This window comes from Vibrio gelatinilyticus, from assembly GCF_022836845.1.
GTDB lineage: Bacteria > Pseudomonadota > Gammaproteobacteria > Enterobacterales > Vibrionaceae > Vibrio > Vibrio gelatinilyticus.
On record NZ_JAJNNZ010000001.1, the window covers coordinates 403,701 to 461,371 of the forward strand.

Here is a 57,671-nt window from a genome sequence, read left to right on the forward strand (position 1 = left end):
AAGCATTCATCTCTTTTTTAATCAATAAGTTAAACATATGGGTGTTGATTTTGGTCTTTTGTTTCATTTGGACATCTACATAACTAAAAACTTAGGATTGCTAAGTATACAAAAATCAGTAAAACTTAGACAATCTAAGTTATCGAAAGGTTGAAAAGAAATGTCTAAGTGCAAAAAAACAACCCAATCCCCGCGAGGCTCAAAGCTGCGCGTAAAAAAGCCAAAATCACCCAAAAAGATTTAGGGGTGAAAATCGGTATGGAACAAAGTTCGGCAAGTGGCCGCATGAATCATTACGAAAAAGGTAGGCATGTACCGGATATTGGTACGCTTGAACGTATGGCTGAAGAGTTAGATGTTCCGCTGAATTACTTCTTCTGTAGGAATGAATTGAGTGCAGAGTTGGCGTGTGCAATTGATAAGATGAGTGATGATGAGAAGTCAGCCCTCTTAGAAAAGCTGACACAATCTAGTCTGCTCTAAGTAAGAGTTTTAACTAGCCCACAAGTTGCTGTATCGACAATTTGCTAAACACCTGCTGAACAAAACGAAGTTCACCAGTGTCTGCATCAGTTACGTAATTTTCATAAGAAGCTATTTGCTCTATGGTTAGTTCATCTATTTCCACAGTGAAAGGGTTCGTATCTATAGAACCGTTAATTCTCTCGTAGACAGCAGCAAAGTCATCCTCGCCAATACAATGCTTATTTTTCTCCAAAGCGATCTCTAATGCGGCAGCAATTAACTCTTTGATTTCGCCGAGCACACCTTTGCTTGCCGCTAACAATCTCATAGCGAAATCGACGTCTCCCAAAGGTACTTTGAGTGGCAAGGGCACTGTCTTTTCTAGAGCTTGTAAAACACCTAAATAGTTGTCAATTGATGACTCATCCGTGATTTTAATGTAGGGGAGTGTGCGTCGAACCATAATCCGTCTGTTCCACTGAGAATCTTCCAAAATTAGCTCGGCACTATGAAGTCCTACAAAAACAATTGGCAAGCGACACTCGTCACTAATCATCTTAAGGCGATCTCTGATATCTTGCCTCTGAGCGTGACTAGCGCGTTCAAACAACTCTTGGCACTCCTCAATCACTAAAAGCTTAAGCCCAATCCTTTTCGATGTATCAATCACACAATCCGTTAAACCAATCTCTGAAGGCTTAGCTCTACTATTTCTATAAGCGCCAAGCTCTTTAGCCATCCATAATAAAGTTTCCAGTAACGTGGGTCTTACACGAGTTATAAGGACTTCATTCCTTGATAAGTTGTTCTCAATGTAGTAATTAAGAGTGGCTGATTTTCCTGCCCCAGTACCTGCCATCAGAAGCATCGATGGCGCAAAAGATCCAAACTTTCTACGCCTCATTATCCAGTCCAGGCCGGAGAAAACTTTTTTAACTTCTGGGTAAATTGAAAATGAGTCGTGATAGTTTGCTAAAACTTGATCCCGAGCCAAATTCCTTTTCGCTGTTATCACATTTATGTCCTTAGATTTCTACGCTCATTCCATATAGCTCTGAAGCTCTCTAGCGGTGTTGTGTCCGAGCTTTTTTCCGACTCTGCGACCGTTGTGTTTGGTTTAGGTGTTCTATCACTAAGTTTGGAGTGAGGGGTGTCACTATTGATACTCGATACTTCTGCCACTTTTTTGGTAGATTTCGCTTTTCGTTTACGCTCAGAATGCGTTAACTGCATTAAGTCTGCTTGTTCTGACTCGATTCGGTCATGCAGAGCAAGTCGAGCTTTTGCTAATGACAGTACATCCATTTCTCCTTTTATATAGGTTCTATGAGCCGCCAAAATCTTTTCATGTTCGCAAACGCTCAATCTGACGGTGTAACCAATTGGATCCTTACTTGGAACCTTCACATACCCTTGAAGCTCCTCGAGGTATACGTAGATAGAGGATAAATCATCTGGGTCTACTTTTATTTTCTTTTTCAACGACTCATTTGTTTGGGGGTAGCTCTTCCGATAATCAGACAACGCTACACAATCATACTCTATGTGCATGAACTTAATGCCTTTATCAGTCAGCTTTCGATGGTGAAGAATCCCCATAACGACACTAAATGCTTGCTCCTGATCGGGTAAGAGTTTAAGCGGTGGCAAAACGTCATAGCTTTGTTTCCAATAAAGGTTTGGTATTCTCTTGTGACGACTATCAGCATTAACATTGTGCACGTCTACTATCCAACGATGGAATTCTTCTACAAAGGTACTAAAACGCATAACTGCATCTTTTTCTGGTTTGTAGTCTTCTTTTTCCAGCACGTTGGAGAATGTTTTACCCGGCACCCAACCAACAATCCCTTGAACAATTTCACCAAATTTACGTTCAACAAATGGCTTTAACCATGGTTTGCGAACCTTGTTATAAACGACATTTATCCCAACCTCCAAACATGCATCCTCCCAACTTTTTGACCAAAATTCAGCACCGTTGTCGACCACCAAGTTCTCGATTTTCCCTTCGCAAAGCCACTCATTGTTGAATGAAATAGGCATCTCAGAAATATAGCTCTTACTTTTTGTCGCATGAATAACTGCTCTGGATGCCGAAACATAACTAGGAGCTTTAAAGCCTAGATGAAAGCCGATTATGCACCCACTAAAAACATCTACGAGCAGTGTCAAATGTGCCCTACCTAAAGGCACCATGAGGTCATCATGCAATAGAATCAAATCCAAGGGGGTGTGATCCATTTCAACTCGCTCCAAAATTCGAGTCGGCATATCCACAGATTGATAATAGTTATAGAGCTTATCTGCGTAGTATTTACCATGCCGAGCGAGCGCGACGCTGTATGGCTCCTCTTTGCGAATACGATTCTTGAATGTTTCATATGAGACTGTCGGTATTTTTCCGGCGACTATCTTATCGTTAGCTACAGTGATCCTGTCGCTGTAAAAGTTGAATGCCGCTCTGATCGACTGTCGCCTTGCGTCTAGAAACATCTTCAAAGCTTCATCATAATATTTTTCATCGCCAATAACTCTTGCCTTTCTGTTACCTTTAAGGTGGTTTTTATCGACCAAGCTAGTAAAACTACCATTCGAGTCAACAAATGAATTATGCCAACGTTGCAGTGATTTATAGCTAGGTTTCTTGGTAAGATGTGTTTTGGTGAAGTGTTTTTCAATTAGAGGGTTGAGGTTTTTAGGAGTCCAACCTCCGCTCAGTTCATTCGCAACTAAGCATAACAATTTATATCTTTCGAGCGCTTTGCTCTTCTGTTCCTCAGGATATGAAGAGAGGTCTCGCTCAATGATTTGTGTCGACTGTAATCTCGAGTACTTGAGACGTTCAGTCTGAGTTTCAGGCAAAAGTTCATGTTTAATTTCAGAATCTTCGTTGTACTCAGGCTCAAACTCGTCATGGAATCGACCAACCATATTAGCTCACCGAAACAATTGTTCTTTCACTCAACTTAGCTATGTCTAAATCAACACTGGCCCTTCCTACGGCAATCAGTCTTAAAACAGAAGCGAACACCCGACCAACGGATTCGCCAATTGAGACTGCTAGATCACTGATTTTCACTGTTTCCAGTGAAATCAAATAAGAATGCACTTTGATTGCAAGCTCATCGCCTGCGATACATCCACTATACCGATGTACTAACTCTGAGTTTTTGAGAAAGTACCCATCTCTAATTTGCTTATCGGTCACCAAAACAAGACCAAATCCTCTTCGGTTGGCAGCCTCTCTACGAGCAGCAAATTCTTGTTTAAATGTCTTTGATAACGTTTTCGAGTGTGGTTTGACTTCCACATACTTGAATGTACCGTCAACATAGGTGACGAGAAAGTCAGGAGTGTAAGGGCGCTTTTTCCCATGGAAGTGATAGTAGAAACCCTCTGGCTGAGATTCGTACTGAACTACGTCTGGATCATATTCAAAATGATAGCAGCAATCTTTCTCCAGACTACCCTCACACATGACAGCATCTCGGTTTTTGAGACTCGAGAATTTGTAGATGTTCTTGTTAGGCGATGGCTTGCGAAGATTACGAATGTACATATGCGTCCCTTTTGTTGTAACAAAACAACCAAAATAAGCTTAGGACACTTTATGGGTTTTAAAAGGAAAAGTTATGGTTTTATTGGGACAGGTTATGATTTTAACAACAAGAAGGGTGGAAGCCCCAGCCACATCCCGGCACACAAGTCATCCGCTGCGGCTGCTTCCTTCCGGACCTGACCGAGTTCACGAACTATTGTTGCGGGAGGACCAGAGCCTCCATAGATTCTTTTTCTTGCGGCGATGCCGTAAGAGTGGAAGGATTATCAAACATCCCCAGAATGATTGCAAGAACAATCCCACCATTTTTCAAGCAAAGTGGTTTAACTGATTAAGCATTGGGCAATTAGGCCGCCCGATACCAGATCGAGCGGCGCTTTCTTGTTGAAATAAGGGATCAAACTTCTTTATGTTCGCTATCAACGGTCAGGATGTAATCTGTCATCCATGCGGTTCCCAATAGGCATAACCAAACCACAAAAACCGGCCTAGGTACCTCGATTCCAGGGAACACAACAAGAGCCGCAAAGCCAACAGATGGTAGTGTCCAGCACAGCAGTTTATTAAAGCTGAATGTTTTTAAGCGAGATAGACTTTCCATCGACGCAATCATCCCTGTTAGACACAGGGCCACTAACGCTGCGTAAGGTAAGCCTGCTGCCCATATCGGTATCACAAGCGCCAAAGACCACCAGCTGTGCTGATTTGAGCCTTTCCAATTTCTTGCCGCATACCAGGCAACAAAAACAGCGAATGACTGCACGAGTGTCACCATAGGTGTACCGCCGAGTTTTCCGGCTGCTTGAGTACTCATAATGCCAACATTCAGGGTCACCACGATCAGCGCAACAATTGCCACAACCCAAAGGTTACTGCGCCTTGAGAACATGACCATAAAGATCGGGACCAACACCCAAACGGCAACAGACATAGTGATTGGTTGCAAAGGCAGTGTAAGGCCAAAAACGACCATAGCGGCCAACAACATTAGCCCTGCTATACCGCCTTGTGGAAGGATCCATAATGCGGGTATCATGGTGGCTAATACGGGGATATCACCTGCCGATAAGCTAATTGCCCGAGCGCAAATAACCGCTAAGAAAGCCGTGATAAAGAACTGAAAAATTGAAAATACCATAGCTCTCTCCTTATACCGATCCGTGGTAAATATGAACTAGGACAGTTTCAGTATGGACCAATTCACCACACAAATCTTTGCTGTAATTCACCAAATTCCAATTGGAAAAGTAGCAACCTATGGCCAAGTCGCCAAAATGGCGCAATACCCAGGCTATGCAAGGCATGTTGGCAAAGCGTTAAGCCAATTACCTGAAGGCACAAAACTGCCCTGGCATCGGGTCATTAACAGCAAAGGAGAGATATCACTAAAAGGGGAAGACTTCTTACGCCAAAAAACTCGGCTTGTGGAAGAAGGTATAGAGATCAGTATAAAAGGGAAGATTTCACTAAAAAAATACGCCTGGCAGCCCTAAAGACCGCCAGGCATCAGGTTGTTACTGACCGCTGATTCCTTTGAGCATCAACGCCACTTGTTTGGTTTTCGCTTCATCGGTAATCACACTGTAATTGGTGTCGGTGATAAAACGAAGTTTGCCGTCAATTTCAATTCGAGCACTCACACTGTAACGGTGTCGGCTATCAATCTCGGCGGCGTCGTAACTCAGTTCGAAATCAAAAGGAACCTGCTCTCCATCTGTCGAAAATGTCTGCTTAGCCAATACGATTGCTGGAGCATCCGCCAAAGAAATGTCCTGCAGAGATATGGTCACAACCGCATTCGGTGGTAATGCTATTCGTTCACGATAAGCAACTGTGCCTTTTACCGATTCCATCTGACTCTCCGGCGCGGGTTGAGAAGTACAGCCCACTAAAATGATCCCTAAAACCACAGACATCAACGCAACTAGTGCCTTTTTCATACAGCCTCTCTTTAACTTCACTTTACTTTACTTTGAGTAACGACAAATGATTCACCCATAGAATACCTATTAAAGATAACAGATGTTTGACGCTATGCAGCATTAAAAACGCTCTGTTTTCCAAAGCCTTTCATGAATGCCTACATTTTAACTACTGCTTGACGATCAAAGCGACAAATCCCAAACTAGTAGTGTCCGACAGTTACAATAAGAAGATTTATATGAGCAAACCGTTACGAGAATTATTAGAGTTACTTCAGTTAGAACCTTTAGAACAAGGATTGTTTCGGGGCCAGAGCGAACACCTTGGATTACCGCAAGTTTATGGTGGACAAGTCATTGGCCAGGCCTTATCGGCCGCTCGATATACGGTTGAAGAAGACCGAACTGTCCATTCCTTTCATAGTTATTTTTTGCACTCTGGCGATCCAGAAAAGCCGATTATCTATGATGTCGAAAACCTAAGAGATGGTCGTAGCTTTAGCACACGACGCGTTAAAGCGATTCAAAATGGCCGTCCGATATTCTATTTGACCGCAAGTTATCACGGAGACGCACCTGGTTTTGAGCACCAAAATACCATGCCTGAGGTTAGCGGCCCTGAGAACTACGTTTCAGAATCAGAACTGGCGGCGCGCATCGCCGACTTTTTACCAGAGAAGATCCGCGAAGTTTTCTGTAGCGAAGAAGCTATCGAGGTTCGCCCGGTGACGGTGATCAACCCTCTGAAACCAGAAAAAGCCGAGCCTACGCAAAAGCTTTGGATTCGCGCCAATGGTGAAGTGCCTGACAGCCCACTGATTCATCAATACCTTTTAGGTTATGCGTCTGACTGGCGATTTTTGACAACGGCACTGCACCCGCATGGTGTGTCTATCATGACGCCTAAATTCCAACTGGCGACGATCGATCACTCGATGTGGTTCCACCGTCCAGTGAAAATTGACGAGTGGCTGTTGTATTGTATCGACAGCCCAAGTGCCAGCAATTCACGCGGTCTGGTGCGCGGCGAAATATACAACCAAAAGGGTGAGCTGGTTGCTTCAACCATGCAAGAAGGCGTCATGCGCTTCGCAAAATAATGCTAAATATAAGAAACCGATAAAAAAAGCGCTTTTCAAAGCGCTTTTTTTGTTTAAGGAGTCTGGTTACTTGGACCGCTCAGGCAAGTGCAGTTTTCGGTTAACAAGAAAGTTCACCATTCTTTTGGCAAAACCGCTGTATGGCGGCAACAATAGCGAGCTGAACGTAACCGAAGATTGATGCATAACCGGCTTCATTTTTGAGAGTGATTCAAAGCCATCTCGGCCATGGTAGTTACCAATACCGCTTGCCCCTACCCCGCCAAATGGCAAGTCGTGCTGCGCAACGTGAACCATCACGTCATTAATCGCTACGCCACCAGAAATGGTGCTATGAAGCACTTCCTGTTTTACCGCTTTGTCATTGGTAAATAAATACAATGCCAGTGGCCTATCACGTTCACCTATATACTGGTATACCTCATCCAGGCTCTTGTAAGTCACAATCGGTAATATCGGACCAAAAATTTCTCGTTGTAACACTGTCATGTCATCTGTGGGGTTAACCACAAGATGGATCGCCATCTGACGAGTCTGGTCGTTCGGCTCACTTTTAGGCAGCAAGTTGATGACATCAGCCCCTTTTTCTTTGGCATCCTCTAATTTGCTCATCAAACGTTCATACGACGGTTCATCGATAATAGACGTCAGCTCAGTGACCTCTTTTTTGGCAAAGCGCTTCGCAATAATGGCCTTTGCGAGTTTGATGGTTTCTTCCAAGCTTTCTTCAGGAATCAACAGGTAATCTGGTGCAACACAGGTTTGGCCACTGTTGTAGCTTTTGCCCCCAAGAATACGAGACAGTGCTTTTTTCAATGGATAGTCTTTAGCAACAATGGCTGGAGACTTACCACCAAGTTCAAGCGTTACAGGCGTTAAGTTCTCTGCCGCTGCAGCCATGACTTTTTTACCTGTCGCCGTTGAGCCGGTAAAAATGAGGTGATCAAATGGTAGCCGCGCAAAGGTCGGGCCTGTGTCTCCGGTTTCTGCCACAAAACAGATTTCGGTTTGATCGAACTCCTGAGCAAAGGCATTAGCTAGCACACGGCACAATCGCTGGGAGTTTTCTGACATCTTCACCATGATTCGGTTGCCTGCCGCCATCGCCGTCACCATTGGAGAGATGGCTAACATCAACGGGTAGTTCCAAGGCACCATAATGCCAACAGAGCCCAGCGGTTGCGGAATCAAGCGGTTCTTGGCTGGCTTAAACCAAATTGAGGTTGAACGCCTTTTCGGCTTCATCCACTTCGACAGTTTTTTGCGTGCATCTACCGCACTCTCTATTGAAGTAAACACTTCCAACAAACTTGTCTCTGTGACGGTACGAGAGCCAAAGTCTTCATGGATAGCCTGACAGATTTCGCTTTGATGCTGCTTTAATATGCGCTCCAGTTTGTGCAAGTTGTCCACGCGCACTTCTTTACTCATAAAGGGGTCTTGCTTATAAGCGTGTTTCTGGCGCAGCAAAATTTCATCCAGCTCTGAAGCGGTAAACTCTACTTGGGTCATTTAATGCTCTCCATTAGGAAGTAACTTAACGAGTAATTCTTGGCATTGTTTATTAGACATCACAACAGGAACTGGATACTCACCAAACGCCTCACCAATCGCTTGCTTGGCAATATCCGCGATATCATATTCTTGCAACTCCTTTACTGTACTGGCTATACCCAAACTGCGCAGTAACATTTCGATCTTCTCAATAAACTGACTCACGATATCGGATTGAGGCTCTAGCGCGATATCATCACAGAAATGTGCGGCCAACTCACGCAATCTCACAGGGTTCTGTTCGGCGATAAATCGTAGAACTTGAGGCAACACGATAGCATTAGCTTGCCCATGCGGCACATGGTAAAAAGCGCCAAGTTGGTGAGCAATTGCATGAACATAACCTATATAGGTACGAGTAAAAGCGACACCCGCATCAAAACTGGCTTTGGCCATTTTCTCTCTTGCCTGAATATCAGAGCCATTTTCAACCGCTTTCGGTAAGTATTCAAGTATTGCCTGAATAGCCCCGATACTGAGCGCTTTTGTGTAGGAATTTGCGTAACCGCTCAGATAGGACTCGATAGCATGGGTTAAGGCATCAATACCGGTTTCTGCGGTGACTCGCACAGGCAAGCCAATCATCAGTTCGGCATCTAGAATGGCGACTTTGGGGACCAGGAACGGATCGGCGATCGCCAGCTTTTTCCTGGCCACTTCATCACTCACAACGGCCGCGGCCGTGGTTTCAGAACCCGTGCCAGCAGTGGTTGGAATGGCAATAATAGGCATAAGCGGCCTGTGAACCCGGAACAGGCCAGTAAGCCTGGCAACATCTTTTCCGGTTCTTACTGACGCAGCAATAGCCTTAGCACAGTCCATAGGAGATCCGCCACCAAGAGCAATAATGCCATCGCATTGATGCTCACAGTAGACATTGACTCCCTCTCGCACCACATCAAAATTGGGATCGGGTACGACATCGTCGTACATTGCAAATGGAATTGAACTGCGTTGCAGAGAAGAAATCACCTTCTGCGCAATACCTAGCGACACTAAGGCATTGTCAGTCACAATAAGAGGTTTGCTAACGCGATATTGTTGGCACAACTCCCCTACCTTCGCTACCGAACCAGCGCCCTCGACGCAATGAGGAGTCGACACAGGGACCATTTTTATAAATGGTTTTTTCACTCCCACTAACAGCTGATGCAACATGATGACAGTCCTTTGTCATAATTGACTAAATCTTTTATAGAGTGAATGCTCAATATTTGCAATCTCTGGCATCAGAAGTGAGAGACTGCTACCTGATTGGCAGTGCTGTTGTGTACTTAAGCGGTTCCATCGCAAAGGTGGAGGTGACATTGGACAATCCATCAATGCTGTTGACTAGCTTCTTATAGAACTCATCAAACTGCTTCATGTCCTTGACGAGCACTTTCATCATATAGTCATATTCACCGGCCATACGATAAAACTCCATCACTTCGGGAAACAACGAGACGGTGTCGACAAACGTTTGATACCACTCATGCGAGTGATTGGTGGTTTTGATTTGCACAAACGAAGTGAACGACAAATTCAGTTTCTCGGGATCCAGCAAGGCGACCCGTTTACTGATAATCCCCTGCTCTTCCAATCGCTTTAGCCGCTTCCAACAAGGGGTAGTTGTTAGGTTCACGGCTTCGGACAATTGATTGAGTGACAAGGTCCCATCGTCTTGCAACAGCGCGAGCAGCTTCTTATCGATACTGTCTATTTCCACAAATCCCCCTATTAGAGAAAATTTTTCTACCCAATTGCCAAATTAAAGCAAATATAGCAAAGTTTTTCTCCAATGTGCTAGGTAAATTATACCTATACCCGCGAGAAACAAAGGAATAGAAATCATGTGTACAGACCATCAGTGGATCAACAACGCCATCAGAAAAATTGAAGCTGATTTTCAACGTTCGGCAGATACTCACCTCATTAAGCTTGATTTACCGTCAATCGAAGGTGTTGATCTGTATCTGAAAGATGAAAGTACACACCCAACAGGTTCGCTTAAGCACCGATTGGCTCGTTCTTTGTTTTTGTACGCGATTTGTAATGGCTGGATTGGCCCAGAGACCACTGTGATCGAATCATCTTCAGGCAGCACAGCCGTATCAGAAGCCTATTTTGCACGCCTGTTGGGCTTGCCTTTCATTGCTGTAATGCCGAAAAGTACTGCTCGCAAAAAAATCGAGCAGATCGAGTTTTATGGCGGTCAAGCACACTTGGTGGATCGCTCTGATCAGATCTACGCGGAATCGCACCGTCTGGCACAAGAGCTTAATGGTCACTATATGGATCAGTTTACCTACGCTGAGCGCGCGACCGATTGGCGCGGAAATAACAACATCGCTAATTCCATCTTCAGCCAGATGGAACTCGAAGATCATCCGATCCCAAGTTGGGTGGTAATGAGCCCAGGAACAGGCGGTACATCGGCTACAATTGGTCGCTTTATTCGCTATCAAAAGCACGAAACTAAGTTGTGCGTCGTCGATCCTGAAAACTCAGTATTTCACGACTACTATAAAACCGGAAATGCCAATATTACCGGCGATACCGGCAGTAAAATTGAAGGTATTGGCCGCCCGCGCGTTGAGCCAAGCTTCATTCCTGGTGTGATTGATGAAATGCGTACGATTCCAGATGCGGCCAGTATCGCCACGACTCAATGGTTAGAGAAAATTCTTGGCCGCAAAGTCGGTGCATCAACAGGTACCAACGTTTACGGCGCATTGCAGCTAGCGTGCGAAATGAAGCGTAAAGGCGAAACAGGATCGATTGTGACTTTATTGTGTGACAGTGGTGAGCGCTATCTTGACACCTATTTCAACCAGGAATGGATTAAAGACAACATCGGTGACATTCAACCTTATGCTGAAAAACTAGAGATATTTGAGCGTGTAGGAACTCTAGACGATTAATCTGTCAGTCACTGCTATCTGATCTGATAAATTTGACCAAGCCTGTTAGATATAAACGAGGCGAGCAATTATGTTCGCCTCGGGACTATTTAGACGTGATTAGCGTTCGTACGCCAACTTCACTCTGTCTTGCGCGGTATTAATGTAGCGAACGAGATCGCGGTAAGACTCATCCAGATCTTCCACCAATACGTCCGTTGCTTTTCCGTTTGATACTGCTTTAAGGTTGGAATGAAAACGCTCAGCTTTATCAAAGAAGAGCTCCAATGGCCCACCCTGCTGAGTCATTTCCTTGGTTTCATCGTGTTGAGAAGCTATAGTGCCGAAGATGCTTTCGTTCACATGCATGGTTAAGATCCCCAGATCATAATCGGCACCAATCAGCTTAGAGTGCGCGCTGCTCCACATATTGGTGTATTGCGCAATGGCGCTCGACGCGTAGATATCCACGGTACTTTTGTAGATAACGTCAATGGTCGCCGATGACAAGCCAAGAATTGATTGAGTATCACGAACAATGTCAGATGCGCCACTAGAAGCTTCTGAGACTTGCTCAGATACCGCTTCGATATTCTCGCCCACAAGGTTGGTACTCGATTCGATACGCTCGACGAGCCCTGAAATCTCGCTCGCGGCCTCGTTAGCTCTACCCGCTAACGAACGAACTTCGTCGGCAACCACAGCAAAACCTCTGCCATGTTCTCCGGCACGAGCGGCTTCTATTGCCGCGTTAAGTGCCAATAGGTTAGTCTGCTCCGAGATTTGATGGATAATACTGATAAACTGTGTAATGTCGTTGGTGAGCTCTTGTAGGGCTCCAACGGTTTTTTTGCTCGCCAAAGACGATTGCGTCACTCGATCCAATGAGCGATACATCGCCTCAAGCTGGCCTTGCGTTGATTCGAAAACCCCAAGGTTTGACTGTAACTGGTCGCTTTGTTCGATGAGTTCGCTGTTCGCTTGGTCGATATTTGCGGTAGCACCAATCAACTCGCTCGTAACTGTGGTCAGAAAGCGACGAGAGCGCTGCTTTTGAGTTTGCAGCGTTGCTGAAAGCCTATCTGCTCTACTGACTTCACTTTCTAGCTGTTCGGTTAATGAGTCAATTTGTGCCTGCAGCGAGTCTCGCTCTTGCTCCCACACTTTTTTATCTTGTTGCAGTTCTATGAGGTGTTTTTTAGAGACAAACATCGAATTACCCATTTATTGTCGTTATATGCAGTCAAATCTAAACAATTGTTTTAATTTATGAAACGAGTGTACTCTAAAGGTGTGAATCAACTCAACGCGCATACCCTCTTTGGGTACTAGCGCGGCAATATCACACAAAAAAATGCCACATAAGTGGCATTTATCATTGTGTTATTTCTGTTTGGCTTCAAATGCGGCCAGCTGTTCTGGTGTTGCTGCTGGTTGGTGATGTTCCTTCCACTCAGCATAGGTCATACCATAGACACGCTCCCTCGCATCATCGATGTCCAGCTCCAATCCTGCTTGCTCTGCTTCAGCTTTGTACCATTTGCTAAAGCAATTACGACAAAACCCCGCAAGAATCATCAAATCGATATTCTGTACATCTTTGTTGTCATCAAGATGCGCAAGAAGCTTACGAAATACCGCTGCATCCAGTTTATCTTGTTCTTGTTGAGACAAGTTTTTGTATTTAAATTCAGCCACTTTACTTCCCTTATTTGTTTTTTTTTCACCTCATAATCCTAACCAACAAACAAAAAAATGCCCAGTCTAAACTGAGCATTTGTGTGAGATTTTGATACTAAGCTTCGGGTAAATCACCGTGGCTAGTACGCGCTTTTACATCGTAACTGAGCGCTTTATTGAGTTCCGCTTCAACATGGCCTGGCGCTCGCGTACTGGCCGAAATCAGACGGTACATGGCAGGAATGACGAATAAAGTCACCAAAGTCGCAAACGCCATACCAAAGAAAATTACGGTACCTACCGAAACTCGGCTTTCGTAACCCGCGCCTGTGGACATAATGAGCGGAATAGCACCAGCAAGCGTAGTAAACGCTGTCATCATAATCGGTCGTAAACGTCTTGCTGACGCATCGATAATGGCCTTTTCGAACTCAATGCCTTTATCACGCAGTTGGTTAGCAAACTCTACAATTAAAATACCATTTTTGGTCACCATCCCGATAAGCATGATCATGCCAATCTGACTATAGATATTCAGCCCCTGACTCATGATAAATAAGCCAAGGAAGCCACCAAATACTCCCATAGGTACGGTGAACATTACGACTAATGGGTTGATAAAGCTTTCAAACTGCGCGGCCAAGACTAAATAAGCCACCAGCAGTGCCAGAGCAAACACGACAAGGATACTCGACTGATTCTCTTTGAAATCCTTTGATTCTCCCGAATAGCTGACCGATATATCGCCTGGTAGCATGTCAATGGCTTGCTGATCCATAAAGTCGAGTGCCTCACCCAAGGTATAGCCATCGGCAAGGTTTGCCGTAATCGTTATGGCTTTTTGCTTGTTGTAGTGAGAAAGACGAATCGAAGAGGCGACTTCTTCAATACTGGTGACGGCATCTAATGTGACCAACTCGCCAGATTTCGTTCGCATATAGATTTGACTTAGATCCGCTGCATTATTGAAGCTATTTTCGTCGCCTCGCAGATACACATCGTACTCCTCTCCACGCTCGACATAGGTCGTTTCCTTTTTGCCGCCAAGCATCACTTCTAATGTATCGGAAATGGCCGAAACACTAATGCCAAGTTCCGCTGCACGCTCTCGATCAATGCTCACCACCAGCTCTGGTGTTTTCTCTGAGTAATTGGTGTTCGCACCTTCCATAAATGGCGAGTCTTCTGCAGCTTGCTCAAGCTTCTCTGCCCACTTTTGCAATTCAGGATAGTCAGAACCGCCAATTACGAACTGTACAGGCTCACTTGAACCTCCTCGGAATCCAGGTGTAAAGGGAAAGACTCGAACATCTGGGATCCCTGCCAGCGCTTTACGTACATGGCCTAACGCCTGTTGAGCCGTCACTGTACGTTCGTTCCAATCTTCTAATATCATGATAACGAAACCAGTTTGGTCACCGGCATTGCCGCCAAACGCTGGCGACTGAATGCTAAACGACTTCAAGAAGCCTTGCCCAAGCAGTGGCATTAAACGGTTCTCAACAATGTCCATATTGGCAGACATACGGTTATAACTGGTTGCATCGGCCCCGCGCACGAAAGCAAAGATCACCCCTCGGTCTTCTTGTGGTGTCAGTTGGGCAGGAACTTGCTGCATGAGTTGATAGCTACCGCCTATACAGGACAAGATCACAATAGGCGCTATCCAGCGCCACTTGAGGGCTTTGGTCAAAGCGCGACGATATACCGATTCAACGCGTTTAAATTGCTTATCAACAAACAAGGTAAAACGACTTGGTTTGACGTTGGCTTTTAAGATGGTGCTACCAAGCACTGGGGTGAGTGTCAGGGCGATCAAGGATGAGAAAATCACTGACATCGCCAGCAATACCGAGAACTCGGTAAACAATAGCCCTATCATACCATCCATAAAGGAGATCGGTAGAAAGACCATGACCAGAACCAATGTAGTAGCAACGACCGCAAAACCCACTTCTCGCGTGCCTTTATATGCGGCAAGCAATGGGGACTCGCCTTGTTCGATATGATGGAAGATGTTCTCAACCACAACGATGGCGTCATCAACCACAAGGCCGATGGATAAAATCAACGCCATTAATGTAATGAGGTTAATGGAAAAACCAAAAAAGTAAGCTGCAATAAAGGATGAAATAAGAGCGACAGGCACAGTGACCGCAGGGATCAAGGTGGCTCTCGCTTGGCCAATAAAGATATACAGCACCAAAATCACTAACCCACCAGTGATAAAGAGCGTGTTGTACACTTCTGAGATAGAGCGGTCGATAAATACCGTCGAGTCATAGTCGATCGCTAGGCGAGTTCCTGTTGGCAAGAACTGTTGAATATCTTCCACTTCTTTATGTACTAGGTCCGCCATTTCCAATGGATTTGCATCCGACTGGGGGATGATCCCCATGCTCACATTGACCACACCGTCACTTTTAAAGGTCGAGTTTTCATTCTCTGCGCCAACATACACATCGGCGACATCTTTGAGATAAATAGGCGTGTTATCGCTGGCTCGTTTTACTACTAGATATTCAAAATCAACCGGTGTGTTATAAGCTCTTGCGGTGCGGACCGACATCACCGTCGCGTCGTTACGAACTTGTCCACCCGGGCTTTCTAGATTTTCGGTTTTGAGCGCCAAAGAGATGTCACTTGTGGTGACACCGCGACCAGCCATAAACGCAGGTTTTAATTTAACGTACATGACCTGATTGAGGCCACCAGACAAGTCCACCGAGCTAACACCCGAGATCAAGCTAAAGCGATCAAGCAACACTCGATTGGCATAATCGGTAAGCTGGGTTCGGTCCATCTCTGAAGAGCTAAGATTGATGTAAAGTGAAGCTTCGCCACTGCCATTATTTTTAAACACTAATGGATCGTCTGCTTCATCCGGGAGAGCCCTTTGCGCTCGGGCAACGGCATCGCGCACATCACTTACGCCAGTATTAAGATCATACCCCAGCTCAAAGGTAACCGTAATACGTGACATGCCATTTCGAGTCACCGAGTTGATCTCGTCGATGCCGCTAATACCAGATAACTGATCTTCGATGGCGGAGGTTATTTGACTTTCGATAATCGTTGCCGAGGCACCAGAGTATCTTGTTGAAATCGACACAACCGGGCTTTCAATATCTGGCATTTCTCGCACGGCCAGTTTATTAAATGACACAATACCAAACACACACAACAGTAAACTCAGTACAACCGCAGCCACCGGACGTTTAACGGATATATCGGACAATAACATTAGTTTGCTCCCGCACTGCTGGGCTTAGAGGCCTGTCCTAGTGACGGCTCTGATCCCACTTCCGAGACTTTAACACCGTCACGCATATTGACTATGCCCTGCACAACGATGCGCTCACCAATGCTAATTCCCTGTTCAATCACAACTTGGTTACCCACGCGAGCGCCGAGTATCACCTCTTGACGATGCGCTTTATTTCGCTCATCGATGACATACACAAAGCGTTTAGTGCCCGAATACTCCAGCGCTTGCACAGGAATGATTGGGGCTTCCATCGGAGGGAAACTCATGCGAGCTTGAGCCAACATGCCTGGCTTGAGCTTGTTATCTTCATTTTGAAAGTGAATACGCACTCTCAGATTCAAGGTTTCCTGATTCACGCGCGTATCTACGGCAACCACTTTACCTAAGAAAACTCGTTGTCCCCATGCCGCAGTTATCGCACTCACTTCCATACCTTTTTCTAGTAAGGGTAAGTAGCTCTCAGGGACTTGCAAATCAAGCTGCATCACTGACAGGTCATCTAATGTCAGCAGCTCTGTACCTACGTTTACCAATTTTCCTCGGCTAAAATCAATCAAGCCGACCGTGCCATCAAAAGGCGCTTCGATATGCAAGTCATTTAATGAAGCATTGGCAGAATCCAAACGTGCCTGTGCGATCTCTACATTGGTTTTTTGTGCATTTATTTCTGTTTGGGTGATCGCATTGCGCGCCACTAGACGCTCAAACTCCGTCAAGATACGTTTTTGATCTTTCAAATAGGCTTTTGCCTCTGCGACATTCGCTCTTGCCTTGTCGTCATTGAGAAGGACAAGCGCTTGTCCCTTAGTGACGTTTTGATTTGCAGTGACAACAATCTGATCCACAATACCATTGACTTCAGAAGAGATAACAACCGCTTGATCAGACTTTAGTTTTCCGACCAATGAAAGGCTTTGAGACACTTGATGAATAGCGACAGGCTCAGACACAATTGAAACAGCCTGTGAACCAGCACCACGTTTTGCCACTGCGAATGGGCTAGCCGAGAGAATAGATAACGTTAATAGACTGATTATCGTTTTATTTTTCATACTATTTTTACATCCAATATAAATTACCGTCATTTTAGCCTGTCGTGCTCTTCATAACGTCAAGAAGTGTAAATGTTTCGAAAATGTCTGTGACCAAATCAATTTTATCACTCTCATTAATAACGATAACCGCGCTTTTTAAGCGTCTTTGTCCAAAAAGGCACCATTCAATTCAAAATCCTCAAAAAAGGGGTTTACAGCTATGCGCAGTTTGTTATGATGCGCTCCGCACTTGAGTGATGTGTTGGGAAAACATCAAACAAGTATAAAATACCCTGGAGGGGTTCCCGAGTGGCCAAAGGGATCAGACTGTAAATCTGACGGCTCTGCCTTCGATGGTTCGAATCCGTCCCCCTCCACCATATTCGTTTCGTTGTGTAAACAACCAAACAAACTTGACGCGCTGTGTTGGGAAAACTGCGAACAAGTATAAAACACCCTGGAGGGGTTCCCGAGTGGCCAAAGGGATCAGACTGTAAATCTGACGGCTCTGCCTTCGATGGTTCGAATCCGTCCCCCTCCACCATATACACGAAAGCCGACTCATTGAGTCGGCTTTTTTGTTTCTATTCGGTGTGTGACGACTTCGAAAGTTTCTTCGGCAACATCGCCAAGACCTGGCTTACCCACTTGGGCGTGTAGCCTGAACCTTTCCCTCCTGAGTAGGCCAAACTCCCTTGCTCATCGGACTCGCCAGCTTTAACTTCTTCCACTACATGATAAAAGTCTTCAATCATTCGCTCTACTTGTTCATCACAAATTGGATCAATCGCTAAATGAATCGCTGGGGGTTGCGTATTACCTAATAAACTCCACCCGCGCTGTGCCATTCCCCCGACAACTTTGCTGATATCCAGAGTGACGGAGTCGATAATCAGTAAAGACAAGTCGGTTTTTGCGGTATTGAGATCGCGACAATCAGCGAGGCCATCGATCATCTTTTGTTTAATGGCCATTATGCGCTTTGCGTTAGCCACATAACCATCCTCGCCCATGTAGTTCAAGACCGCCCATGCTGCTGCTGTTGAAGCAAAAGTACGACTTCCGCCAAGAGATTGGGTAAAATACGGGCCGCATGGCCAATCGTCCTCTACAGTGTAATGATGAAATTGTTCGTCACCACCACGATACATTACCGTAGACATTGGTTTTGGGGCGTACCCGTATTTATGCATATCCGCTGAAATGGAACGCACACCCGGTACCGTAAAGTCCCAATTTGGCAAGTCATATCCTGCTTTTTGTACAAAGGGGGCTAAGTAGCCACCAACACATGCATCGACATGAAGCCATACTCCTTTTTCAATCGCGAGTTCCGATAGCTCTTCGATGCGATCATAAACGCCAAAAGGCCAACATGGTGCTGATCCGACGATTCCGATAGTATTTTCAGTTATCGCGGCTTTCGTCGCTTCAATGTCGACCCGGTTATCTGCAGCAACGGGAGTGCGCACAATATTAATACCAAAATATTTACCGCCACGTGAGAACGCGATATGAGCAGAATAAGGAATGACGATTTCCGGCTCTTTAATGTGCGGCATCGTGTCACGAGCCCAGTCTCGCATCGCTTTCATTGCACAATAAATCGATTCAGAACCACCTGTCGTAAAGTTTGCTCGCATATCATCACTGCCGTGGAAAATCTCACGAATCATTTCGATAAGTTCGTCTTCTATTTGCCCAGCAGGTTTGTTCATAAAGGTAAACAGCGCATTAAAAGAAAAGAACTTGAGTGCCGCCTGCTCTACTACGCTTTGGATCTCTTCACTGCCTTTTAGCGAATACATACCAAATCGGCCACCATCAACAGGCACCATTTCCTGCTTGAGTTCATCAAGCTTATGTAAAACATCATCCTTGCCGTACCCCTTTTTGGGGAAGTACGTTTTGCTCTCTTTCATGATTGGCATAATGCAGACCTATTGATTCAAAAAGTGGCTTCGGTAACCCATCATTAGGGCCGTTAATTTCGACGCGGTAAGCGCGGTGATATGATTCACATCGTTTGCAGGACACAACTCAACAATATCAAAACCACAGATATTGCCTTTAGCGGCCTTATTGAGTTCAAATAGCAACTCTTTTTGCTGCTTAAAGGTCATCCCCCCTGACTCGGGGTGCGTGGTACCTGGAACATAGATCGCATCCATGCCGTCGATATCCAAGGAAACATAAGTGGGTACGCTCGCATCAATCACCTCTTGCATAATGTCTTCTGCGCCACGTTCTTCGACCTCATGAACCGGAATAATGCGAATCCCGGCGGCTTTAGCGCGCTGAAATTCCGCTGCGGTGGAGTTTCTTGCCCCTATTACTGTGATGTTACGAACAAAGGGTAATTGATGAATATGGGTCGTCTGCGTGCCATGGTTATATTTTGATTCAAGTGGCATATCGGCAAAGTCGAGATGGGCATCAAAATAAATGAAATCCATGGTCTTATGGGTATCTTCAAAGCCTCGAACCAGGGGATAAGTGATGGAATGATCACCGCCTACGGCAATAGGCACTGCTCCCGATGCTAAGATTTCTTTTACGCTATTGGACATACGATCACGATTAATTTTGCCTTCTCCTGGGCTAATGACCACGTCACCGATATCACCAATCCTAGCGCCTTCTAGCAAAGTCAGATTTTTGTCGACATCAAACAGGCCGACCTCACCAATATCAAAAAATATCGTGACCGGATTGTCACGCAGTGCATTAGGCATATCTGCCTGCCCCGATTGAATATAAGGGGCAAAAGTACCTTCAGCGTACGGAACACCCAACATGGCATAATCTAGTTTGTGTGCTGATAAATCGGTAATTCGCTCTGCCCCCATAAAGGTTCGTGGAGGGGCATAAAAGTTTGGGATAGTTTCAGACATCGTTTTACCTACCTGATTGTCGAATGAAATAAATTTGGCACTTTGTCGGTTAGTTGTTTACCTAAATGGCACCTAGGCTATTCACCGGGAATCAGGTGGATCTTGCCGACAAATTCGTTAACGCTGTTTCGGTCGTTAAGCAGTTCAAATGCTTCCGCTGCTCGTGACATTGGAAATGTGTGTGTCACCAACTTATCAATCTTGTCTTGCATCCACGGGTCACACAACGTTTCCAAGATTTCGCGGCGATGGCGAAAATCAACATCGAACGATGCTGTAATGGTCTTCTTCGACCAGCAGATCCCACACTCTGTATTGAGTTCCCACTTAAGATCAGGACCTTGGTCTGCTGCGTAACCAAGCTGAACCATGGTGCCGTAGTGACGAAGAGAATCTAGACAACGTTGTTGGTAATATGGATAGCCAGAGCATTCGAATGAGAAGTCAGCACCACGACCGTCGATGGTGTGTTCTTTGACCTGTGCTAACCAATCTTCGTCTTCCGAGTTAATGATTACGTCAGCACCCAATTCAGCAGCCCGCGCCATACGTTTAGTATCGCGCCCAATGGCGATCACTTTCGCTCCGCGATATTTCAGATTCACAATCGTCGCAAGCCCGATGAAACCAACACCACCAACAACACATACATGCTCTTGAGTTACATGATGTTCACGTACTGGCGTGTAGGTGCAGCCAATCAAACAATTTGCGGCTGTTGCATATTTGTCTGGCAGGTTGTCGGGAATTTTGGCCAACATGTTGTTGGGCACCAAACGGTATTCACAAAAACCCGCTCCTCCAGATTCTGAATGGTTCGCCTCTTCAACCTGCTGGGGGCCCTTTAGGTTAATACAGTGAGTAGCACCCAAGCCGTTCTCACATACCCAGCAATCACCGCATGCCCAGCCTTGAAAGATAACCACGCGATCACCGACCTGGTATTTTGTTTCACCAGGGCCGACAGCCTCTATGACCCCGACACCTTCGTGGCCCAAAGAACTTGACGTTTCATGCCATTCAAGAAAACCTGTTTTGTATACACGGTGTTCGATGCAGTTTGGCGCGATTGTTTGGCGCACACGCACAAAGCCGCTGACGGGCGCCGCGACATTCATCTCTAAGACTCTGGCACTTCCTTTTTTTATTTCGAGTACTTTATTAACCTTCATATGCCTTCCTTGCTCAATCGGATGTTGCAATTTTGACAGCGGACTCTGAATAAAAATTGACAGTTAATTATAAAATTGACATTTTAGACAACAACGTTGGTTGGTCATGAACTGGGTTGGATTTTGAATGAGCTTTAACGAAGAAAAACACCATTTTGCGGCAATATTGATTAATAGGCTGATTGCCGTGCTCGAAATCGAACGACCTTCTATGGCCGATGCGTTGAAGCGTCAGTTACGCGAGACAATATCAAATGGATCGAGTATTAGTTTGCAGGCCGCTGAGGGGTTAGTGACTCACTATTACAAGCACGTCAGTGGTTTGTATTTGAGGATCTATGAAGGTGTCAACTTACGCGATTTTGGGCTGTACGGCTATGCGATTGCATCCAGTGCTACTGTTCGCTCAGGGCTAATGCTGTCTCAACAGTTTTTGTCGATGACCACAACTTATTATCAGGAATCTCTCCATGAACAAACCAACAGCCTGAGTATCATCCCAGATATTGACCATCAGCACCCCTCACCTCAGATATTGAGTGAAGATTTTGCCGCAGGTTATTGGGTCTTACTCAAGCACGTCATCACAGGAGACAGAAGCGATATGGATCAACTCATCTTTGAATTCTGTTATCCGGCACCTGGCTATGTGGCCTTGTACGAGAAACTGTTTGCAGGCTGTACCCTAAGATTTAACCAGCCGAGAACCTTGGTTAAGATACCCAATAAATGGCTAGCAGAGCCCATCTCTTTGGAGCCTTCGAAAACAGAGGCGCTATTGTCAGAGAAAATGACTGTGGGTATTGAACAGCAGCCACGCCAGTTAAGCGCGATCGAGCGCAGCATCACAGACATCGTCTTTCGTTCTCATTTCACCAAGACCACCATTCCAGATATTGCTGACGAGTTTTCTATGAGTTCGAGGCAGTTGCGTTACTACCTTCAAAAGTCCAAGGTGAGCGTGAGAGAGCTCGTCCTGCGTACACGAATGTCAGTGGCCTCTCGTATGCTGATCGAAACGAATCTAGATATAGGTACCATCGCCGAAACACTCAATTACAGTGAGTCCAGTGCGTTGATCCGCAGTTTTCATTCTTTCTATGCCATCTCGCCACTGCAATATCGCATGCAGCAGCGTGACCCTTTTCTAAGCCACTAAAACACTTCGTTAACGTGGAAGTAAAAGGTTGAGCCGTGTTCGCCATAGCCAAAATCTGCGCGCAGATTGACTTTGTCTTTGATCTTCACACGAAAGCCAGTACCAACACTGGTGATGGTATTGTCCCACAGTTGCGATACATCTTCTGACACCGTACCAGCGGCTCCCCAAAAGACCATACCGACACGCCAATAAACAGGAACGCGATACTCAACTTGCCCCATCATCATTTGCTTATCACGGTAGCGCCCCAAAATGTAACCACGCATCGCGTCATCACCCCCGAGATCTGGCAATTGATTCCATGGCACGTCGCCGGACGTAAACTTTGATTGCACCTGCCACGCGATCAAACCAGGCACAGGGTCAAGAGAGATATATTGAGAGGCTTTAATGTCATATTTACCAAAGCTATTTTCATTAGTGGCGTCGTAATAAGCCCCGAGGTCAGCTTGCAACAACATCCCTTGCGACGCATTGGCCACGTTATCTCTAGAGTCATACACATTGGTCAAGAACACGCCATACGCCGTGTTATCGGTCAGCTCTGAGGACAAGCCAGACAAATAGGGAAAGTTGTATGAAATATCATGAGGTTTTACGGAGGTAATATCTCCTCCTACGCCCACATAGTAGTCTCCAGTCACTCGGTTCAACCACGTTGGCCTGACATTGACAACCTGTTCTTTGTAGTCGATGCGATTATTGTCTAGCTGTGCATTCTCATAACCACGACCATAATAAATCGCCGCATCATCAAACACCTTAAAATCGGTATAAAAACGATTATCACCTTGATTATAAAAATGTTTATTGCTGACCGTAAGACCAATCGAACCATTGGTTGATACATAAGGGTTCACTACCAATGACGAGGGCTGAACCGTGTTGCTTTCGGTGTCGCCGTATAAACCTACATACAGTAGCCCGACACCAAAACCTTGCTCTGGTGTATAAAACACAGCAGGGATATAACTTGAGTTAAGACCCTGCTCAGGATCGTACTCAGCTTCTGCACCGAACACGCCGAATACGCTTTCTAACGCATCAATCGTCGCATTGGGAGTGGTTTCAAAGATGGGTGCAACTTGCGAACTCGCTGCGACAGGCAAAGCCAAACTGGTACAAGCCAGAAGAAAAAAGTGAGAAAATGGAACGGCGTTAGTCATAGGGAGTGGGTATTTTATTGGCGATAGAAATGTTTGCATTATAAATCAAATTAATAATTAACAAACAGATAACCAATAAGGCTATACGAAAACTGTTACCTTCTGCGTGTCGCATAATGCCTGCATACATCTCGTTACATGACAAATTACTCCTGGTGACCTTTATGCCTATAGGTTGCTGACCTGGCCAGTGACCAATGAGCATAAAAAAGCCCGTGATGATTTATCACGGGCTCAGATTAACTTGATGTTGAGAGCAATTAGCCTTGGATACCAACGATTAACCACGGTGCATTGTCAACAGTAAGATCGCGCTCTAAGTGCCAGATGTCATCGATATCTTCCTCGATACCTTCGACTGCATCACGGTAACGTCCCGTAAACTGCAAACTAAGCTGTGCCTTAGATGCGTCATGATCAGCGCGTACAATCTCGGCATCAACATACATAACATCGGTATGCTGTTCACCAGCAAGTTTAGCGCGCTCTGCTTTAAGATCGTCTAGTAAGCTTGGTGACACGTACTCTTCAATAGTGTCGAGTTCATTGTGATTCCATGCACCTTGTAATACACGGTAATGTTCACGCGCACCGTTTACAAATGCCGCCTGATCAAACCCAGGCGGGTAGTTGTGGGGTACATCACTTTGACCAGAACTGCCAAAACCACCTGCTGTCGCATTCGACGTTTGCTCGAAGTTATGTACATTCGAAGCTTGATCAAATTGATGATTATTACCACCAAATGCTGGCTGTTGACGATGCTGGTTCATGCTGCCCTGTTTCGCGCCTAGCACCCCTCTCATCAACTTAAAGATAAAGAAAGCCACCAAGCCCATAATCAGAATATCCATAAATTGGATACCCTCGAATGCGCCACCAAAGAACGCGGCGAGTAGGCCACCAGCAAGCAAACCACCCATTAAGCCACCCATCAGACCTTTCTTGCCTGAGGTTTGACCTGCCTGATTTTGGTCTTTACGAATAGAATTCGTGTTCTGTTGTTGCTGCTTTGGAGCCGGAGCCGTTTTAAAACTCTTACCAAACGACTTACCGCCGCCAAATCGCTTTGCTTCCGCAATTGGGGTCGTCGTCACTGCTACCATGAGCAATGCGACTAATGAGAATAAACGTTTCATTATTAACCTTATAATATTGTTACTTACCAGCCCGTAGAAGACCACTGAACTGCATTCCTTCCCCTCTCCGGGAGTTGGTACAACTTTCATCATATACCGACCGACGAGGGAATAAAATCACTTTGCGAAAACGACTTGTTTCAGAATGTTGCAAATTTTGTTGCGCAATTTGTGTAATTTACGATTAATTTTTGCTAACTCTCAATGTTCGATGCTATTTGTTGACGCTCCATATCCCCCCATCTAAAATAACGAACTGTGTTCAATTACCCTAATCCGACTATGGCCCGCAGAAACGATCATACCCGCGAAGAGTTGATAGACCTGACTCTCAACACTGTTAGAGACTATTTGGCTGAACACTCTCACCATAATTTAAGCCTTAGAAAGGTCGCCAATCTTATCGGTTATGTTCCCAGTACTTTGGTGAATGTGTTTGGCAGTTATAATTTGTTGCTATTGCATACCGTAGCTAGAACTCTTGATGAATTGTCGAACGAAGCAAGACTGGTTGTAGAGCAAGCAGAAGGGCCAGAACAAGCGCTGTACGCCTTAGCGTATTGTTACCACGATTTTGCGCGCCAAAATCCTTATCGCTGGCAATTGATATTTGAACACAATATGAACGGTGATAAGCTGCCTGAATGGCAGTCACAACGCATCGATAGCATGACCGCCATGTTGGAAGGTTTATTGAGTGTCATTCGACCAAACTATTCCGCTAGCCAGGTCCTGCAGGCAAGTCGAGTTTTATGGTCTGGGGTTCACGGAATTACCTTACTTAGCGTTGATGATAAGTTTTTTGCCGACGAACCTATCGATGGCAAAGAACTGATTGAAAATCTACTTAGCAACTACTTGAACAGCTGGTAAACAAAAGGACTTGTAATGACCACTAGCAAACCAGCCTCTTTGTTACAGCAAAGACGCTTTCTGCCTTATTTTGTCACACAATTTTTTGGCGCTTTTAACGACAACATTTTTAAAAACGTCCTGTTACTTTTTGTTGCCTTTGCTGGGCCTCAGGTTCTTCCTATATCCAGCAACTTGTTTATTAATGCTGCGGCTGGTCTCTTTATTCTTCCTTTCTTCCTATTTTCCGCCTCTGCTGGTGAACTGGCTGATAAGTACGAAAAGTCCTGGTTTATTCGTAAGGTTAAATTGCTCGAAATCTCGATTATGTGCTTAGGCGCCATTGGCTTTATCACCGAAAGCTATGGCATTTTACTGTTTTTGCTTTTCCTTATGGGGACACAATCTGCGTTTTTTGGACCAGTGAAGTACGCGTTATTGCCCCAACAACTAAAATCTGACGAATTACTATCAGGCAACGCGCTTGTCGAAACGGGGACGTTCCTTGCCATATTACTAGGAACCATTGGCGCGGGTGTTATTGCCTCTGCTGATAACGCCAAATATGTTGCGGCCGCTTCCGTCTTGATCTTTGCTTTGCTGGGCTACTTTGCCAGTCGTAAAATCCCGTTAGCCCCGGCTGCGGATCCGTCAATCAAATTCAAGTGGCGACCATACAGCCAAACCAAGGCAACGCTTAAAATTGCCCATCAAGACCGCGTTGTTTTTCAATGCATCATGGCCATCAGCTGGTTTTGGTTTTTAGGGGCAAGTTACCTTACTCAGTTTCCTAATTTCACTAAAATCCACCTTAATGGAAATGAAGCGGCCGTTTCTTTCTTGCTTGCCCTTTTCTCTATCGGTATTGCTTTTGGTTCAATGCTTTGTGACCGAATTTCCAAGAATCGTATTGATGTGGGAATTGTGCCTATCGGCAGCATCGGCATCACTATTTTTGGCTTATTGATGGCGACATCTGTCCCGAGTGAATTACCCCAGTTTGAATCGTTCCAACAATTTATCGCCCACGCACCGCTATGGCCTCTATTTGGTTACTTGCTGTTACTTGGGGCGTCAGGCGGGCTGTTTATTGTCCCTCTTTACGCACTCATGCAGCAACAAGCTAAGGAGACCGAGCGAGCTCGGGTGATCGCCGCTCTCAACATCTATAACTCTCTGTTTATGGTTGGCAGTGCTGTAATGGGTATCGTGTGCTTATCGGTACTGGAATTATCAATCACGCAATTGTTTGGCATACTCGCCATCCTAAACGCACTGATTGCAACGTATCTATTCTTGCAAGTCCCTATTTTTGCCATTCGCTTCATGGTTTGGATTCTGACCCACCTCATGTACCGCATCAATCATAGAAATCTGCACCATCTTCCTAAGGAAGGCGGTGCATTAATTGTCTGTAACCACGTAAGTTATATGGATGCCCTACTTCTTAGCGCAGCAAGCCCACGCCTTATACGTTTTGTAATGGAAGAAGACTACGCCAACTACCGCCCAGTTCGTCGCTTTTTAAAGCGTGCTGGTGTTATTCCAATTTCGGCCAGCCGAAGAAACTCCATTCGCCGTGCATTTAGCGAAGTGGAGAGAGCGCTCGCTCAGGGTGAGATTGTCTGTATTTTCCCAGAAGGTCGCCTGACCTCTGATGGTGAGATCAGCGAGTTTATGCGCGGCATGGACATCATTATCAGGCGCTCGCCCGTCCCTGTCATCCCTATGGCTCTGAAAGGCCTCTGGGGCAGCTACTTTAGTCGAGCAAAAGGTCGTGCTTGCAAAGGCATCCCAACGCGCTTTAGAGCCAAACTGGAACTGGAAGCTGGCGAACCCATTTCCCCAGAGCATGCCAGCAACCAATATATGCAACAACGCGTTTGCGATCTTAGAGGTGACTGGCGTTAAGTTTTTCTTAACGCTAGTTCAATAAGTTTAGATTTTTCTGATCGCCTAAGCACGCTACTATACAAACATTCGGCGAGGTCTACTCTCGCCAGTTTGTTGTTAAGAAGGACTTCTCTTTGAGTACGCTACGCTCCTATCCCTTTTTCTGGTTTGCGGCATTACTGTGCCTTTCTCCTTGGATTTCATCTCCAATAGCATTAGTTACCGGATTTGTCTTGAGCAGTTTCGGCATGGTTCCGACACAGCTGCCCATAGCAAAGATAACCAAAAAGCTTCTCGCTTACTCAATTATTGGATTGGGGTTTGGTATTCATCTCGACCAAGCGCTACAGGCTACCTCTAATGGTTTAGGTATTATCGTTGCCACCATTGCAGGCACCTTAATCATTGGCTGGTTTGTCACAAAACGAATTGGCCTTGAACAAAAGACCGGATATCTCATTGCCTCTGGCACCGCTATTTGCGGCGGCAGTGCGATTGCTGCTGTTGCGCCAGCTATTGATGCTGATGACCAAAGCATTGGGGTGGCATTAGCGACGGTTTTTGTACTCAACTCGGTCGCGTTATTTGTCTTCCCTGTGATTGGGCATGCGCTTGCTCTGGACCAAATTACCTTCGGTACATGGGCCGCCATCGCGATCCACGATACATCCTCAGTGGTTGGCGCGGCTTCCGCTTACGGTGAAGAAGCATTGACTACCGCGACCACTCTAAAGCTCGCTCGGGCACTGTGGATCGTACCCGTCGCTTTTGTCAGTGCACTGCTGTTTAGCCACAAACAAAAAAACATCACCATCCCATATTTCATAGTGTTCTATTGTGTCGCCATTTTAGTGAGCGATTACTTACCCGAATTCGAGACGGTCTATCAAGGGGTTTTCTCTGCGTCTAAGCAAATGTTGGTAGTCTGCTTGTTTCTCATCGGCTGTAACATTTCTATCGAAAAACTAAAACAAGCTGGGAGTAAGCCAATGTTGTTTGGCGTGGGGTTATGGGCTGTGATTTCTACAACATCTCTTGCTTGGCTGATGTTGACTTAGTCGGGGAATTTGCACGCGTAGCAGTGGGATATTTTATCCAGTAAGCCAGCACTACCGCCAGTAAAAAGGCGGTAAGCTCAGCAATCGCTCGGGTTAATCCATGAGACACGACAGCAAGAATGACTTGTAGCAATATCGCAATGCTGAGTGTGATTTTCATAATTAACGTCCGTGACTGTTCATTGCCAATATTATGAACAGATGCTTAGACTTAGAAAAATTCTCTTTTGGACTATGAAATAACTACATGTTCACTTTGATAGTGTTTTAGCCAGATTTTGATGTCATTTCTCGATGTTTTTATCCCCGTCGACGCCATATTTTCTGGCATTAGGTAGTACGCAATAGGCCACTTAAATCGCTCAAGAACCTCTCGCAAGCACCGATGGATACTATCGTGACAAGGCAAGGTTTCAGCTCTAATAACAGCAACTGGGCGAGCGCCAAATTCGGAACAGTTAACCGGAACAACCGTGACTTGTTGAATGTCCTCATGTTGTAGCAATGCCGCTTCTATTTCTTCGCAGTGAATGTTTTCTCCTCCTGAAATAAACAGGTTATCGGCACGCCCTATGACCTTAAGTTCTCGTACTTTGAGTGTAGGTTCTATCCACTGCCCCAGATCGTTTGTATCAAACCAACCTTGCTCATTGGTGAGCGATTGCAGCTTTCCTTGATGAAAATACCCTTCAGCCAATGTCTCACCTGCAATATGGATTCGCCCCTGTTCAATCTTGACGTTGCGATAAGGAAGCACAGTCCCCGCCGACTCTGCTGCGCCAATTGACTTTGCCGTTACGGTTGAAGCGGCTTCGGTTAATCCATACCCTAACCAAATATCAATCGAGTGAGCCCTCGCCTCATGAGTGAGCGCCTGAGGTATATGACTACCACCAAGCAGCACTCGTTTGAGCTGCAGTGGCACCGTTGAGTCCAATATGCGCTGCAATTGCGTCGCCACTAATGAGGCATGACTCACGCCTTGAATATCGCTATCCAGATGGCCACAACCAACTTTAAGTACTGCACCAACAGCCAACCATCGCCAAATAATAGCCAATCCAGAGACATGGAACATCGGCAAACTTAACAGCCAAACGTCATTAGTATCATAGGAAAAATGGTGCATAAGACCTTTCGCTGATGACATGTGTTGCCTGGCTAAATGCAAGACCGCTTTGGGATGACCGGAAGATCCTGAAGTAAAGATGATTGAGGCTGGGTTAGTGGATTGGAATAGACAAGCGTTTTTCTTTGTGCCTAATTCAATGTCACCATTAACCCATTGCCAGTGTGGTTGATAAGCGTCAGTATCTAGGTCGTCATTCATATCCCAGATACAAACCTGCTCATTTGGTGCATACAGTGTATCGATTTTTTTCTGAAGCAATGGAGCCGATTGAGGCGGGATGAGCGCCGGTGTCACATTAAGCTGCAAGCAAGCAAGGTAGGCAAAAACCAACTCAAGCTGATTTTTGCCTACTAGTACCACGATCTGCTTTGACGCAACACCGTGATTAATGAGGTGTTGGCAATATTGCTCTACGGCAGTATCGATCTGCTCCCAGCTCCACTTACGTGCACCACATATTAGAGCGGTCTTGGACGCTCTCGACACCAACCAATTTTTCCAGGGTGATGACTCTGACCTCATTCAGATTGCCAATAGAGGTCTTGTGATTCCAATGTAACAACTTCAGCATCACACCCCGGCCAGGCACTGTCTAATTGAGCATCAAAAAGCTGCATGGTATCGAGTCCTGGAACCTCCCTCGGAAGCAACCACTGTGACAATCTCGCTAGTTGGGTAAGACCGATATTGGACTCCAGACTTGAGCTGATAACAACTTGCATTCCTTGTAGCTTAGCCTCATCGACAATTCGGATACATGTTTGCACATCACCAATCAAGGTTGGCTTAATGACTAACGCTTTGACGCCTGTAAGCTCTTTGACAGAAAAGCCCGGCTCTTTAACCGCTCGCTGCAATGTCTCGTCCCACGCTATGGCAATGCCAGTATCAATGGCAAATGACAAGCTGTCACCCGGGTGACTGCACGGCTCTTCGACGAAGGCGATTCGCTGTCGCAACGACGGGGCAATATGTTTGGCAAAACTTTTGGCTTTCTCTAAGGTCCAGGCCTGATTGGCATCAAGACGCAGGGAAAGATCAGGGATAGATTCAAGTAGAAGGCTTACCAGCATACCGTCGCGAATCGTTTCGTAAAGGCCAACTTTCACCTTAGCTACTTTTGGTCCCGTCATTTCATTGAGTAGCGGAATAAGCTCATCAGGATCGCCACTGCAAAGCGGTGCAGCTTGATAGTTGGCCGTCGGGGGGAGCAAGCCTTTCAGCTCAAACAAAGCCATCGAAAGGCCAAACGCGACCGAAGGGCAACATTGAGATAAGTCAAGCTCTCGATTGTGCACCCATAATTCTAACTGGTGCTGAGCCTCAATACCGGCTTGCTCTAATGTTTCTTGACTAAACCCAGGCAGAGGCGCAATTTCGCCTCTTGCCACCAAACCAAATTCAGCGATCTCTACGATCCACCCTTCTCGATTTGAGAGTTTTTTTTCTCTCAAAATTACGCCACTGTCCATGGGTAGACAGTAGCGATATAGTCTCGCAATTCTCATAATTTTGAGTCCTACTTTGTCAGTTGAGGGTCTTGCACAGCTAGACATCTAATTGGGCAAGTTTAAATCCACCTCATCTCAAGCCGTTAGCTTGAGTACCTGTTCATCTAGGTTGGCGAAGCATCATAAATGCACTTCGCCATTTAGCGTGTCGAGTGTACTTTTATGGGTTACGTGGGAACTTATCAAAGTCTGGACGGCGCTTCTCATTGAATGCGTTGCGCCCTTCCTGACCTTCTTCTGTCATATAGAACATCATGGTGGCATTACCCGCCAACTCTTGTAAGCCTGCTTGGCCGTCGCAGTCCGCGTTCAGGGCAGCTTTCAAGCAACGCAGAGCCATTGGGCTGTGCTGTAGAACCTCTCGGCACCAGCGAACAGATTCCCTCTCTAAATCATCAAGTGGAACAACCGTGTTAACCAGCCCCATATCGACGGCTTCTTGAGCGTCGTAAAAACGACATAGGAACCAAATCTCGCGCGCTTTCTTTTGACCGACTATTCTAGCCATGTAAGAAGCTCCCCAGCCGCCATCAAAAGAACCCACTTTCGGTCCAGTTTGACCAAACTGTGCGTTATCCGCCGCGATGGTGAGGTCACACATCATATGCAATACGTGGCCACCGCCGACTGCCCAGCCTGCGACCGCAGCAATCACCGGTTTAGGACAAGTTCTGATCTGACGTTGAAAATCCAAGACGTTAAGGTGATGGGTTCCACTGTCATCCTTGTAGCCGCCATAATCGCCACGGATGCTTTGGTCACCGCCAGAGCAAAACGCTTTTTGGCCAAGGCCCGTCAAAATAATCACACCGACTTTTTCGTCGTAACGAGCATCCGCAAGTGCATTAATCATTTCTTTGACTGTTTGTGGGCTGAACGCATTGTGTACTTGAGGGCGGGCGATAGTAATTTTTGCGATTCCATCATCAGATTTGTGATACTGGATTTCTTGATATTCGCCTGTTGCGTCTGTCCAATTGACTGGAGCGTAGAGTTCTTCTTCTGTTAATCCAACTGTTTTAGCCATGGTGTTTCCCAATTAATTTATTGTGCCGCCAAGGGCAACATTTTGTTCTATGTAGTTTTTAAGCCTGATTGCTAATTGCTCAGGCTGTTCTACGTGGACATTGTGACCGGCATTGCCAAGCACCTGATAGTTGAGCTGGCTATGCTCTGCCAATGTCCGAAATTTTGTGTCATGCTCACCACACAGGTAAAGCACGGTTGTGTCTTGCTTAAAACGCAGCGCTTGAATCGATTCAAGCAAATCTGGTTGCTTTGAAAGTGACGTCGCCATCAACATATTGGCCAATGCACTGCCAAGATTACCACTGCGTTTTGTCACCAAATATTGTCTTTGCTCATTATTTAGTGAAGAAAACACATCTTGTTGGTACCAGTCGCCCAATACCTGCGCGATTGGCTCACTTTCGAACCGCTTTGCCCAACGCTTATCGGCTTTATACCGTTTCTTACGAAGCTCGTCGCTTTGCAGACCAAAATTCCCGCCCTCGATCACGCAGCCGACCAGATTTAGAGGGGCAAATTGAGATGTTGATAATCCATACATCAACAAGCGCGCCCCCAATGAATAGCCCACCAACACTAACGGTGCATCGACTGGTTCATCGTTGGTTTTAAGTGCGTGTCGCAGTGATCGCTCTATCATTTGGCAGGCGTCATCAAACCCAGTGCAGGTCATCGTTTGACTCCTGCCATGACAGGGCAAGTCAATCGAGATCGAAGTGTATTGACTTAAGTAACTTATCGTCGCTTGCCAATCTTCATTGCATCCAAGAAAACCGTGGATAAACACCACTATCGGTGCGGTTTTGCAAGGTGAAGACAATACGGCTTTACGGTAGTGACTATGAAGCATGAAGGCGGCGACTAATCGTTCGAATGAGATGGCCCACTTCCTGAGCATGAGTCTTCACTTCTATTAACAATGTGCCACTGCCATTTTTCAGATGCTGACACAAAAGTTGGTTAAGCTCTTTAGCGCAACCTGGTGACGAATATTGTAAACCAAACTGCGCGGCTGAATGAGTGAAATTCAGACCATGCGGCATTTGATAACACTGCTGTTTTTGCTGCTTGGGGACTGGCAATAAATCGAAGATAGCCCCACCATCATTATTGGTGACCACAATGACGTTCGGTGTTAACACATCACGAAATAGTGCCAAAGAATTGAGATCATAGAGCAAAGAGGTATCACCAAGATAAAGCGCAAGCGAGCGCTCCGTCGCAATATGCACGCCATAGGCTGTGGCGACTAACCCATCGATCCCCGACGCACCTCGATTGGTGTAGACGTCTCTTTGTTTTAGACTCACAAACATGTCGGTCAAACGCACAATAAGGCTGTTGCCTAAAAATAAACTGATATCACTAGGCAGTTGATTGATCGATTCTGCTACGTCAATTTCACTGATATGTTTGGGCTGTGCCTGCTTGATTTCACGGCCGACAAGCTGACAGTATTGGCTAAGTTCCTCCGCCCATGCGCAGTGGCGGCTGTTATCTACTAAGTTTTTTGCCTCATCAAGCCATTTCGATAGTTCGGCTTGCCAATGCAGCATTGGCAAGTGATTGGGATTTATGCGTTGAGATTGCTCGGTCACCAAGACAAGCTCTGTCCCTGACTGCCCTTGTTGTTCTATCCATTGCAACAGGCGCTTAGAAACGAGGCGCTCTCCGATTTGCACAATCAAATCACACTGGCTCAACAATGCATTGGCCTTACCATTTTGCAACCAGATATCGAACCTTCCCCACTCGCTGCCGACACCCGATTGTGGATCACACAAAACAGGCCAACCCAACTGGTTAGCGAGCATCAACGCTTGCTGGCTGTGCGCGAGTGAAAGCGCACCTAATACGATAGCGCCTTTTTTGTTTGCTAAGTTCAGTTGAGAAATCTGACCCTGATACGATGTGGCTGGAAGCCGCATATAGCGAACATAGGGCTTATGCCCAACCTGCCATTTTTGAATAGGCTTGATGTAGTCGGTGAACTCAGATTTGTCTTCTCCGCCATAGAGCGGCTCGGGAAATGGGCAGTTTAAGTGAATAGCACCGCCAAACTGCTCCTGTGTTCTTTGTATATGGTCAATGGTCGTTAGTAACCATGCCAGGGGGATCTGGGTACTGGGGCTTGGCAGATTAACGGCGTCACTAACATGCGGCGCAAATACACCCGGCTGCTCGATGGCTTGATTTGCACCACAACCAATGAGTTCTAAAGGGCGATCGGATGTCAGCAATATCAGTTTTTCACCCGTCAATTTAGATTCAGCGACGGCTGGGAGAAGATTGGTCACAGCTGTCCCTGACGTAACGATCACCACAACAGGCTTACGACTGACTTTTGCCAAACCAAGGGCCATAAAGCCAAGGCCGCGTTCATCGAAATGAGTGTGAATGTTAAAACAACCGTGTTCTACCGCTTCTAAGGTTAATGGTGTGGAACGTGAACCCGGCGCAATGCAAATATCGTTAACACCTAAGCGGTAGAGTTCTTCGAGTAGTGTTTGAGTCCATACTCGATTTAAAGCAGCTTGATTATTCACTAGGATGCAACACCTAAGGACGGGTTATCAGAAATGAGGCTCAGCAAAGTTGACATCTTCTTATCGAGCTCTTGCCACTCATGTTCGGCAACAGAACCAGGCACAATGCCCGCGCCTGCAAACAACTGGATTTGATCGTTAAGAAGCAGTGCGCTGCGAATCGCAACACAAAACTCGGCCTTGTCTTGGGCAATATAACCGATAGAGCCAGCATACCAGCCACGAGCAAACGGTTCATGTCGCTCTATGTAGGCCATCGCTTCCTTTCTCGGTAACCCAGCAACCGCAGCTGTAGGTTGAAGCGCCTGCAGTAATTGCACCGCGTTAATACCAGAATTCAATTGACACTGGATATTGCGTTTCAGATGTTGAACTTGTCTCAAACGTACTAGCCTAGGCTCAGTTTCAGCCTGAATCACCGGGGAGTAAGGGGCCAGGCTTTGTAGAATGTCATCAACGACATACTGGTTTTCATTGAGATTTTTATTGTCACTTGAAAGCCAGTTGGCCAATTGCATGTCTTGCGTCGCATTACTGCCTCGGCCAATTGTACCTGCAAGGGCTTCGGTTTCTAACTCACTGCCGACCCTACGATAAAGACGCTCAGGTGTTGAACCAACAAAACTGTGTTTATCTGACAATGACATCAGAAAATGAAAACTATGGTTGTTATGCAAATAACTCGCTTTTAACAACTGCTCAGGTGATATGGGATCACTTAGATCGATAGCCGTTTTGCGTGCCAACACCACTTTTTTAAACTGACCGTCCTCAATACCATTGAGTACGTCATCCACCATGCCGCCCCATTCGCTCTTGTCAGGAATGTGCTGCATAGAAACTATCGAAGTGCCTATCGGTGCCAGATCCGGTGCATCACACACCAACTGTCGAAGAGCTTTGATGATGAGATGCTTTTCTTTGCAAAGGTTAACGGCAAGACGCCATGTCTTGTCAAATCGAATGAGCTCAATTTTGGGTAGGAAAAAGAAAGCTGACATGCATCGACGATTTTTGGCCGTATGCCCATCAAAAGAACGTCCTCCCCAGACGCGCTGTCTATCCGCCAAGATAGTAAATGCAGGCGCGGCCTCTGAGAATACATGCAATTGGCCTAACGCGACGACTTCTTCTCGTGTATCGCGAGACTGCCAATACATCTTTGGAAATACAGGTTGAGCTCCCAACCAGTCAATAAAGTGACTTCTGGGCTTTTCCGTTAGATGCTGTTCAATGCGTTTCACTTCGGGGCTGACTTCATTCACACGTTCAATGAGTTCAGCGATAGCATGCTTTAAGTGAGACAATTCTACCTCGGTGACTAGTGCTTATGTTTTTCGATTAATAGGTTACTGTATTTCTACATACCCGAGAGATCAAGAACATGAGCGTGTATTTGTTAATGCTGTACAACTCTATGACTTACAACAAATGATCTCGATTCTAAATCCATCACTTTTAACAGATTTTTATTCTATCAAAACTGCAATTGGTGTACTTTAATAAAGAAAACCATTAATTTCCAGGAATCAAACAATGAAAAATATCGAGATGTCGTCAAAACTCGATAATGTCTGCTACGACATTAGGGGACCTGTACTCAAACATGCTAAGCGCATGGAAGAAGAGGGGCATAAAATACTAAAGCTCAATATAGGTAATCCCGCCCCGTTTGGTTTCGATGCCCCTGATGAAATTTTAGTCGACGTCATCAGAAACCTGCCGACGTCACAAGGTTACTGTGATTCGAAAGGGATCTACTCGGCGCGAAAAGCCATAGTGCAACACTATCAACGTAAAGGGCTTCGCAGCCTGGATGTTGAAGATGTTTACATTGGAAACGGTGTCTCTGAGCTTATCGTGATGGCCATGCAAGCGCTACTCAATAACGGAGATGAGTTGCTAGTACCCGCCCCTGATTACCCACTTTGGACTGCGGCGGTATCATTATCTGGTGGTAACCCGGTTCATTACCTATGTGATGAAGAAGCAGACTGGTACCCGGACCTTGATGATATCAAAAAGAAAATCACACCGAAAACGCGTGGGATCGTACTCATTAACCCAAACAACCCGACGGGTGCTGTGTACAGTCGCGATTTCCTTTTAGAGGTGATTGAGATTGCAAGAAAACACAATCTGATTATCTTTGCTGACGAAATCTACGATAAAGTTCTCTATGATGGTGCCACACACACTTCAATTTCGACCCTAGCCGATGATGTTTTAATGGTGACGTTCAACGGCATTTCAAAGGCATACCGTGTATGTGGTTTCCGTGGTGGTTGGATGTTCTTAACAGGTCCAAAACACATGGCCAAAGGCTATATCGATGGTTTGGAAATGCTGGCCTCGATGCGTTTGTGTGCCAACGTTCCAATGCAACATGCGATCCAAACAGCACTAGGGGGATACCAAAGCATTAATGAGCTCATCCTTCCTGGCGGCCGCTTACTTGAGCAGCGAGATAGAGCCTATGACCTCATCACTCAAATCCCCGGTGTGAGTTGTGTGAAACCGAAAGGAGCAATGTACCTGTTCCCGAAGATTGACACTAAGATGTACAGCATTAAAGACGATCAGAAAATGGTTCTCGATTTTCTCAAACAAGAAAAGGTACTGTTGGTACAAGGCTCTGGATTTAACTGGCCTAAGCCTGACCACGTTCGGATCGTGACTTTACCTCACGTTGAAGATCTGGAACTGGCGATTGGACGCTTTGAAAGATTCTTATCGACTTATAGTCAGTAACTCTTTCATAATACAAACAATAAGCCTATTCTTAATAAGCGCTACGCATACCAAAACATTGTCGAGTTTTGGCTGTTTAGCGCTTTTATTATGGAGTCAGTTGTATGAAAGAAAGTCATTTTTTCGCTCACCTTGCCCGAATGAAACTGATACAGCGCTGGCCTCTCATGCGCTCAGTGTCAACCGAGAATATTTCTGAGCATAGCCTTCAAGTCGCTTTCGTCGCCCACGCCTTAGCCATTATCAAAAACAAAAAATTTTCCGGTAATGCCAATCCCGAGCGCATCGCCATACTGGCCATGTACCACGATACCAGCGAAGTTCTTACCGGCGACATGCCCACCCCAGTCAAGTATTACAATCCTGATATTGCTAAAGAATATAAAAAGATAGAAGCAGCAGCGGAGCTCAAGTTACTGTCATTACTACCCGAAGAGTTCCAAGACGAATTTCGACCTTTTTTGGTCTCGGATAGTGCTTACGAAGAAGACCGTGATATTGTTAAACAAGCCGACTCCATATGCGCTTATCTCAAGTGTTTAGAAGAACTCAGTGCCGGTAATCATGAATATGCACTCGCAAAAAAACGGCTCGATGGCACACTTAAAGAGAAACAAACGCCAGAGATGGAGTATTTCTTAACCACATTTGCACCGAGCTTTGAACTTTCACTTGATGAAATCAGTTAGCCCGACGCAGTCATTTTTAGCGCAAGGAGCAAAAGGACTAGATGGAACTGACCAACCAAGAGACTTGGCAAGCTAGGCACAGCGACGAACATAAGTTACGTCGTGACGATCATAGAGATCCGTACCAACGTGACAGGGCGAGGATATTGCACTCAGCAGCGTTTAGACGTTTGCAAGCAAAGACTCAAGTTCACGGAGCTGGAGGCAACGATTTTCACCGAACTCGTCTTACGCACTCTTTAGAAGCTGCCCAGATTGGTTCTGGCATTGTCGCACAGCTTCATCAAAAGCACAGTGAATTCTCTCCTTTGCTACCTTCAGATAGTTTAATTGAATCTTTATGCCTTGCCCACGATATTGGTCACCCACCCTACGGCCATGGGGGCGAAGTCGCTCTCAATTTCATGATGCGTGATCATGGCGGTTTTGAAGGTAATGGGCAGACATTTCGTATCGTCACTCAATTAGAGCCTTATACCGAATCCCACGGCATGAATTTAACTCGTCGCACGCTTTTGGGGCTATTAAAATACCCGGCGTTTATTAGTCAAACCCGAGCCGAACAGTCGCCCCTCCCCTCACAACAACGCCGACAACTAAAAGCCAAAGAATGGACACCAGCCAAAGGCATTTACGATGTCGACAAACCACAGCTCGACTGGGTCTTTGCCTCACTGTCTGGATCAGATATCAACGCACTCGCTCAAATGAGACCGAGCTCTAACGATCCATTCAAACATAAAAAAACACGCTATAAATCTCTTGATTGCTCAATCATGGAACTGGCAGATGATATCGCCTACGGCGTACACGACCTTGAAGATGCTATCGTTCTCAAATTAGTCACGCGCGACCAATGGGACGCAACAGCTGCGCTCGAACTGAAAAGCCTGACGGGGTGTTGGCTCGCGCAGCAAATTGACTCCATCAGCGCCATGCTGTTTTCAGAAAAGCATTATGAACGTAAAGATGCCATAGGTGGCATTGTTAACGCGCTGCTAACGAGTGTACAAATCCATCCCGAAGCGCATGAGTTTGATGAACCTTTGTTAAGGTACAATGCCTACCTCAGCCCTGAGATGACTCATGTTCTCAACATTTTGAAATCATTTGTGAGCAATTACGTAATTCAGGTCCCCAGAGTTCAGATCTTCGAATACAAAGGACAACAGATCACTATGGATTTGTTTGAAGCGTTTAGCGCTGACCCTGAGCGTTTACTGCCCGATTCAACCTGTAAACTGTGGCGCGATGCCTCCGACTCCGCAGAAGAAGGGATGCGAGTAATAGCTGACTATATCTCGGCGATGACTGACGGTTACGCACAAAAAATGCATCAGCAGCTTTTTGCCGCTCATACGAGTATCGGATAACCCGATCTAGTCATTGTCATAGTGCTTTCGATATAGATCTGGGGGCATCTGTTGAATTTGAAAATCTATCATGTTTTTAAACGCAGACAGCAGCGAACCAAAGTTACATTCAGGTTCAACAAGTGATAGCAAATGATATCCCGCTTCAACGGTGGATAAGCTGTTCTCAGACGGCGCTTTGCGAATCCGGTAGTCCCCTTGTAAATCTTCGGGCAGTTTAACCTGTGGTAAAGCGTGCAGATTTTTGGAAAGCTGCCATATTTTGTAGGCTTTTTTCCATGTCCCATCAAGCAAGATAAAGCGCTTGGGGGACGCTCCGTCATGGTTCGAACTCTGGCGGTGTAATACTGTAGCGTGCTCTGCGGGAAATAGAACCGAAGTCTCTATATCATCGTCCAGTACTCGATTCAGCGTTTCATTATCGGTAAAGTCTTCTCCGACAAGAACTCGAGTGTTAACTAATGACAACGATAGTATTCGCGCAGTCCCAAGAGGTCTTCTCTCTTCGCTAGGATGCTGTAATATCAACAGTTCTGTGGTTGAGTTTATTGGTGAAATCCATTGGCATATGCAGGCTTTCAAGGCTTTTTTACATTGAGTACAATACCGAGACATGAGGCTCACTTGAAAATTCGATTAATAATCATCAGTATGATTTGCATTTTAGCACAACTGCCTTTGATACAATCTTGGCTCGTGTGGGATAAAACCGCGATCAATTCGGGGCAATGGTGGCGCATCCTAACAGGAAATTTCTCTCACACCAACAGCGTCCATTTGATAATGAACCTCGCGGCGCTGTGGATTTTAGTATGGATTTTCCGCCCGAGACCTAATCACTTTGTGTTTTTGCTTATCTTTATTAGCTCAATCATCGGTCTTTGCTTGCTGTCAAGCTCTCTTGGCTGGTACCTAGGGCTATCTGGAGCCTTGCACGGCCTGTTCTCTTATTGGGCTTTAAATGAAGCTCTCAGAGGCCGAAGGACCAGTTGGGCGCTAGTTGTGGCTGTCATTGCAAAAGTAGCTTGGGAGGGCGTGTACGGCGCGTCAGAGGTCACAGCCCAAATGATCGACGCGAGTGTCGCAACAGAAGCACATTTTATAGGTACCATCGCTGGATTAGCAACGGCCAGCGTCGCAAAGCTAATGCAGCGATGATGAGAGTTTACAACAAAATTCTATCGCGATTTTTCTCGACGGTTGTTGTGCCTATCCCTTTAACATTACTTAAATCATTCGCGGTTTTAAATGGGCCATTCTGTATTCGATAATCCACAATCTCTTGCGCTTTCTTTAAACCAACACCTGTGAGCAGTTCAGCCAACTCCTCAGCGCTAGCTTGATTAATATTCACTGTAATTTCTATCCCTTCAAGCTTGCTCTCGTCTGCATGAGCGAACGGAGCAAGAGGCCCCAAAGCGAACAGGCTAATAATCAATAATGAAATGAGTTTTTGCATGGTTTTCTCCTTTTTTAAAAAGAAAACTATAGCGCTTTGGGGCCATATGAATATTAGAAGTAGCCCAAAACAAAACGAGCCGCATTAGCGGCTCGTTTTAAGAGAGTTATCAGTTTCACTACATGAGTGACTTACATCAAACTACTGTTCAACAACGAAGTACTCTATGTCTGCGTTATCTCTCAGTACAGTAAGTACTGCAGTCAGATCTTGTTGGGTACTAACTCGTTCCATTTGCGCACTGATTTGCTCGTTGTATGCTGGATCAAAATTCGCCGCAACCTTAGTTAGCTCAATAACAACCACATTGCCTTCCATATCTTTGCTTTGTGCAAAAGTTGATTGCTCTGCCTGTGGCTTAGCCATTGCAAATGCAGTTCCGGCCAGTGGCGAATTACGGTCAATAGTTTCTAGCTCACCGAAAGCGATGTTATTGCTCTGCAGTAAATCTCGCTTACCTTCTTTGAGCTCCGCCACTAACTGTGCGCCAAGCTCTAGAGCTTGTTGTTCACCTTTAGCTGCTGCCAATTGAATCTCTACCTGCTCACGTACGTCGTTAAGTGGCAAAACAGTTTGCTCACGAACATCTTCAACGCGCACTACAATTACATGCTCGGGAGCGACTTCAACCACTTCAGAGTTCAACCCATCTTCTTTAACTTCAGGGCTCATCAGCACTTGCATAACAGCAGGCGATTTCAGCAATTCAGGGGCATCTTGCGCAGACACAAAATCCGTGGTCTGAATGCCCAAGTTAACTGCTTGTGCAGCATCATCAAGAGAGTCAGGATATTCAAATGCTACTTTCTCTAACTCATTTTGCAGAGCGTAGAACTCATCTACTGCAATTTGATCGCTCAACTCGGCAACAATCTCGGCATGCACTTCAGAAAGAGGTTTAGACTGAGAAGCTTTCAAAGCATCCAGTTGGATGATGTGGTAGCCAAAATCAGATTTAACCAAAGCAGTACGGTCGCCAACATTAGACAGTGCAAAGGCGGCTTCTTCAAAAGCAGGATCCATCACGTCTTTTTCAATCCAACCTAAAGACCCACCTTCTTCAGAGCTGCCAATGTCTTCAGATTTTTCTTGAGCTACAATCGCAAAATCAGCACCCGCGTTCAATTCGTCTAAAATAGCTTGCGCTTTTGCCTCGTCATCACCTTGAACCAGGATGTGACTAACACTGCGTTGTTCCGCTGTTGAGTACTTATCTAGATGCTCATCATAATACTGTTGAATTTCATCATCGCTAATATCAACTGTACCTTTTAAAGCTTCTGCTGACAGTTCGATATACGCAACTTTCACCTGCTCTGGGCGAGTGTACTGCGCTGGGTTTTCATCGTAATATTGCTGAATTTCTTCAGATGTAATGTCTGCGTTCTCTGCAAACGTCGCCTTCGATAACGTCAACGTACGAATATCACGAGTTTGTGTCAGTAGCTTGCTTTGCAGTTCAACTTCACTTGGCAACGTGAACTCACTGCCCTGCAGTGCCATCATAAGCTGGTTTCTAACCAAATCACGACGTAGGTATTCTGCAAAACTGTCTGCACTGAAACCTGCACGGCGTAAAGACGCTTGATAGATTTCTTGATCAAACGCTCCGTTGTTTTGGAATTGAGGCATATCCAAGATCATTTGGCGAATTTGAGTATCGCTGATTCGAAGACCAAGAGATTCCGCGTGCTGCTCAAGCAATACATCGTTGATCATTCGATCAAGAACAGACTTTCTAAACGACTCTGCGTAGGCTGGATCGGCTAATAGGCTCGCAAAATAATCACCTAGCTGCGATTGCATGCGATTGCGCTCATTTTGGTATGCCTGTTCGAATTCACCACGGGCAATTTCTACATTTCCTACTTTTGCTGCGACATTGGCGCCACCACCAACGATGTAACTCCCAACACCGGCGAATACAAACGAAAGGATGATCAATCCAAGGATAATTTTCACCGCGATGCTATTAACGCCTTCGCGTAATCGTTCCATCATAATTTAACTACTCTCAAGACTTAAAGGTATAAACTTTTTCTGATTGGATAATACCAGAAAAAGAAATGCGCATCAGTAAGATGCGCATATTTTAAAAAGGTTCGATTTTTCGTCCCTTCAAACCCATTATTAGAGTTTGATATTCCTGTATAAACAACAGGGTAAGGTATTAGTTACAAGCGTCTTTAAGAGCTTTACCTGCTTTGAAAGCTGGTACTTTCGCTTCAGCGATTTGGATTTCTTCGCCAGTTTTTGGGTTACGGCCTGTGCGTGCTGCACGAGTGCGAACACTGAAAGTGCCGAAGCCAACTAAGGCAACTTGATCGCCACCTTCTAGAGTAGAGCCCACTGCCTCGATAAATGCGTCTAGAGCACGACCTGCTGATGCTTTAGAAAGGTCTGCGTTTTCTGCGATTTTTTCAACTAATTGTGTCTTGTTCACTGTGTTTCCCCTTTAGGTTACCCGTTAGTTTTTTTATAAAGGTAACATTTAATTCCATTCTCGTATTGAAAGACCCTAACCCTTATCAATCAAGGGGTTCAGAGCTACAGTTAATTAAGTTAGTGCCACAAAAAAACGCTGACAAGCTTTTTTTGCTTATCAGCGTATTTCTTTTAACTAAATTTGCAGCATATCACTATTTTTCGGGTTCAAACGCCACTCCAAGAGGTGGACGCTCCAATGCAATATTGAGCACTTCATCAATCCACTGAACAGGAATCACCTTCAAATCTGCGATAACGTTGTCGGGAATTTCTTCTAAATCACGTTTGTTATCATGCGGAATTAACACCGTTTTTATGCCACCACGATGAGCCGCAAGCAGCTTCTCTTTCAAACCACCAATCGGCAATACTTCGCCTCGTAAAGTGATCTCACCCGTCATCGCCACTTCAGCTTTCACTGGGTTACCGGTCAAGCTAGAGACTAACGCTGTGCACATTGCAATACCCGCGCTAGGGCCATCTTTTGGTGTCGCACCTTCTGGCACATGCACGTGAATGTCACGCTTTTCGTAAAAATCGGTATTAATACCGAGCTTCTCTGCACGAGAACGAACCACGGTCATTGCCGCTTGAATCGATTCTTGCATCACATCGCCAAGAGAACCGGTTTGAGTTAACTTGCCTTTACCAACCATGGCTTCGGTTTCGATGGTGAGCAGATCACCGCCAACTTCCGTCCAAGCAAGACCTGTCACTTGGCCTATTCTATTGCGGTCATCTGCTTTGCCGTAGTCGAAACGTTGAACGCCTAAGAACTCCTTGAGGTTATCTTCGTTAACGACAACCGTCTTTATCGACTTATCCAGCAAGATGTTCTTAACCGCTTTACGGCAAATCTTCGAAATCTCTCGTTCTAGGCTACGAACACCCGCTTCACGTGTGTAGTAGCGAATTATCCCGAGAATAGCCGAGTCTTCGATCTCGATCTCGTGATCTTTGAGGCCATTTCGACCAACCTGTTTTGTTAACAAGTGGCGCTTAGCGATATTGAGTTTTTCGTCTTCTGTGTAGCCAGATAAGCGAATAACTTCCATACGATCAAGCAAAGGACCTGGAATATTCATTGAGTTTGACGTCGCAACAAACATTACATCAGACAAGTCGTAGTCGACTTCTAGGTAATGATCGTTGAAGGCATTATTCTGTTCAGGATCAAGCACTTCCAATAACGCTGAGGATGGGTCACCACGCATATCTGACGACATCTTGTCGATTTCATCCAATAAGAAAAGTGGGTTTTTCACACCAACTTTTGACATTTTTTGGATTAGTTTACCTGGCATAGAACCAATATAAGTACGACGATGGCCGCGAATTTCGGCTTCATCACGAACGCCACCAAGAGCCATTCGGGTGTACTTTCGCCCCGTCGCGGATGCGATTGAACGTCCAAGCGAGGTTTTACCTACACCTGGAGGGCCCACTAAGCACAGGATTGGACCTTTGAGTTTGTTGATGCGATTTTGCACCGCCAAATACTCTAAAATACGCTCTTTGACCCGCTCTAGCCCGTAATGGTCTTCATTAAGGATCTCTTCGGCTTTAGCGAGATTCTTTTTCACCTTAGAGCGCTTAGCCCAAGGCACACCGACCATCCAATCGATGTAACTGCGCACGACTGTCGCTTCTGCAGACATCGGAGACATCATTTTAAGCTTGTGTAGCTCTTGTTCAGTCTTCTCACGCGCTTCTTGTGGCATTTTTGACTCTTCAATTTTCTTTTTCAGAGCCTCGAACTCGTCTGGAGCATCGTCCATGTCACCGAGTTCTTTTTGAATCGCTTTCATCTGTTCGTTCAGATAATACTCACGCTGAGATTTTTCCATCTGCTTTTTAACGCGACCACGAATCCGTTTTTCGACCTGAAGCAGGTCAATTTCAGATTCCATTTGTCCCATTAAGAACTCTAATCGCTCACCCACATCAATAATTTCAAGTACGGCTTGTTTTTCCGTTAACTTAAGAGGCATGTGAGCGGCAATGGTATCCGCCAGACGCGCTGCTTCATCAATTCCACTGAGTGAAGTCAGAACCTCTGGTGGAATTTTTTTATTGAGCTTAATGAAACCTTCGAATTGATCGATTGCACTGCGAACGATCACTTCTTCTTCGCGCTCTTCGAGCTCTGGAGTCACTAGGTATTGAGCTTCCGCGATGAAGAACTCTTCTTCACGGTAGCTATTAATTTTGGCTCGTTGCTGACCTTCGACGAGTACTTTAACTGTGCCGTCTGGAAGTTTTAGAAGTTGTAGAATCGTTGCTACAGTACCCGTTGTAAACAAGTCGTCTACTTGAGGCTCTTCTGTGTCTGCTTCCTTTTGGGCGACAAGAAGTACTTGTTTATCATTGTCCATCGCTGCTTCCAAGCAGCTGATTGACTTTTCACGGCCAACAAATAAAGGAATGACCATGTGTGGATAGACCACAACGTCGCGCAGAGGCAGCACCGGGATTTCGATATGCTCGGAACGTTCCAAGTTCATATAATTCTCTCTTCCGCTTAGTATTATGCTCAATATATGGGGGCAGTTTTACATGATTCAATGAAAGAATAAAAAAAGGAGGTAATCAATACCTCCTTTTTTATATCAGTGTCGCATTAGTCGGCGCTAGCGGCTTGGTTGTCTGTGTTGCTATAGATTAGCAATGGTTCAGACTCACCATTGATGACGCTTTCATCAATTACAACTTTACTCACATCAATGGCTGATGGAAGCTCATACATTGTTTCAAGAAGTACGCCTTCAAGGATAGAGCGTAGACCACGCGCACCCGTTTTACGTTCCATTGCTTTCTTAGCAATTGCACGCAATGCGTCTTCTCGGAACTCAAGCTCTACATTTTCTAAATCAAACAACGCACCATATTGCTTAGTTAGTGCATTCTTTGGTTCACATAGAATTTGAATCAAAGCTTCTTCATCAAGCTCTGTTAATGTTGTTGTAACAGGCAAACGACCGATGAACTCAGGGATCAGGCCATATTTAACCAAATCTTCTGGCTCGACCTGCATGAATAACTCACCGACTGTTTTCGTTTCGTCTTTAGAGCGCACTTCTGCGCCAAAGCCGATACCAGTGCCAGTTGCCACGCGCTGATCGATGACTTTATCCAGGCCTGCAAACGCACCACCACAAATGAACAAGATTTTTGAGGTGTCAACCTGCAAGAACTCTTGTTGTGGATGCTTACGACCACCTTGAGGAGGTACTGAAGCAATAGTGCCTTCAACCAATTTCAACAATGCTTGTTGAACACCTTCACCCGACACATCGCGAGTGATTGATGGATTCTCTGCTTTACGAGAAATTTTATCGATTTCGTCGATATAAACGATACCACGTTCCGCTTTCGCTACGTCGTAATCACATTTCTGCAGCAGTTTTTGGATGATGTTTTCAACGTCTTCGCCCACATAACCAGCTTCGGTTAGTGTCGTCGCGTCTGCCATTGTAAATGGCACATCCAAGAAACGAGCAAGCGTCTCTGCTAACAAAGTTTTACCACTACCGGTTGGACCAATTAGCAAGATGTTACTCTTACCTAGCTCAACGCCTTCGCTTGTGGTATCACCATTGCGTAAACGCTTGTAGTGGTTATAAACCGCTACAGCGAGTACTTTCTTCGCATAGTCTTGACCAATTACATAATCATCAAGGTGTGAACGAATCTCTCGTGGCGTTGGTAACGCTTCCGATTCTTTCTTTGGTAACACATCTTTGATTTCTTCACGAATAATGTCGTTACAGAGATCGACACATTCATCACAAATGTAAACAGAAGGACCTGCGATTAGCTTGCGAACTTCGTGCTGACTTTTGCCACAGAAAGAGCAGTAAAGCAGCTTTCCGCTACCACCCTCTTTGCTTTTATCTGTCATCCGCTAACCTCTTAGCCTTTACTTTCTATGTTTTGAGTGTATATCAATTTGGCCCAAATTTCGCCTACCAATTGGTAATAGATAGGCTTCTATTTGGACAATACAATCTCAAGTGTTTAAGTATTAACCTCTATGGGTTAATACTTGATCGATAATTCCATATTCTGCCGCCTGTGCAGCAGACATAAAGTTATCACGATCGGTATCACGCTCAATGATGTCCATTGGTTGGCCTGTATGTTCAGCCAACAGGTTGTTTAGCTTCTCTTTGATGCTAAGAATTTCTTGTGCGTGGATCTGAATATCTGAAGCCTGTCCTTGGAAACCACCTAATGGCTGGTGAATCATGACTCGAGAATTTGGCAGAGCGAAACGCTTACCCGGAGCACCACCCGCTAGGAGGAATGCACCCATAGAACAAGCCTGACCTGTACACAACGTGCTGACATTTGGCTTAATAAATTGCATTGTGTCGTAAATAGACATGCCTGCAGTTACGCTGCCGCCTGGAGAGTTAATGTATAGGAAAATGTCTTTGTCAGGGTTTTCTGATTCTAAAAAAAGCAACTGAGCAACAATTAAGTTGGCCATATTGTCTTCTACTTGACCCGTCAAAAAAATGATTCGTTCTTTAAGTAGTCGTGAATAGATATCGTAAGAACGTTCGCCTCGGGAAGTTTGTTCCACCACCATCGGTACTAGCGCGTTCATGATTGGCGACATTGCATTATTTTCTTGGTAGCTCATATTCTTATGTCCCTAAAATAAATGGCCCGGATGATTACATCATACGGACCATTGTTAGCAGAGAAGTTGACGTCAAGTCAACCTTCTATACAAGATATTGCTTATTGAGCAGGTTGCTGATTCATTAGCTCGCTGAAGCTAATTTCTTTATCAGAAACATTCGCTTTCGCTAGAATCGCATCAATTGCTTGCTCTTCTAGCGCTACGTTGCGCATGTTGTTCATCATTTGCTCGTTTTGCTCGTAGTAAGCGATAACTTCTGATGGATCTTCGTATGCCGTTGCCATTTCAGAGATAAGTGCTTTCACTTTCTCGTCGCTAGCTTCTAGCTCTTCAGACTTGATCACTTCACCTAGAAGAAGGCCAACAACTACGCGGCGCTTAGCTTGCTCTTCGAATAGTTCACGTGGAAGCTGCTCAGCTGCTTCTGGGTTACCACCGAAGCGTTGTGCCGCTTGCTGACGTAGGCCGCCAATTTCTTGGTCGATAAGTGCAGCAGGAACGTCAATGTCGTTCTCTTTAACAAGACCGTCAAGCGCTTGCTCTTTGATGCGGTTCTTGATTGCTTGCTTAAGTTCGCGTTCCATGTTCTTACGAACTTCAGTCTTAAGACCTTCAACACCGCCTTCAGCAACACCGAACTTAGAAACGAACTCGTCAGTTAGCTCTGGAAGCTCACGAGTTTCTACTTTGTTTACTTTGATTAGGAATTTAGCTGCTTTACCTTTTAGGTTTTCAGCGTGGTAATCTTCTGGGAAGTTTACGTCGATTTCGAATTCCATACCCGCAGTTTTGCCAACGATACCGTCTTCAAAACCTGGGATCATACGACCAGCACCCATTTCTAGTGGGAAGTTTTCAGCTTTACCGCCTTCAAACTCTTCACCGTCGATAGAACCAGTAAAGTCGATAGTTGCACGAGAACCTTCAGAAGCAGCTTCATCAACTTCTTTCCAAGTTGCTTGTTGCTTACGAAGAGTTTCGATCATCTCTTCTACATCAGAATCGTTAACTTCAGTTGCTGGCTTTTCAACAACGATGTTCTCTAGACCTTTTAGCTCAACTTCTGGGTAAACTTCAAAAGTGGCTGTAAATACTAGGTCTTTACCTTCTTCTGTCTCTACTGGAGCAAAAGTTGGTGCGCCTGCTGGGTTGATTTTCTCTTTAACGATCGCTTCGATGAAGTGACGTTGCATTACTTCACCCATTACGTCTTGACGTACTGCTTTGCCGTACATTTTCGCAACCATCTTCATTGGCACTTTGCCTTTACGGAAGCCGTCGAAACGACGGTTCTTAGCGATGTTGCGTAGTTCAGCTGTCACTGCATCTTCGATGTTAGCAGCAGGAACAGTAATGTTTAGACGGCGCTCTAGGCCCTCTAGAGTTTCAACAGTAACTTGCATTATATAAACCTCTATTTGGCTCAGATTATCTGAGCGTATGAGCAATAAGCTCTGCGCAACGCAGAAACCAATGCTTCATCCTTGTAAGTGCCTTAAATGACACTTTCTTAAACGAGTATCGACAACCAAAACATTTGATTGCCGGACTAATGAGTGACACCTTAAATGACCTCAAGAACATTTCTTGAACAAAGATGTCTCTGATTAGTCTCAGGACAAAATTTTAGACGCGACATTCTAGCGATCTCGAACAACCCTGTCGAGTCGAACTCAATGCTTTCCCTGTATTTGTCACTAATTACTCTTACAAACACTAAAACAACCGCTTTTTTGGCGATCGTCACAATGAAATGGGGACAATATCGGCTTTTTCAAGAGAGTGAAGTGGTTTTTTTTCCTAAAAGCTGAAAAAGAGATCTCGCTCTAGTTTTGTGTTCCACTGACCTCTCATAACCCATAACTTTTTCGCCACATTCGCTCCATTTTCGTTAACCTAAAGCGGATAAGGAAACAATACACGTTTCTGCTCAGCAAGCATGTACAGTGGAGCTAAGTTTGCGGATAAAACGTCTCTCTTTTTTCTTCCTAATAGTCTTTATTCTAACCACCTTAATAGGTGGTAAAGCTTATTGGGATTACCGATACGATGCCCTTCTAGAAGATCACAGAACCCAGCTTGAACGATTTGCCGATGTGATCGATAGTAAACTCGATAAATATCAGCATATTCCGCAGCTGCTTTCTCAAGATACCGAGCTTATCGACGCTTTAATTACACCTGATAACAGTGCTCAACTGGATATAACTAATCGCTATCTAGAACAGGTCAATTCGGTAATTCAGGCTTCTGACACCTACTTACTCGATGAGCTTGGCAATACTATTGCGGCCAGTAACTGGAGTCGAGCAAATCCATTTATTGGCAAAAACTTTGCTTTTCGCCCTTATTTTCAAAATGCGATAGCTGGGCGGAAAAGTGCCTACTTTGCCTTAGGATCGACGTCTGGATTAAGGGGATACTATTACGCCTACCCAGTGACCTACGCCGCGGAGTACATCGGTGTTGTTGTTGTTAAGATGGACATCTCTGCCATAGAACGCAGTTGGCATAGTGAAGGCAATGTGTTTGTCGCAACCGATGCCAACAACGTCATTTTTATGTCCAGCAATCAAGATTGGCTGTTTCAAAGTTTGGTTGAACTGACCGCTACACAGAGAGCTAACATCAGAAACTCAAGGCAATACCTAGACAGCAATATCCGCAGTTTAGGGTTTCAAGGTCAACTAGAGGAACCAATATCGAGGCTAACCAAACCTCGGAAAAATTGGTTTACCCAGAGCTACCTGTCATCGCAAAAAAATGTCGAGATTCCGGATTTAACCTTGCGAGTGGTTACACCCTTCTCACGTTTGTATATCGACTTGTTCGGTTTCATTGTCATCATCGGCCTGGCCTATACTGCCGTATATCTCGCTCTCGTTCTTATGGCAAGCCGACGATATCGACATCGGCAGATTGAGCAAATTCAAACAGAAGCCAAGCAAAAACTCGAATTCCAAGTGATGGAGAGAACGGCTGAATTGCATGCTGAGATTTCCGAACGAGTGAAAACCGAAAAAGCCTTACGACAAACTCAAGACGAACTGGTTCAAGCCGCAAAACTCGCAGTATTAGGGCAGATGTCCGCGAGTATTAGTCACGAGCTTAATAATCCGCTTGCCGCCATCCGTAGCTTTGCTGAAAATGGCCAACGGTTTATTGATAAACAGAAACCAGAAAGAGCAAAAGACAATTTAGCGCGCATTGTCGCACTGACCGAACGTATGGCCAAAATTAGCCAACAGCTAAAATCTTTCGCCAAGAAAACCGATGTACACGATCTTTCGATCGTGAAACTGCCACCCGTTATTTATACCGCCATCGAACTGATGCAGCCGCAACTCAAGTCTTCGATGATCCAATTTGAGTTCGTTGAACCCAAGCAAGAAAGCAGGGTCTGCGTCAATCCGATTCAATTAGAGCAAGTATTGATCAACTTGCTGACCAATGCCGTGCAAGCCTTAGAACACAGTGACGATAAACGTATCCAAATTTCCGTCTCTGGCACCAAAACAGAATGCTTTATACACATCGATGATTCTGGCTCTGGCATCAATTCCGTCCATCAAGACGGTATTTTTGACCCATTTTACACTACTAAGGACAATGGATTAGGTCTTGGCCTATCAATATCCCAACAGATCATGCAACACTTTAAAGGGCGAATTGAGACAAACTCTTCTCCATTAGGTGGCGCACGCTTTAGCATTGCACTTCCAAATAGCGACAAGGACGCAGCAGTATGAGCCAAGTATTTTTTATAGACGATGAAGCAGATATTAGAGTCGCCTTGGAACAAAGCTTTGAACTAGCAGAAATCAACGCCGCATTTTTTGCCAGTGCTGAAGAAGCCATCATCGCATTGAAAGCAGGCCCTGACCCACTGGCCATTGTCTGTGACATAAAAATGCCCGGATTGAGTGGTTTGGATATGCTTGCCACCGTGCAGCACAATCACGTAGGAATCCCCATTATTTTAATTACCGGACACGGCGATATCTCAATGGCAGTTCAAGCGATTCAAAACGGCGCATATGATTTCATAGAAAAACCATTTTCACCTGAAAGGCTGATAGATACCGTAACACGGGCAATCGAAAAACGAACGTTAACCATAGAGAATGAACAGTTAAAACGCTCTCTCAAGGCTAGCCAAACTCTTGGGCCACGAATTATCGGCACCACCCAGTCTGTTGAACGATTAAAAGAAACCATTTCTTCTATTGCAGATACGAGTGCTGATATTCTGCTCTTTGGTGAAACCGGAACGGGCAAAGAATTAGTGGCACGTTCATTACATGAGCAAAGTTCGCGGCGTGATGCCAACTTTGTCGCGGTAAACTGCGGAGCCGTACCCGAGAATCTCATCGAAAGCGAGCTTTATGGTCATGAAAAAGGGGCATTTACTGGTGCAGAAAACACACGAATAGGAAAATTTGAACATGCTCAGGGCGGCACATTATTTCTCGATGAAATTGAGTCCATGCCGATGCAGGCACAAATTAAACTATTACGGGTTTTGCAAGAAAGAGCCATAGAGAGAGTGGGTTCGAATCAGCTACTTCCTCTTGATATTAGAGTGATCGCCGCAACCAAAGTTGATTTAAAACTGGCCAGCGAACAGGGTGAATTTCGTCAAGATCTTTACTATCGACTGAACATTGTGACCTTACAGCTTCCGCCACTTAGAGAGCGTAAAGAAGACATCGCTGCGCTTTTTCATCATTTTTTATTGGTCGCTGCAGCACGATATGGTAAAGCGGCGACAGCAATAAGCAATCGAGATCTCAGCCAACTGATCGAACATGACTGGCCTGGAAATGTGCGTGAGCTTCGCAATGCTGCTGAACGTTTCGTTCTCCTAGGAAAAATAGAAACCAGCAACTGCGCAGACTCTTTAAAACAAGAACAACATTCTCTCGCCGATCAAGTGGCGCTATTTGAGAAAAATATCTTAGAGAAAACGCTGATTGAGTTTAATGGCAGCATAAAGGAGACCATGAGTAAACTGCACCTACCCAGGAAGACATTGTACGACAAAATGCAAAAGTACCAACTAATAAAAGAGTCATACAAAAACAGTTCATCATCGTGACTATACTAATATCACGGTAAGACAACACTTTTGGGAGTTCACTGTGGGAGAAAAAACCAAAATCACAGTGGTGGCCGACACCTATGAGATCGATGGTGTGTACTTAACTGAGCAGCGTTCTGGGGTGGATCGCCGTCAGAAAAAATCAAAAAGAGTGTTCTACGAGCGACGAATAAACTCATCGCCACGCAGAACAACCCTTAAACACATCAACGAGGACGTGTGATTATTTAGTAATGATTTCTGGTCCCATCAATGTGGTTGGCAACCATGTAGATACCCAAGGCACATAAGTAACAATGACCAAGAATAGGAACATTACGCCAACCCAAGGGAGCGCAGCTTTCACAACGTTCATCATCGACATTTTTGCCACCCCTGCGGTAACAAATAAATTAAGCCCTACTGGTGGCGTAATCATACCAATTTCCATATTTACGACCATCATGACCCCAAGGTGAATTGGGTCAATACCTAAGGCTATCGCTATTGGGAACACTAAAGGTGCAACTATGATGAGAAGACCCGATGGCTCCATAAACTGCCCACCAATTAAAAGCAGCACGTTGACCACAATAAGGAACGCAATCGGGCCAAGACCAGCCGAAAGCATCGATTCAGTGATCATCTGTGGAATACGCTCTTCGGTAAGAACGTGTTTAAGTATCAATGCATTTGCAATGATGAAGAGCAGCATTATGGTCAGCTTTCCAGCTTCAAACAGAGTGTGCTTAGTATCTTTGTGCACAAAAGTTTCAAAGACCTTCACCAACACTGGACGAGCATTGTCTTTGTCTGCAAAAGGACCCATATCTTTATAGATGAAGTTTGCAATAAAGAATGCATATACGGCCGCAACGGCAGCCGCTTCTGTAGGCGTAAAGATTCCCCCATATATTCCGCCAAGAATGATAACGATCAAGAGCAGGCCCCAACTCGCGTCCTTTGCAGCAGAAAATGTCTCAGCCCAACCAACAAAAGGCTGCGCTGGAATTTTTTTAATGCGAGCTGCGATGTAGATTGCAATCATCAACATCACACCAGCGAGTAGCCCTGGTATTACACCGCCAAGGAACATTCTGCCCACCGATACGTCTGTTGCTGCGGCGTATACCACCATCACAATAGAAGGTGGAATCAAAATCCCTAGCGTCCCAGCATTACAAATAACGCCAGCGGCGAACTCCTTGGTATAGCCATTTTTCACCATTCCCGCGATGACAATGCTACCAATCGCCACTACCGTAGCCGGAGAAGATCCTGAGAGCGCAGCAAACATCATACACGCCACTACCGACGCCATCGCTAAACCACCTCGAAACCAGCCGACCATGGCAATGGCGAATCGTATGATCCGCTTTGCTACACCGCCAGTAGACATAAAACTTGATGCCAGAATGAAAAATGGAATAGCGAGCAGAGTATAGTGGCCGGCAAAAGCATTAAATAAGGTTTGGGCAACCGACGCTAATGAAGCTTCTGAATGCATTAATAGAAAAAGAATGCTCGACAAACCGAGAGAAATCGCTATCGGCACGCCTATCAACATGAAGCCAATAACCATTAAAAAGAGTAACAAGATATCCATAATTATTTGTCCTTACCCTTATTATCGTCAGACGGGTTATCAGCAAGTTCTGCTTTCAGTGCTTCTAAGTCTTCTTCGGCTTCATGCCCTGCGATCATACGGTCGAGATCACCCCTTAGAATCTGATACGCTACCTGTAGAAAACGGAAAGTGAGTAACGCCATGCCGATTGGTAGCGCCATGTAAGGAATGAAACGCGGCATTTTTTCGTAGCGCTCTCCTTCATTGAGCCAGTCAGCCATGAACTGCAGCATTTCTGGCATAGGGATATCATCGGTTTCATACCAAGCTCGCTCGGTAACAAAGGGATACCAGTAGTTCCAAGAGCCAATGAGTAAAAGGACAGAAAATGCTAAACAAGACGCAACGGCTAGCAAGGCGTATATTTTGCGCGTTTTCTCAGACGCCATGTTGATAATGACATCAACACCAATATGAAAATGCTTTTTAACACCATACGATGCGCCCACCAGCACCATCCATGCAAACATGAAGACGGTGAGCTCTAAGGCCCAAAGAATATTGTCGTTAAACACATATCGAGAAATGACGTTGGCAAACGTCAATAAAGTCATAGCACCGAGAAAGAACGCTATCAGCGTTTCTTCTATAGCATCGGTGACTTTTCCGACTTTGGTCATAAATGACTGTTCCATGTGATACTTCGCTATGTCAGTTTTTTATTGTTATCAAGAGGTAAGGAAGGGAAAGCGCCTCAGCATAGCCAAGGCGCTTAATGCACTATTGTTTATTTGAAGCCACGGCGGCTTCGATTAAGTCAGAGCCAATGTCTTTCTCAAACTTCTTCCACACAGGTTTTAGTGCCGTAACCCACTGCTGGCGCTGCTCTGAAGTCAGAGTGCGAACTTCACCACCTGCTTCAATAATGTTGTTTTTGTTTGCGAGGTTAACCTTGGTCGATTCTGCGTTACGCGCCGCAGTGACCTCTTTAATGATAGTATCAAGCTGAGTACGAACATCGTCTGGAAGCTCCTTCCAGAAGTCTTTCGATGTCACTAGTAGATAATCGAGAATACCGTGATTGGTTTCTGTTACCCCATCTTGAACTTCGAAGAATTTTTTTCCGTAGATGTTTGACCAGGTGTTTTCCTGACCATCGATAACTTTGGTTTGCAGGCCACCGTAAACTTCTTTAAACGACATTTTTTGAGGGTTTGCACCTAATTGTTCAAACTGAGCAACCAAAACATCAGACGCTTGTACACGGAATTTCAAGCCTTCGGCATCGCTAGGTAGCATTAATGGCTTATTCGCCGACATTTGTTTCATACCGTTGTGCCAAAATGCCAAGCCTTGAAGGCCTCGACGATTCATAGCATTTTTCAACTTGTCACCCGCTTCTGAGTTTTGAAAACGGTCGACAGCATCGACATCTTCAAATAAAAATGGAAGATCGAAGATGCGGTATTTTTTGGTGAACTTTTCAAATTTGGACAATGACGGCGCAGCCAATTGAACATCACCATTTAGCAGTGCTTCTAATACTTTGTTGTCATCATACAATGTCGAATTAGGGAAGACCTGCATACACGCCTTGCCATTCATTTCCGTATTGACACGCTCTTCAAGCAATGAAGCAGCAATGCCCTTTGGGTGTTTGTCGGTATTCGTTACATGACTAAACTTAATCACAATTTCGCCAGGTTCGCAGTTTGCAGCAGCATTAAAACTTGTGATAGCCAAAATAGAAGCGGAAAGTAGGGTTAGAGGCTTTAACATTATTATTCTCCTTTAATTTAAGCAGTCCCATCTATGGGTACTGTTAGGATCTAAAGGAGCAAAATGCAGACCAACTCAATGAAAAATAATAACTCATTGATATGAAATAAAAATGATAAAAACTCAAGTTAGCCAGTCGGTGAATTCGAATCGAACAAGGCGGAAATCCGCCCAATAAAAACAACGAAATGGGTGGAAGACCACCCATTGGATTGTACTATTTTACCGCAATCGGATCGGGATAGCTGTCTCTGCTATCGACAATAACCCCATCAGTGGCATAGCTTGATACGCCATGAACTAAAACAAGGCCACAAAAATGGGGAGCTGCCATCGAAGTTCCATTATACGCGACGGTACCTCCACCAGCACGAGTGGATAAAACGTCTACGCCAGGCATCGCAAATTCTATTTCAGAGGCGACAACCTGACCATCGGAACGCTGATAGTCGACATTATTCGAGTAGTTAGAAAAAGACGCGACCGTGTCTCCCTGCGCAAACGCAGAAATGGTATAGATATTGGAATACTGAGTGCTTGCCGGTGTGTAGTTGATGATGTCCGCTGCGCTATTACCGGCAGCGATAGCAAAAACAATGCCCTTATCAGCGGCACTAAGAAGTGCTTCATCCAATGCTCTTGAATACCCTCCACCACCCAAACTCATATTGGCACAATCCCCTTGTTGTGCATTGGCAGCCACAAAATCAACTCCGGCAATAACACCAGACATACTGCCGCTGCCGCTGTTATCTAATACCCTTACCGGCACAACCGGCGCCCCAGGTGCGATGCCAACCACATCTAGATCATT

General features: G+C 45.3%; 52 protein-coding genes, 2 tRNA genes and 1 other RNA gene (2 of these 55 cut by a window edge). 17 read left to right on the forward strand and 38 right to left on the reverse strand.

Translation table 11 applies throughout. From position 1 onward, the window contains the following. Nucleotides 1-67, reverse strand: partial view of a hypothetical protein gene (locus LNL84_RS01835; RefSeq protein WP_244354719.1) — the 5' end (the start) only. 473 nt of this gene lie to the left of the window's left edge; only the first 67 of its 540 coding nucleotides appear in the window; the start codon lies at nucleotides 65-67; its stop codon lies beyond the left edge, outside the window. 101 nt (nucleotides 68-168) lie between these two features. On the opposite strand from LNL84_RS01835, the gene LNL84_RS01840 reads away from it, so the two are divergent. Next, nucleotides 169-483: a helix-turn-helix domain-containing protein gene (locus tag LNL84_RS01840; protein ID WP_244354721.1), complete on the forward strand. Its 315-nt coding sequence runs from the start codon at nucleotides 169-171 to the stop codon at nucleotides 481-483. A gap of 13 nt (nucleotides 484-496) precedes the next feature. On the opposite strand, the gene LNL84_RS01845 is transcribed toward LNL84_RS01840, so the two are convergent. From LNL84_RS01845 to LNL84_RS01865, 5 genes are all read right to left on the reverse strand, one after another. Then, nucleotides 497-1,480: a TniB family NTP-binding protein gene (locus LNL84_RS01845; RefSeq protein WP_341829445.1), complete on the reverse strand. Its 984-nt coding sequence runs from the start codon at nucleotides 1,478-1,480 to the stop codon at nucleotides 497-499. Nucleotides 1,481-1,482: 2 nt separating this feature from the next. Next, nucleotides 1,483-3,399: a transposase family protein gene (locus LNL84_RS01850; protein WP_244354725.1), complete on the reverse strand. Its 1,917-nt coding sequence runs from the start codon at nucleotides 3,397-3,399 to the stop codon at nucleotides 1,483-1,485. A gap of 1 nt (nucleotide 3,400) precedes the next feature. Then, nucleotides 3,401-4,027, reverse strand: coding sequence for a Tn7 transposase TnsA N-terminal domain-containing protein (locus LNL84_RS01855; RefSeq protein ID WP_244354727.1), 627 nt, complete (start codon nucleotides 4,025-4,027; stop codon nucleotides 3,401-3,403). A gap of 119 nt (nucleotides 4,028-4,146) precedes the next feature. Continuing rightward, nucleotides 4,147-4,243: signal recognition particle sRNA small type (gene ffs / locus LNL84_RS01860), an RNA gene on the reverse strand. Nucleotides 4,244-4,424: 181 nt separating this feature from the next. Then, entirely contained in the window at nucleotides 4,425-5,165 is a 741-nt protein-coding gene (locus tag LNL84_RS01865) for a VP0952 family biofilm-associated protein (RefSeq protein ID WP_244354728.1), read from the reverse strand. 52 nt (nucleotides 5,166-5,217) lie between these two features. Here LNL84_RS01865 and LNL84_RS01870 point away from each other — a divergent pair, with 52 nt between their 5' ends. After that, nucleotides 5,218-5,520, forward strand: coding sequence for an MGMT family protein (locus tag LNL84_RS01870; protein WP_244354729.1), 303 nt, complete (start codon nucleotides 5,218-5,220; stop codon nucleotides 5,518-5,520). Between the two features lie 21 nt (nucleotides 5,521-5,541). Here LNL84_RS01870 and LNL84_RS01875 read toward each other — a convergent pair whose 3' ends face one another. Continuing rightward, nucleotides 5,542-5,967, reverse strand: a complete 426-nt coding sequence (locus tag LNL84_RS01875; protein ID WP_244354730.1) for a YbaY family lipoprotein — start codon at nucleotides 5,965-5,967, stop codon at nucleotides 5,542-5,544. A 221-nt stretch (nucleotides 5,968-6,188) separates the two neighbouring features. Here LNL84_RS01875 and tesB point away from each other — a divergent pair, with 221 nt between their 5' ends. Then, nucleotides 6,189-7,049 carry an acyl-CoA thioesterase II gene (tesB, locus tag LNL84_RS01880; RefSeq protein WP_244354732.1) on the forward strand — a complete coding sequence of 287 codons (861 nt, stop codon included), beginning with the start codon at nucleotides 6,189-6,191 and terminating at the stop codon, nucleotides 7,047-7,049. A gap of 66 nt (nucleotides 7,050-7,115) precedes the next feature. Here the strand turns inward: tesB and LNL84_RS01885 are convergent, their stop codons facing one another. The 3 genes from LNL84_RS01885 to LNL84_RS01895 all read right to left on the reverse strand — a co-directional run bounded on the left by LNL84_RS01885 (nucleotide 7,116) and on the right by LNL84_RS01895 (nucleotide 10,311). Then, nucleotides 7,116-8,561, reverse strand: coding sequence for a coniferyl aldehyde dehydrogenase (locus tag LNL84_RS01885; protein WP_244354734.1), 1,446 nt, complete (start codon nucleotides 8,559-8,561; stop codon nucleotides 7,116-7,118). Continuing rightward, nucleotides 8,562-9,761, reverse strand: a complete 1,200-nt coding sequence (locus LNL84_RS01890) for an iron-containing alcohol dehydrogenase (protein ID WP_244354736.1) — start codon at nucleotides 9,759-9,761, stop codon at nucleotides 8,562-8,564. It abuts the gene before it with no gap. Nucleotides 9,762-9,849: 88 nt separating this feature from the next. Next, nucleotides 9,850-10,311, reverse strand: a complete 462-nt coding sequence (locus LNL84_RS01895; RefSeq protein WP_244354738.1) for an Lrp/AsnC family transcriptional regulator — start codon at nucleotides 10,309-10,311, stop codon at nucleotides 9,850-9,852. Nucleotides 10,312-10,435: 124 nt separating this feature from the next. Between LNL84_RS01895 and LNL84_RS01900 the strand changes: the two genes are divergently transcribed. Then, nucleotides 10,436-11,506 (forward strand): PLP-dependent cysteine synthase family protein, encoded by a 1,071-nt coding sequence (locus LNL84_RS01900; protein ID WP_244354740.1) that lies wholly within the window; start codon nucleotides 10,436-10,438, stop codon nucleotides 11,504-11,506. A gap of 99 nt (nucleotides 11,507-11,605) precedes the next feature. Here LNL84_RS01900 and LNL84_RS19725 read toward each other — a convergent pair whose 3' ends face one another. The 4 genes from LNL84_RS19725 to LNL84_RS01920 form a co-directional block, all read right to left on the reverse strand. After that, the gene (locus LNL84_RS19725) at nucleotides 11,606-12,697 is read right to left on the reverse strand and encodes a methyl-accepting chemotaxis protein (protein WP_279610909.1); all 1,092 of its coding nucleotides are present in this window, start codon (nucleotides 12,695-12,697) and stop codon (nucleotides 11,606-11,608) included. A gap of 171 nt (nucleotides 12,698-12,868) precedes the next feature. Next, nucleotides 12,869-13,183 (reverse strand): DUF1244 domain-containing protein, encoded by a 315-nt coding sequence (locus LNL84_RS01910; protein WP_244354742.1) that lies wholly within the window; start codon nucleotides 13,181-13,183, stop codon nucleotides 12,869-12,871. Between the two features lie 97 nt (nucleotides 13,184-13,280). Next, on the reverse strand, nucleotides 13,281-16,409 hold the full coding sequence (vexH, locus tag LNL84_RS01915) for a vibriobactin export RND transporter permease subunit VexH (RefSeq protein WP_244354744.1): 3,129 nt from the start codon (nucleotides 16,407-16,409) through the stop codon (nucleotides 13,281-13,283). Beyond that, entirely contained in the window at nucleotides 16,409-17,485 is a 1,077-nt protein-coding gene (locus LNL84_RS01920) for an efflux RND transporter periplasmic adaptor subunit (RefSeq protein ID WP_244354746.1), read from the reverse strand. The genes vexH and LNL84_RS01920 overlap by 1 nt, the downstream gene beginning before the upstream one ends. 277 nt (nucleotides 17,486-17,762) lie before the next feature. Here LNL84_RS01920 and LNL84_RS01925 point away from each other — a divergent pair. Then, nucleotides 17,763-17,847: transfer RNA gene (locus LNL84_RS01925), tRNA-Tyr, on the forward strand. 79 nt (nucleotides 17,848-17,926) lie between these two features. Further along, nucleotides 17,927-18,011: transfer RNA gene (locus tag LNL84_RS01930), tRNA-Tyr, on the forward strand. Between the two features lie 40 nt (nucleotides 18,012-18,051). On the opposite strand, the gene LNL84_RS01935 is transcribed toward LNL84_RS01930, so the two are convergent. From LNL84_RS01935 to LNL84_RS01945, 3 genes are all read right to left on the reverse strand, one after another. Further along, entirely contained in the window at nucleotides 18,052-19,398 is a 1,347-nt protein-coding gene (locus LNL84_RS01935) for a pyridoxal phosphate-dependent decarboxylase family protein (RefSeq protein WP_244354748.1), read from the reverse strand. Between the two features lie 9 nt (nucleotides 19,399-19,407). Beyond that, the gene (locus LNL84_RS01940) at nucleotides 19,408-20,361 is read right to left on the reverse strand and encodes an arginase family protein (RefSeq protein ID WP_244354750.1); all 954 of its coding nucleotides are present in this window, start codon (nucleotides 20,359-20,361) and stop codon (nucleotides 19,408-19,410) included. Between the two features lie 77 nt (nucleotides 20,362-20,438). Then, on the reverse strand, nucleotides 20,439-21,533 hold the full coding sequence (locus tag LNL84_RS01945) for a zinc-dependent alcohol dehydrogenase (protein ID WP_244354752.1): 1,095 nt from the start codon (nucleotides 21,531-21,533) through the stop codon (nucleotides 20,439-20,441). 127 nt (nucleotides 21,534-21,660) lie between these two features. On the opposite strand from LNL84_RS01945, the gene LNL84_RS01950 reads away from it, so the two are divergent. After that, the gene (locus tag LNL84_RS01950) at nucleotides 21,661-22,692 is read left to right on the forward strand and encodes an AraC family transcriptional regulator (RefSeq protein WP_244354754.1); all 1,032 of its coding nucleotides are present in this window, start codon (nucleotides 21,661-21,663) and stop codon (nucleotides 22,690-22,692) included. On the opposite strand, the gene LNL84_RS01955 is transcribed toward LNL84_RS01950, so the two are convergent. After that, nucleotides 22,689-23,900, reverse strand: coding sequence for an outer membrane protein assembly factor (locus LNL84_RS01955; protein ID WP_244354756.1), 1,212 nt, complete (start codon nucleotides 23,898-23,900; stop codon nucleotides 22,689-22,691). The two genes, LNL84_RS01950 and LNL84_RS01955, sit on opposite strands and share 4 nt — an antisense overlap. 221 nt (nucleotides 23,901-24,121) lie before the next feature. Beyond that, nucleotides 24,122-25,000, reverse strand: a complete 879-nt coding sequence (locus tag LNL84_RS01960; protein WP_244354758.1) for a Tim44 domain-containing protein — start codon at nucleotides 24,998-25,000, stop codon at nucleotides 24,122-24,124. A 282-nt stretch (nucleotides 25,001-25,282) separates the two neighbouring features. Between LNL84_RS01960 and LNL84_RS01965 the strand changes: the two genes are divergently transcribed. The 3 genes from LNL84_RS01965 to LNL84_RS01975 all read left to right on the forward strand — a co-directional run bounded on the left by LNL84_RS01965 (nucleotide 25,283) and on the right by LNL84_RS01975 (nucleotide 28,803). Continuing rightward, nucleotides 25,283-25,873: a TetR/AcrR family transcriptional regulator gene (locus LNL84_RS01965; protein ID WP_244354840.1), complete on the forward strand. Its 591-nt coding sequence runs from the start codon at nucleotides 25,283-25,285 to the stop codon at nucleotides 25,871-25,873. 15 nt (nucleotides 25,874-25,888) lie between these two features. Beyond that, complete coding sequence (locus LNL84_RS01970) at nucleotides 25,889-27,763, forward strand: MFS transporter (protein ID WP_244354760.1); 1,875 nt, start codon at nucleotides 25,889-25,891, stop codon at nucleotides 27,761-27,763. Nucleotides 27,764-27,879: 116 nt separating this feature from the next. Further along, nucleotides 27,880-28,803 carry a YeiH family protein gene (locus LNL84_RS01975; protein ID WP_244354762.1) on the forward strand — a complete coding sequence of 308 codons (924 nt, stop codon included), beginning with the start codon at nucleotides 27,880-27,882 and terminating at the stop codon, nucleotides 28,801-28,803. On the opposite strand, the gene LNL84_RS01980 is transcribed toward LNL84_RS01975, so the two are convergent. From LNL84_RS01980 to LNL84_RS02010, 7 genes are all read right to left on the reverse strand, one after another. Further along, complete coding sequence (locus LNL84_RS01980) at nucleotides 28,769-28,963, reverse strand: hypothetical protein (protein ID WP_244354764.1); 195 nt, start codon at nucleotides 28,961-28,963, stop codon at nucleotides 28,769-28,771. The two genes, LNL84_RS01975 and LNL84_RS01980, sit on opposite strands and share 35 nt — an antisense overlap. 72 nt (nucleotides 28,964-29,035) lie before the next feature. Continuing rightward, complete coding sequence (gene menE / locus LNL84_RS01985) at nucleotides 29,036-30,457, reverse strand: o-succinylbenzoate--CoA ligase (RefSeq protein ID WP_279610910.1); 1,422 nt, start codon at nucleotides 30,455-30,457, stop codon at nucleotides 29,036-29,038. After that, complete coding sequence (gene menC / locus LNL84_RS01990; protein ID WP_244354768.1) at nucleotides 30,454-31,443, reverse strand: o-succinylbenzoate synthase; 990 nt, start codon at nucleotides 31,441-31,443, stop codon at nucleotides 30,454-30,456. The genes menE and menC overlap by 4 nt, the downstream gene beginning before the upstream one ends. 163 nt (nucleotides 31,444-31,606) lie before the next feature. Further along, nucleotides 31,607-32,473 (reverse strand): 1,4-dihydroxy-2-naphthoyl-CoA synthase, encoded by an 867-nt coding sequence (gene menB / locus LNL84_RS01995; protein ID WP_244354770.1) that lies wholly within the window; start codon nucleotides 32,471-32,473, stop codon nucleotides 31,607-31,609. Between the two features lie 12 nt (nucleotides 32,474-32,485). Further along, nucleotides 32,486-33,325, reverse strand: a complete 840-nt coding sequence (menH, locus tag LNL84_RS02000) for a 2-succinyl-6-hydroxy-2,4-cyclohexadiene-1-carboxylate synthase (RefSeq protein WP_244354842.1) — start codon at nucleotides 33,323-33,325, stop codon at nucleotides 32,486-32,488. Next, a complete protein-coding gene (gene menD / locus LNL84_RS02005) occupies nucleotides 33,315-35,021 on the reverse strand; it encodes a 2-succinyl-5-enolpyruvyl-6-hydroxy-3-cyclohexene-1-carboxylic-acid synthase (protein WP_425244274.1) in 1,707 nt (568 codons plus the stop codon). Before menD ends, menH begins: the two co-directional genes overlap by 11 nt. After that, complete coding sequence (locus tag LNL84_RS02010; RefSeq protein ID WP_244354772.1) at nucleotides 35,021-36,328, reverse strand: isochorismate synthase; 1,308 nt, start codon at nucleotides 36,326-36,328, stop codon at nucleotides 35,021-35,023. Before LNL84_RS02010 ends, menD begins: the two co-directional genes overlap by 1 nt. Before the next feature lie 229 nt (nucleotides 36,329-36,557). Between LNL84_RS02010 and LNL84_RS02015 the strand changes: the two genes are divergently transcribed. The 3 genes from LNL84_RS02015 (at nucleotide 36,558) to LNL84_RS02025 (ending at nucleotide 39,834) form a co-directional block, all read left to right on the forward strand. Next, nucleotides 36,558-37,772, forward strand: a complete 1,215-nt coding sequence (locus tag LNL84_RS02015) for a pyridoxal phosphate-dependent aminotransferase (RefSeq protein WP_244354774.1) — start codon at nucleotides 36,558-36,560, stop codon at nucleotides 37,770-37,772. Nucleotides 37,773-37,876: 104 nt separating this feature from the next. Next, entirely contained in the window at nucleotides 37,877-38,461 is a 585-nt protein-coding gene (gene yfbR, locus LNL84_RS02020; RefSeq protein ID WP_244354776.1) for a 5'-deoxynucleotidase, read from the forward strand. Nucleotides 38,462-38,502: 41 nt separating this feature from the next. Beyond that, nucleotides 38,503-39,834 carry an anti-phage deoxyguanosine triphosphatase gene (locus LNL84_RS02025; RefSeq protein ID WP_244354778.1) on the forward strand — a complete coding sequence of 444 codons (1,332 nt, stop codon included), beginning with the start codon at nucleotides 38,503-38,505 and terminating at the stop codon, nucleotides 39,832-39,834. A 6-nt stretch (nucleotides 39,835-39,840) separates the two neighbouring features. On the opposite strand, the gene LNL84_RS02030 is transcribed toward LNL84_RS02025, so the two are convergent. After that, the gene (locus LNL84_RS02030) at nucleotides 39,841-40,449 is read right to left on the reverse strand and encodes a tRNA-uridine aminocarboxypropyltransferase (protein ID WP_244354780.1); all 609 of its coding nucleotides are present in this window, start codon (nucleotides 40,447-40,449) and stop codon (nucleotides 39,841-39,843) included. 36 nt (nucleotides 40,450-40,485) lie between these two features. Here LNL84_RS02030 and rrtA point away from each other — a divergent pair, with 36 nt between their 5' ends. Next, nucleotides 40,486-40,992 carry a rhombosortase gene (rrtA, locus tag LNL84_RS02035; RefSeq protein ID WP_244354782.1) on the forward strand — a complete coding sequence of 169 codons (507 nt, stop codon included), beginning with the start codon at nucleotides 40,486-40,488 and terminating at the stop codon, nucleotides 40,990-40,992. A 7-nt stretch (nucleotides 40,993-40,999) separates the two neighbouring features. On the opposite strand, the gene LNL84_RS02040 is transcribed toward rrtA, so the two are convergent. The 7 genes from LNL84_RS02040 to tig all read right to left on the reverse strand — a co-directional run bounded on the left by LNL84_RS02040 (nucleotide 41,000) and on the right by tig (nucleotide 49,834). Beyond that, nucleotides 41,000-41,293, reverse strand: coding sequence for a ComEA family DNA-binding protein (locus LNL84_RS02040; RefSeq protein WP_244354784.1), 294 nt, complete (start codon nucleotides 41,291-41,293; stop codon nucleotides 41,000-41,002). Between the two features lie 141 nt (nucleotides 41,294-41,434). Further along, the gene (ppiD, locus tag LNL84_RS02045; RefSeq protein WP_244354786.1) at nucleotides 41,435-43,294 is read right to left on the reverse strand and encodes a peptidylprolyl isomerase; all 1,860 of its coding nucleotides are present in this window, start codon (nucleotides 43,292-43,294) and stop codon (nucleotides 41,435-41,437) included. A gap of 169 nt (nucleotides 43,295-43,463) precedes the next feature. Next, nucleotides 43,464-43,736 carry an HU family DNA-binding protein gene (locus LNL84_RS02050; protein ID WP_244354788.1) on the reverse strand — a complete coding sequence of 91 codons (273 nt, stop codon included), beginning with the start codon at nucleotides 43,734-43,736 and terminating at the stop codon, nucleotides 43,464-43,466. Nucleotides 43,737-43,932: 196 nt separating this feature from the next. Beyond that, the gene (gene lon / locus LNL84_RS02055) at nucleotides 43,933-46,284 is read right to left on the reverse strand and encodes an endopeptidase La (protein ID WP_244354790.1); all 2,352 of its coding nucleotides are present in this window, start codon (nucleotides 46,282-46,284) and stop codon (nucleotides 43,933-43,935) included. Between the two features lie 116 nt (nucleotides 46,285-46,400). Continuing rightward, complete coding sequence (clpX, locus tag LNL84_RS02060; RefSeq protein ID WP_244354792.1) at nucleotides 46,401-47,681, reverse strand: ATP-dependent protease ATP-binding subunit ClpX; 1,281 nt, start codon at nucleotides 47,679-47,681, stop codon at nucleotides 46,401-46,403. 123 nt (nucleotides 47,682-47,804) lie between these two features. Continuing rightward, nucleotides 47,805-48,428: an ATP-dependent Clp endopeptidase proteolytic subunit ClpP gene (clpP, locus tag LNL84_RS02065; RefSeq protein ID WP_244354794.1), complete on the reverse strand. Its 624-nt coding sequence runs from the start codon at nucleotides 48,426-48,428 to the stop codon at nucleotides 47,805-47,807. A 101-nt stretch (nucleotides 48,429-48,529) separates the two neighbouring features. Further along, entirely contained in the window at nucleotides 48,530-49,834 is a 1,305-nt protein-coding gene (gene tig, locus LNL84_RS02070) for a trigger factor (RefSeq protein ID WP_244354796.1), read from the reverse strand. A gap of 555 nt (nucleotides 49,835-50,389) precedes the next feature. Here tig and LNL84_RS02075 point away from each other — a divergent pair. Genes LNL84_RS02075 through LNL84_RS02085 form a run of 3 tightly spaced genes read left to right on the forward strand, consistent with a single transcriptional unit; the run spans nucleotide 50,390 to nucleotide 53,755 of the window. Beyond that, nucleotides 50,390-52,180, forward strand: a complete 1,791-nt coding sequence (locus tag LNL84_RS02075; RefSeq protein ID WP_244354798.1) for a sensor histidine kinase — start codon at nucleotides 50,390-50,392, stop codon at nucleotides 52,178-52,180. Continuing rightward, nucleotides 52,177-53,529 carry a sigma-54-dependent transcriptional regulator gene (locus LNL84_RS02080; RefSeq protein ID WP_244354800.1) on the forward strand — a complete coding sequence of 451 codons (1,353 nt, stop codon included), beginning with the start codon at nucleotides 52,177-52,179 and terminating at the stop codon, nucleotides 53,527-53,529. The genes LNL84_RS02075 and LNL84_RS02080 overlap by 4 nt, the downstream gene beginning before the upstream one ends. A gap of 43 nt (nucleotides 53,530-53,572) precedes the next feature. Then, the gene (locus LNL84_RS02085; RefSeq protein WP_244354802.1) at nucleotides 53,573-53,755 is read left to right on the forward strand and encodes a hypothetical protein; all 183 of its coding nucleotides are present in this window, start codon (nucleotides 53,573-53,575) and stop codon (nucleotides 53,753-53,755) included. Here the strand turns inward: LNL84_RS02085 and LNL84_RS02090 are convergent, their stop codons facing one another. The 4 genes from LNL84_RS02090 to LNL84_RS02105 form a co-directional block, all read right to left on the reverse strand. Continuing rightward, nucleotides 53,756-55,117 carry a TRAP transporter large permease gene (locus LNL84_RS02090; RefSeq protein ID WP_244354804.1) on the reverse strand — a complete coding sequence of 454 codons (1,362 nt, stop codon included), beginning with the start codon at nucleotides 55,115-55,117 and terminating at the stop codon, nucleotides 53,756-53,758. 2 nt (nucleotides 55,118-55,119) lie between these two features. Next, nucleotides 55,120-55,773: a TRAP transporter small permease gene (locus LNL84_RS02095; RefSeq protein ID WP_244354806.1), complete on the reverse strand. Its 654-nt coding sequence runs from the start codon at nucleotides 55,771-55,773 to the stop codon at nucleotides 55,120-55,122. 85 nt (nucleotides 55,774-55,858) lie between these two features. Further along, a complete protein-coding gene (locus tag LNL84_RS02100; RefSeq protein ID WP_244354808.1) occupies nucleotides 55,859-56,857 on the reverse strand; it encodes a TRAP transporter substrate-binding protein in 999 nt (332 codons plus the stop codon). A 217-nt stretch (nucleotides 56,858-57,074) separates the two neighbouring features. After that, nucleotides 57,075-57,671: the 3' portion of a S8 family serine peptidase gene (locus LNL84_RS02105; protein ID WP_244354810.1), read on the reverse strand. The gene runs 573 nt beyond the window's last position; 597 of the gene's 1,170 nt are visible here — the last part of the coding sequence; its start codon lies off the right edge, out of view; the stop codon is at nucleotides 57,075-57,077.

Excerpts from the sequence above, each read along its gene's own strand:
- lon (WP_244354790.1), bottom strand. The coding sequence starts at position 46,284 with ATGAACTTGGAACGTTCCGAGCATATCGAAATCCCGGTGCTGCCTCTG.
- LNL84_RS01950 (WP_244354754.1), top strand. The coding sequence starts at position 21,661 with ATGAGCTTTAACGAAGAAAAACACCATTTTGCGGCAATATTGATTAAT.
- LNL84_RS01875 (WP_244354730.1), bottom strand. The coding sequence starts at position 5,967 with ATGAAAAAGGCACTAGTTGCGTTGATGTCTGTGGTTTTAGGGATCATT.
- tesB (WP_244354732.1), top strand. The coding sequence starts at position 6,189 with ATGAGCAAACCGTTACGAGAATTATTAGAGTTACTTCAGTTAGAACCT.
- LNL84_RS02095 (WP_244354806.1), bottom strand. The coding sequence starts at position 55,773 with ATGGAACAGTCATTTATGACCAAAGTCGGAAAAGTCACCGATGCTATA.
- LNL84_RS01850 (WP_244354725.1), bottom strand. The coding sequence starts at position 3,399 with ATGGTTGGTCGATTCCATGACGAGTTTGAGCCTGAGTACAACGAAGAT.
- menH (WP_244354842.1), bottom strand. The coding sequence starts at position 33,325 with ATGCTTCATAGTCACTACCGTAAAGCCGTATTGTCTTCACCTTGCAAA.
- rrtA (WP_244354782.1), top strand. The coding sequence starts at position 40,486 with ATGATTTGCATTTTAGCACAACTGCCTTTGATACAATCTTGGCTCGTG.
- LNL84_RS01970 (WP_244354760.1), top strand. The coding sequence starts at position 25,889 with ATGACCACTAGCAAACCAGCCTCTTTGTTACAGCAAAGACGCTTTCTG.
- clpP (WP_244354794.1), bottom strand. The coding sequence starts at position 48,428 with ATGAGCTACCAAGAAAATAATGCAATGTCGCCAATCATGAACGCGCTA.
- LNL84_RS01960 (WP_244354758.1), bottom strand. The coding sequence starts at position 25,000 with ATGAAACGTTTATTCTCATTAGTCGCATTGCTCATGGTAGCAGTGACG.
- LNL84_RS01955 (WP_244354756.1), bottom strand. The coding sequence starts at position 23,900 with ATGCAAACATTTCTATCGCCAATAAAATACCCACTCCCTATGACTAAC.
- LNL84_RS01945 (WP_244354752.1), bottom strand. The coding sequence starts at position 21,533 with ATGAAGGTTAATAAAGTACTCGAAATAAAAAAAGGAAGTGCCAGAGTC.
- LNL84_RS02100 (WP_244354808.1), bottom strand. The coding sequence starts at position 56,857 with ATGTTAAAGCCTCTAACCCTACTTTCCGCTTCTATTTTGGCTATCACA.
- LNL84_RS01980 (WP_244354764.1), bottom strand. The coding sequence starts at position 28,963 with ATGAAAATCACACTCAGCATTGCGATATTGCTACAAGTCATTCTTGCT.
- menB (WP_244354770.1), bottom strand. The coding sequence starts at position 32,473 with ATGGCTAAAACAGTTGGATTAACAGAAGAAGAACTCTACGCTCCAGTC.
- ppiD (WP_244354786.1), bottom strand. The coding sequence starts at position 43,294 with ATGATGGAACGATTACGCGAAGGCGTTAATAGCATCGCGGTGAAAATT.
- LNL84_RS02040 (WP_244354784.1), bottom strand. The coding sequence starts at position 41,293 with ATGCAAAAACTCATTTCATTATTGATTATTAGCCTGTTCGCTTTGGGG.
- LNL84_RS02090 (WP_244354804.1), bottom strand. The coding sequence starts at position 55,117 with ATGGATATCTTGTTACTCTTTTTAATGGTTATTGGCTTCATGTTGATA.
- LNL84_RS01940 (WP_244354750.1), bottom strand. The coding sequence starts at position 20,361 with ATGTCTGAAACTATCCCAAACTTTTATGCCCCTCCACGAACCTTTATG.
- LNL84_RS01935 (WP_244354748.1), bottom strand. The coding sequence starts at position 19,398 with ATGCCAATCATGAAAGAGAGCAAAACGTACTTCCCCAAAAAGGGGTAC.
- LNL84_RS01920 (WP_244354746.1), bottom strand. The coding sequence starts at position 17,485 with ATGAAAAATAAAACGATAATCAGTCTATTAACGTTATCTATTCTCTCG.
- LNL84_RS02030 (WP_244354780.1), bottom strand. The coding sequence starts at position 40,449 with ATGTCTCGGTATTGTACTCAATGTAAAAAAGCCTTGAAAGCCTGCATA.
- LNL84_RS01865 (WP_244354728.1), bottom strand. The coding sequence starts at position 5,165 with ATGGTATTTTCAATTTTTCAGTTCTTTATCACGGCTTTCTTAGCGGTT.
- yfbR (WP_244354776.1), top strand. The coding sequence starts at position 37,877 with ATGAAAGAAAGTCATTTTTTCGCTCACCTTGCCCGAATGAAACTGATA.
- LNL84_RS01890 (WP_244354736.1), bottom strand. The coding sequence starts at position 9,761 with ATGTTGCATCAGCTGTTAGTGGGAGTGAAAAAACCATTTATAAAAATG.
- vexH (WP_244354744.1), bottom strand. The coding sequence starts at position 16,409 with ATGTTATTGTCCGATATATCCGTTAAACGTCCGGTGGCTGCGGTTGTA.
- clpX (WP_244354792.1), bottom strand. The coding sequence starts at position 47,681 with ATGACAGATAAAAGCAAAGAGGGTGGTAGCGGAAAGCTGCTTTACTGC.
- LNL84_RS01965 (WP_244354840.1), top strand. The coding sequence starts at position 25,283 with ATGGCCCGCAGAAACGATCATACCCGCGAAGAGTTGATAGACCTGACT.
- LNL84_RS01855 (WP_244354727.1), bottom strand. The coding sequence starts at position 4,027 with ATGTACATTCGTAATCTTCGCAAGCCATCGCCTAACAAGAACATCTAC.
- tig (WP_244354796.1), bottom strand. The coding sequence starts at position 49,834 with ATGCAAGTTACTGTTGAAACTCTAGAGGGCCTAGAGCGCCGTCTAAAC.
- LNL84_RS02015 (WP_244354774.1), top strand. The coding sequence starts at position 36,558 with ATGAAAAATATCGAGATGTCGTCAAAACTCGATAATGTCTGCTACGAC.
- LNL84_RS01885 (WP_244354734.1), bottom strand. The coding sequence starts at position 8,561 with ATGACCCAAGTAGAGTTTACCGCTTCAGAGCTGGATGAAATTTTGCTG.
- LNL84_RS19725 (WP_279610909.1), bottom strand. The coding sequence starts at position 12,697 with ATGTTTGTCTCTAAAAAACACCTCATAGAACTGCAACAAGATAAAAAA.
- LNL84_RS02025 (WP_244354778.1), top strand. The coding sequence starts at position 38,503 with ATGGAACTGACCAACCAAGAGACTTGGCAAGCTAGGCACAGCGACGAA.
- LNL84_RS01870 (WP_244354729.1), top strand. The coding sequence starts at position 5,218 with ATGGACCAATTCACCACACAAATCTTTGCTGTAATTCACCAAATTCCA.
- LNL84_RS01900 (WP_244354740.1), top strand. The coding sequence starts at position 10,436 with ATGTGTACAGACCATCAGTGGATCAACAACGCCATCAGAAAAATTGAA.
- menC (WP_244354768.1), bottom strand. The coding sequence starts at position 31,443 with ATGAGAATTGCGAGACTATATCGCTACTGTCTACCCATGGACAGTGGC.
- menE (WP_279610910.1), bottom strand. The coding sequence starts at position 30,457 with ATGAGGTCAGAGTCATCACCCTGGAAAAATTGGTTGGTGTCGAGAGCG.
- LNL84_RS02080 (WP_244354800.1), top strand. The coding sequence starts at position 52,177 with ATGAGCCAAGTATTTTTTATAGACGATGAAGCAGATATTAGAGTCGCC.